At 71.6% G+C, this 55,506-nt stretch carries 56 protein-coding genes (1 of these 56 only partly in view); 40 read left to right on the plus strand and 16 right to left on the minus strand.

Annotation, left to right across the window (positions count from 1 at the left end):
- From DWB68_RS12155 to dapF, 7 genes are all read left to right on the plus strand, one after another.
- The coding region (locus DWB68_RS12155; protein ID WP_147391673.1) for a transposase at positions 1–173 on the plus strand (173 nt) is incomplete at its 5' end.
- Complete coding sequence (locus tag DWB68_RS12160) at positions 170–523, plus strand: ABC transporter permease (RefSeq protein ID WP_119425394.1); 354 nt, start codon at positions 170–172, stop codon at positions 521–523. The genes DWB68_RS12155 and DWB68_RS12160, both read left to right, overlap by 4 nt.
- Positions 520–2,232 carry an ATP-binding cassette domain-containing protein gene (locus DWB68_RS12165; RefSeq protein WP_119425395.1) on the plus strand — a complete coding sequence of 571 codons (1,713 nt, stop codon included), beginning with the start codon at positions 520–522 and terminating at the stop codon, positions 2,230–2,232. Before DWB68_RS12160 ends, DWB68_RS12165 begins: the two co-directional genes overlap by 4 nt.
- Positions 2,222–3,295 (plus strand): peptidase C39 family protein, encoded by a 1,074-nt coding sequence (locus tag DWB68_RS12170; protein ID WP_119425396.1) that lies wholly within the window; start codon positions 2,222–2,224, stop codon positions 3,293–3,295. Before DWB68_RS12165 ends, DWB68_RS12170 begins: the two co-directional genes overlap by 11 nt.
- Before the next feature lie 53 nt (positions 3,296–3,348).
- The gene (locus tag DWB68_RS12175; RefSeq protein WP_119425397.1) at positions 3,349–3,912 is read left to right on the plus strand and encodes a helix-turn-helix domain-containing protein; all 564 of its coding nucleotides are present in this window, start codon (positions 3,349–3,351) and stop codon (positions 3,910–3,912) included.
- Between the two features lie 238 nt (positions 3,913–4,150).
- Entirely contained in the window at positions 4,151–4,882 is a 732-nt protein-coding gene (locus tag DWB68_RS12180; RefSeq protein WP_158588305.1) for a glutathione S-transferase family protein, read from the plus strand.
- Between the two features lie 194 nt (positions 4,883–5,076).
- Positions 5,077–6,018 (plus strand): diaminopimelate epimerase, encoded by a 942-nt coding sequence (gene dapF, locus DWB68_RS12185; protein ID WP_119425399.1) that lies wholly within the window; start codon positions 5,077–5,079, stop codon positions 6,016–6,018.
- A gap of 62 nt (positions 6,019–6,080) precedes the next feature.
- Here the strand turns inward: dapF and DWB68_RS12190 are convergent, their stop codons facing one another.
- The 3 genes from DWB68_RS12190 to DWB68_RS12195 all read right to left on the minus strand — a co-directional run bounded on the left by DWB68_RS12190 (position 6,081) and on the right by DWB68_RS12195 (position 8,424).
- Entirely contained in the window at positions 6,081–6,662 is a 582-nt protein-coding gene (locus tag DWB68_RS12190) for a hypothetical protein (protein WP_119425400.1), read from the minus strand.
- 299 nt (positions 6,663–6,961) lie between these two features.
- The gene (locus DWB68_RS16025; protein ID WP_147391674.1) at positions 6,962–7,657 is read right to left on the minus strand and encodes a DUF6318 family protein; all 696 of its coding nucleotides are present in this window, start codon (positions 7,655–7,657) and stop codon (positions 6,962–6,964) included.
- A 155-nt stretch (positions 7,658–7,812) separates the two neighbouring features.
- A complete protein-coding gene (locus DWB68_RS12195) occupies positions 7,813–8,424 on the minus strand; it encodes a class I SAM-dependent methyltransferase (RefSeq protein WP_119425401.1) in 612 nt (203 codons plus the stop codon).
- 158 nt (positions 8,425–8,582) lie between these two features.
- Between DWB68_RS12195 and hflX the strand changes: the two genes are divergently transcribed.
- Both hflX and DWB68_RS12205 read left to right on the plus strand, forming a co-directional pair.
- Positions 8,583–10,208 (plus strand): GTPase HflX, encoded by a 1,626-nt coding sequence (hflX, locus tag DWB68_RS12200; RefSeq protein ID WP_119425402.1) that lies wholly within the window; start codon positions 8,583–8,585, stop codon positions 10,206–10,208.
- Complete coding sequence (locus DWB68_RS12205) at positions 10,205–12,232, plus strand: ATP-dependent DNA helicase (RefSeq protein ID WP_233548794.1); 2,028 nt, start codon at positions 10,205–10,207, stop codon at positions 12,230–12,232. Before hflX ends, DWB68_RS12205 begins: the two co-directional genes overlap by 4 nt.
- Before the next feature lie 91 nt (positions 12,233–12,323).
- Here DWB68_RS12205 and lexA read toward each other — a convergent pair whose 3' ends face one another.
- Positions 12,324–13,055 carry a transcriptional repressor LexA gene (gene lexA / locus DWB68_RS12210; protein ID WP_233548795.1) on the minus strand — a complete coding sequence of 244 codons (732 nt, stop codon included), beginning with the start codon at positions 13,053–13,055 and terminating at the stop codon, positions 12,324–12,326.
- Positions 13,056–13,321: 266 nt separating this feature from the next.
- On the opposite strand from lexA, the gene DWB68_RS12215 reads away from it, so the two are divergent.
- From DWB68_RS12215 to DWB68_RS12245, 8 genes are all read left to right on the plus strand, one after another.
- Positions 13,322–13,678, plus strand: coding sequence for a LysM peptidoglycan-binding domain-containing protein (locus tag DWB68_RS12215; protein ID WP_158588306.1), 357 nt, complete (start codon positions 13,322–13,324; stop codon positions 13,676–13,678).
- A 184-nt stretch (positions 13,679–13,862) separates the two neighbouring features.
- Positions 13,863–14,984: a histidinol-phosphate transaminase gene (locus tag DWB68_RS12220; RefSeq protein ID WP_119425405.1), complete on the plus strand. Its 1,122-nt coding sequence runs from the start codon at positions 13,863–13,865 to the stop codon at positions 14,982–14,984.
- A gap of 86 nt (positions 14,985–15,070) precedes the next feature.
- Positions 15,071–15,691 carry an imidazoleglycerol-phosphate dehydratase HisB gene (gene hisB / locus DWB68_RS12225; protein ID WP_119425406.1) on the plus strand — a complete coding sequence of 207 codons (621 nt, stop codon included), beginning with the start codon at positions 15,071–15,073 and terminating at the stop codon, positions 15,689–15,691.
- Entirely contained in the window at positions 15,691–16,323 is a 633-nt protein-coding gene (gene hisH / locus DWB68_RS12230; protein WP_119425407.1) for an imidazole glycerol phosphate synthase subunit HisH, read from the plus strand. Before hisB ends, hisH begins: the two co-directional genes overlap by 1 nt.
- On the plus strand, positions 16,323–16,478 hold the full coding sequence (locus DWB68_RS16440) for a hypothetical protein (protein ID WP_199700446.1): 156 nt from the start codon (positions 16,323–16,325) through the stop codon (positions 16,476–16,478). Before hisH ends, DWB68_RS16440 begins: the two co-directional genes overlap by 1 nt.
- A 116-nt stretch (positions 16,479–16,594) precedes the next feature.
- Positions 16,595–17,341: a bifunctional 1-(5-phosphoribosyl)-5-((5-phosphoribosylamino)methylideneamino)imidazole-4-carboxamide isomerase/phosphoribosylanthranilate isomerase PriA gene (gene priA / locus DWB68_RS12235; protein ID WP_119425408.1), complete on the plus strand. Its 747-nt coding sequence runs from the start codon at positions 16,595–16,597 to the stop codon at positions 17,339–17,341.
- Positions 17,338–18,192 (plus strand): SseB family protein, encoded by an 855-nt coding sequence (locus DWB68_RS12240; RefSeq protein WP_119425409.1) that lies wholly within the window; start codon positions 17,338–17,340, stop codon positions 18,190–18,192. Before priA ends, DWB68_RS12240 begins: the two co-directional genes overlap by 4 nt.
- Positions 18,189–19,475, plus strand: coding sequence for an MFS transporter (locus DWB68_RS12245; RefSeq protein ID WP_119425410.1), 1,287 nt, complete (start codon positions 18,189–18,191; stop codon positions 19,473–19,475). The genes DWB68_RS12240 and DWB68_RS12245 overlap by 4 nt, the downstream gene beginning before the upstream one ends.
- A 158-nt stretch (positions 19,476–19,633) precedes the next feature.
- Here the strand turns inward: DWB68_RS12245 and DWB68_RS12250 are convergent, their stop codons facing one another.
- Entirely contained in the window at positions 19,634–20,029 is a 396-nt protein-coding gene (locus DWB68_RS12250) for a DUF1844 domain-containing protein (RefSeq protein ID WP_119425411.1), read from the minus strand.
- A gap of 275 nt (positions 20,030–20,304) precedes the next feature.
- Between DWB68_RS12250 and infC the strand changes: the two genes are divergently transcribed.
- The 12 genes from infC to DWB68_RS12310 all read left to right on the plus strand — a co-directional run bounded on the left by infC (position 20,305) and on the right by DWB68_RS12310 (position 31,546).
- Positions 20,305–21,423: a translation initiation factor IF-3 gene (gene infC / locus DWB68_RS12255; protein WP_199700447.1), complete on the plus strand. Its 1,119-nt coding sequence runs from the start codon at positions 20,305–20,307 to the stop codon at positions 21,421–21,423.
- Positions 21,424–21,540: 117 nt separating this feature from the next.
- The gene (gene rpmI / locus DWB68_RS12260; RefSeq protein ID WP_119425412.1) at positions 21,541–21,735 is read left to right on the plus strand and encodes a 50S ribosomal protein L35; all 195 of its coding nucleotides are present in this window, start codon (positions 21,541–21,543) and stop codon (positions 21,733–21,735) included.
- A gap of 95 nt (positions 21,736–21,830) precedes the next feature.
- Positions 21,831–22,214 (plus strand): 50S ribosomal protein L20, encoded by a 384-nt coding sequence (gene rplT, locus DWB68_RS12265; RefSeq protein ID WP_119425413.1) that lies wholly within the window; start codon positions 21,831–21,833, stop codon positions 22,212–22,214.
- A 137-nt stretch (positions 22,215–22,351) separates the two neighbouring features.
- Complete coding sequence (locus DWB68_RS12270) at positions 22,352–23,218, plus strand: TrmH family RNA methyltransferase (RefSeq protein ID WP_119425443.1); 867 nt, start codon at positions 22,352–22,354, stop codon at positions 23,216–23,218.
- Positions 23,215–23,676, plus strand: coding sequence for an NUDIX domain-containing protein (locus DWB68_RS12275; protein WP_119425414.1), 462 nt, complete (start codon positions 23,215–23,217; stop codon positions 23,674–23,676). Before DWB68_RS12270 ends, DWB68_RS12275 begins: the two co-directional genes overlap by 4 nt.
- A gap of 326 nt (positions 23,677–24,002) precedes the next feature.
- The gene (locus tag DWB68_RS12280) at positions 24,003–24,608 is read left to right on the plus strand and encodes a pyroglutamyl-peptidase I family protein (protein ID WP_119425415.1); all 606 of its coding nucleotides are present in this window, start codon (positions 24,003–24,005) and stop codon (positions 24,606–24,608) included.
- A gap of 251 nt (positions 24,609–24,859) precedes the next feature.
- Entirely contained in the window at positions 24,860–25,636 is a 777-nt protein-coding gene (locus tag DWB68_RS12285; protein WP_119425416.1) for a hypothetical protein, read from the plus strand.
- Positions 25,637–25,783: 147 nt separating this feature from the next.
- Positions 25,784–26,857, plus strand: coding sequence for a phenylalanine--tRNA ligase subunit alpha (gene pheS / locus DWB68_RS12290; RefSeq protein WP_119425417.1), 1,074 nt, complete (start codon positions 25,784–25,786; stop codon positions 26,855–26,857).
- Between the two features lie 3 nt (positions 26,858–26,860).
- Positions 26,861–29,410, plus strand: coding sequence for a phenylalanine--tRNA ligase subunit beta (pheT, locus tag DWB68_RS12295; protein ID WP_119425418.1), 2,550 nt, complete (start codon positions 26,861–26,863; stop codon positions 29,408–29,410).
- A gap of 102 nt (positions 29,411–29,512) precedes the next feature.
- Positions 29,513–30,013: an aminoacyl-tRNA deacylase gene (locus tag DWB68_RS12300; protein WP_119425419.1), complete on the plus strand. Its 501-nt coding sequence runs from the start codon at positions 29,513–29,515 to the stop codon at positions 30,011–30,013.
- Positions 30,010–30,807 carry a 4'-phosphopantetheinyl transferase family protein gene (locus DWB68_RS12305; RefSeq protein ID WP_119425420.1) on the plus strand — a complete coding sequence of 266 codons (798 nt, stop codon included), beginning with the start codon at positions 30,010–30,012 and terminating at the stop codon, positions 30,805–30,807. The genes DWB68_RS12300 and DWB68_RS12305 overlap by 4 nt, the downstream gene beginning before the upstream one ends.
- Positions 30,808–30,889: 82 nt before the next feature.
- Complete coding sequence (locus DWB68_RS12310; RefSeq protein WP_119425421.1) at positions 30,890–31,546, plus strand: TetR/AcrR family transcriptional regulator; 657 nt, start codon at positions 30,890–30,892, stop codon at positions 31,544–31,546.
- Positions 31,547–31,558: 12 nt separating this feature from the next.
- Here DWB68_RS12310 and DWB68_RS12315 read toward each other — a convergent pair whose 3' ends face one another.
- From DWB68_RS12315 to DWB68_RS12335, 5 genes are all read right to left on the minus strand, one after another.
- Complete coding sequence (locus tag DWB68_RS12315; protein ID WP_119425422.1) at positions 31,559–32,296, minus strand: VOC family protein; 738 nt, start codon at positions 32,294–32,296, stop codon at positions 31,559–31,561.
- A gap of 9 nt (positions 32,297–32,305) precedes the next feature.
- Positions 32,306–33,646, minus strand: coding sequence for a M1 family metallopeptidase (locus DWB68_RS12320; RefSeq protein ID WP_119425423.1), 1,341 nt, complete (start codon positions 33,644–33,646; stop codon positions 32,306–32,308).
- Between the two features lie 82 nt (positions 33,647–33,728).
- Entirely contained in the window at positions 33,729–37,688 is a 3,960-nt protein-coding gene (locus tag DWB68_RS12325; protein WP_233548796.1) for a Pls/PosA family non-ribosomal peptide synthetase, read from the minus strand.
- Positions 37,689–37,814: 126 nt separating this feature from the next.
- A complete protein-coding gene (locus tag DWB68_RS12330; protein ID WP_119425424.1) occupies positions 37,815–38,381 on the minus strand; it encodes a TetR/AcrR family transcriptional regulator in 567 nt (188 codons plus the stop codon).
- Positions 38,382–38,669: 288 nt separating this feature from the next.
- Entirely contained in the window at positions 38,670–39,644 is a 975-nt protein-coding gene (locus DWB68_RS12335; RefSeq protein ID WP_119425425.1) for a quinone oxidoreductase family protein, read from the minus strand.
- 70 nt (positions 39,645–39,714) lie between these two features.
- On the opposite strand from DWB68_RS12335, the gene argC reads away from it, so the two are divergent.
- From argC to DWB68_RS12365, 6 genes are read left to right on the plus strand one after another with little or no spacing between them, the layout of a single operon-like run.
- A complete protein-coding gene (argC, locus tag DWB68_RS12340; RefSeq protein WP_119425426.1) occupies positions 39,715–40,746 on the plus strand; it encodes an N-acetyl-gamma-glutamyl-phosphate reductase in 1,032 nt (343 codons plus the stop codon).
- Between the two features lie 59 nt (positions 40,747–40,805).
- Positions 40,806–41,963 (plus strand): bifunctional glutamate N-acetyltransferase/amino-acid acetyltransferase ArgJ, encoded by a 1,158-nt coding sequence (gene argJ, locus DWB68_RS12345; RefSeq protein ID WP_119425445.1) that lies wholly within the window; start codon positions 40,806–40,808, stop codon positions 41,961–41,963.
- A 59-nt stretch (positions 41,964–42,022) separates the two neighbouring features.
- Positions 42,023–42,973 (plus strand): acetylglutamate kinase, encoded by a 951-nt coding sequence (argB, locus tag DWB68_RS12350; RefSeq protein ID WP_233548797.1) that lies wholly within the window; start codon positions 42,023–42,025, stop codon positions 42,971–42,973.
- Positions 42,970–44,298, plus strand: a complete 1,329-nt coding sequence (locus tag DWB68_RS12355; RefSeq protein WP_407645703.1) for an acetylornithine transaminase — start codon at positions 42,970–42,972, stop codon at positions 44,296–44,298. The genes argB and DWB68_RS12355 overlap by 4 nt, the downstream gene beginning before the upstream one ends.
- 1 nt (position 44,299) lies before the next feature.
- Positions 44,300–45,313, plus strand: a complete 1,014-nt coding sequence (argF, locus tag DWB68_RS12360; RefSeq protein WP_119425428.1) for an ornithine carbamoyltransferase — start codon at positions 44,300–44,302, stop codon at positions 45,311–45,313.
- Positions 45,310–45,867 carry an arginine repressor gene (locus DWB68_RS12365; RefSeq protein ID WP_119425429.1) on the plus strand — a complete coding sequence of 186 codons (558 nt, stop codon included), beginning with the start codon at positions 45,310–45,312 and terminating at the stop codon, positions 45,865–45,867. The genes argF and DWB68_RS12365 overlap by 4 nt, the downstream gene beginning before the upstream one ends.
- A 51-nt stretch (positions 45,868–45,918) precedes the next feature.
- On the opposite strand, the gene DWB68_RS12370 is transcribed toward DWB68_RS12365, so the two are convergent.
- Positions 45,919–46,461 carry a mycothiol transferase gene (locus tag DWB68_RS12370; RefSeq protein WP_119425430.1) on the minus strand — a complete coding sequence of 181 codons (543 nt, stop codon included), beginning with the start codon at positions 46,459–46,461 and terminating at the stop codon, positions 45,919–45,921.
- A 135-nt stretch (positions 46,462–46,596) separates the two neighbouring features.
- On the opposite strand from DWB68_RS12370, the gene DWB68_RS12375 reads away from it, so the two are divergent.
- Positions 46,597–47,067, plus strand: a complete 471-nt coding sequence (locus DWB68_RS12375; RefSeq protein ID WP_119425431.1) for an SRPBCC domain-containing protein — start codon at positions 46,597–46,599, stop codon at positions 47,065–47,067.
- 135 nt (positions 47,068–47,202) lie between these two features.
- On the opposite strand, the gene DWB68_RS12380 is transcribed toward DWB68_RS12375, so the two are convergent.
- The 3 genes from DWB68_RS12380 to DWB68_RS12390 are packed head-to-tail and all read right to left on the minus strand — an operon-like array spanning position 47,203 to position 51,046.
- On the minus strand, positions 47,203–48,726 hold the full coding sequence (locus tag DWB68_RS12380; protein ID WP_119425432.1) for an APC family permease: 1,524 nt from the start codon (positions 48,724–48,726) through the stop codon (positions 47,203–47,205).
- Positions 48,723–49,625, minus strand: coding sequence for a universal stress protein (locus tag DWB68_RS12385; protein ID WP_119425433.1), 903 nt, complete (start codon positions 49,623–49,625; stop codon positions 48,723–48,725). Before DWB68_RS12385 ends, DWB68_RS12380 begins: the two co-directional genes overlap by 4 nt.
- An 8-nt stretch (positions 49,626–49,633) precedes the next feature.
- Positions 49,634–51,046: a flavin monoamine oxidase family protein gene (locus tag DWB68_RS12390; RefSeq protein ID WP_119425434.1), complete on the minus strand. Its 1,413-nt coding sequence runs from the start codon at positions 51,044–51,046 to the stop codon at positions 49,634–49,636.
- A gap of 327 nt (positions 51,047–51,373) precedes the next feature.
- Between DWB68_RS12390 and DWB68_RS12395 the strand changes: the two genes are divergently transcribed.
- A complete protein-coding gene (locus tag DWB68_RS12395; protein WP_119425435.1) occupies positions 51,374–52,015 on the plus strand; it encodes a TetR/AcrR family transcriptional regulator in 642 nt (213 codons plus the stop codon).
- Positions 52,016–52,212: 197 nt separating this feature from the next.
- Here the strand turns inward: DWB68_RS12395 and DWB68_RS12400 are convergent, their stop codons facing one another.
- Positions 52,213–52,674: an ankyrin repeat domain-containing protein gene (locus DWB68_RS12400; protein WP_119425436.1), complete on the minus strand. Its 462-nt coding sequence runs from the start codon at positions 52,672–52,674 to the stop codon at positions 52,213–52,215.
- 147 nt (positions 52,675–52,821) lie between these two features.
- Here DWB68_RS12400 and argH point away from each other — a divergent pair, with 147 nt between their 5' ends.
- The gene (gene argH, locus DWB68_RS12405) at positions 52,822–54,273 is read left to right on the plus strand and encodes an argininosuccinate lyase (protein WP_119425437.1); all 1,452 of its coding nucleotides are present in this window, start codon (positions 52,822–52,824) and stop codon (positions 54,271–54,273) included.
- Positions 54,274–54,430: 157 nt separating this feature from the next.
- The gene (locus DWB68_RS12410) at positions 54,431–54,970 is read left to right on the plus strand and encodes an adenine phosphoribosyltransferase (RefSeq protein WP_233548798.1); all 540 of its coding nucleotides are present in this window, start codon (positions 54,431–54,433) and stop codon (positions 54,968–54,970) included.
- Positions 54,971–55,030: 60 nt separating this feature from the next.
- On the opposite strand, the gene DWB68_RS12415 is transcribed toward DWB68_RS12410, so the two are convergent.
- Positions 55,031–55,240, minus strand: coding sequence for a hypothetical protein (locus DWB68_RS12415; RefSeq protein WP_119425438.1), 210 nt, complete (start codon positions 55,238–55,240; stop codon positions 55,031–55,033).
- A gap of 109 nt (positions 55,241–55,349) precedes the next feature.
- Here DWB68_RS12415 and DWB68_RS12420 point away from each other — a divergent pair, with 109 nt between their 5' ends.
- Positions 55,350–55,506: the 5' end (the start) of a HelD family protein gene (locus DWB68_RS12420; protein ID WP_119425439.1), read on the plus strand. It continues 2,159 nt past the right edge of the window; only the first 157 of its 2,316 coding nucleotides appear in the window; its start codon is at positions 55,350–55,352; its stop codon lies off the right edge, out of view.

Below are 55,506 nucleotides of genomic sequence, written 5' to 3' on the forward strand. Positions count from 1 at the left end.
TCGCGTTCTTCGACCGGTCCGGCACCAGCAACGGCCCCACGGAGGCCATCAACGGCCGCCTCGAACACCTCCGCGGCTCCGCCCTGGGCTTCCGGAACCTCACGCACTACATCGCGCGGAGTCTGCTCGAGTCCGGAGGCTTCAGACCCCACCTACACCCTCGATTGCGATGAGCCAGATGAGCCGCCCGTACGTCGAGACGGCGCGCGTGCTCGGCCTCTCCGGGCCGCGCATCCTCTTCCGCCACGTGGTCCCGAACGTCGCCCCCGTGATGCTCGCCAACGCCCTGCTCAACGTCTCCTTCGCGCTCGTGGCGATCTCTTCGCTCTCCTTCCTCGGCATCGGCGCCGGGGTGGGCACCGCCGATTGGGGCCTGCAGCTCGCCGACGGCCGGGCCCTCCTCGGCAGCAATCCGCTCGCCTCCATCGCTCCGGGCCTGGCCATCGTCGCCACCGCCACGAGCGTCAACCTGCTCGGCCACTGGCTGGCCGAGCGCCTCGAGAAGAAGGCGGTGGCCCGATGAGCGCACCCATCCTTGAACGGGTCCCCGAGGCCCCGGCCGCCACGGTGCTCTCGGCCGCGGGACTGAGCGTGAGCGGACCGCGCGGCGTCATCGTCGAGCCGCTCGACCTCAAGCTGAGCGCCGGGCAGACCCTCGTGGTGGTCGGCGAGTCGGGCTCCGGCAAGACCCTCACGGCCCGCGCCCTCACGGGCCTGCTCCCGACGGGGATCACGGCCAGCGGCGCGCTGGAGCTCAACGGGCGCGGCCTGGCCCCCGGTTCAAAGGAGCTGGCCGCGGCCCGCGGCGGCGGCATCACGCTGCTGCTCCAGGACCCCTTCACCTCACTCTCGCCGACCCACCGCGTGGGACGGCAGATCGGCTGGGCCTTGGGTGGCTCCGCGGCGGCCCGCTCGGCGCGCGTCGCGGCGCTCCTGGCCGAGGTGGGTCTCGACGCCTCCGTCGCGAGCAAGCGACCGTTCGAGCTCTCGGGCGGCATGCGCCAGCGCGTCGCCCTCGCCGCGGCGCTCGCCGCCGATCCCTCGGTGCTCATCGCCGATGAGCCGACGACGGCGCTCGACGTCACGACCCAGCGCGAGGTGCTCGACCTCATCGACGAGCTCCAGGCCAAGCGCGGCATGGCGCTGCTGCTCATCACCCACGACCTCGCCGTGGCCCGTGATCGTGCGGACGAGGCCCTCGTGATGCGCCACGGCAAGGTCCTCGAGAGGGGCCCCGCCTCGCGGGTGCTCTTCGACCCGGAGCACGAGTACACGCGCTCCCTGCTCGCCGCCGACCTCGGCGTCGAGGCGGCCGAGGCCCTCGCCGAGGGCGAGTCGCTGCCCGACGGCGCCGGCCAGGACGTGGACCGGGCCGGCGACTCGGCGACCACCCCGGCGAGCGTGGTCCCGGGCGCCGGCCGGCGCGGGACCGACGGTGACGGCGCAACCCAACCGTCCGACGTCGTGCGTTCCGGTGCGGGCGGTGCGCTCCTGCGCGTCACCGGGCTGCGCAAGTCCTTCCCGGGCCAGGCCAGGCCGGCACTGGCCGGGGTGGACCTGGAGCTGGCCGATGGGCAGACGCTGGCCGTCGTGGGCGAATCCGGCTCGGGCAAGACCACGTTGGCCCGCTGCCTCGTGGGGCTGGAACGCCCCGACGCGGGGAGCATCGAGTTCCTCGGCCGCGCCACGGGACCGCGCCGGGCGCAGATCGTGTTCCAGGATCCGTACTCCGCGCTCAACCCGGCGCGCAGCATCGGCGCGGGGCTCGAGGAGGCCGCCGCCGTGGGTGGTGGCGTCCGCACGCCGGGCGAACTGCTGGAGCTCGTGGGCCTGCCCGCCGACTACGCCCCGCGGCGCCCGGCCGCGCTCTCCGGCGGCGAGCGGCAGCGCGTCGCCATCGCCCGGGCCCTCGCCGTGGAGCCCGAGCTGCTGATCCTCGACGAGTCGGTCTCCGCCTTGGACGTGTCCGTCCAGGCGCAGATCCTGGCGCTGCTCGCGCGGCTCCAGGAGCGCCTTGGGCTCAGCATGCTCTTCATCACCCACGACCTGTCGGTGGCCCGCGCGGTCTCCTCGAGCGTGGTGGTGCTGCGCCACGGCGAGGTGGTGGAGCGCGGCTCCACGGCCTCGGTCCTGTTCGACCCCCAGCACGAGTACACCCAGGCCCTGCTCGCCTCCATCCCGGGGCGCGGCGCGGCACACGAACAGCAGTCAGGAGCACGCGATGCGCGTTGAGTTCAGGCCCGTCACGGACGACATCGAGGCCGTGGCCCCGTGGACCGCGGGGGTGCCGGCCGAACTGCTGGCGCACTGGAAGAGCAGCCATCCCCACCAGCAGCGCACGCTTGTCGCCGTCCTGGGGGAGGAGGACGAGGTGCAGGCCGTGGGCCTCGAGGTGCACCGGCCCACGACGGCCTATGCCAAGCTGCTGCCCGTGCACGCGGCGCGCGCCGAGGCTGAGGCGGCCCTCGTGGCGGCGGTCGAGGAGCGGGCCTTCGCCGCCGGCGCGGCCGTGGTCAAGCGCGAGGTCCCGCGCGAGCTGGTCGGTTCCCCCGCGTGGGAGGCGGCCCTGGCCGCCGGATACGTGGCCCCGGAGGTGCCGGAGACGGCGGCCCCCGTGCTGGCCGCTCGCGACACGGTCCCCGCCGGCCTGCTCCGCTTCAAGGGGGAGGGCCCCCGTGGGGGGCTGCCGTACTACCGGCAGACCACCGACTTCACGTGCGGTCCCGTCTCCGCCCATGTGGCGCTGACGTCCCTGGGGCTCCTGCCTGAGCTCACGCGGGAGGAGGAGCTGCGGCTGTGGCGCGAGGCGACCACCACCGAAGGCTGCGATCCGCTGGGCCTGGCGCTCGCGGCGTCGTCCCGCGGCGCCCAGGTGGAGGTGCACCTTTCCACGACCGAACCGATCCTGCTCGAGCTGGCCGCCGACGGGAACAATGCGGATCTGCGCCGCTTCATCCAGCGGGGCTTCCGCGAGCGCGTCGTGGAGGCGGGCATCCCGCTGCACACGCGCGCGTTTACCCTCGAGGACCTGGACGCCGCCCTGGACTCCGGCGCCGTGGTGGCCGTGCTGATCGAGGAACTCGGCATGCACGCGGAGAGCTGCCCGCACTGGATCGCCGTGCACTCGCGCGAGGGCGACGTCTACTACGCGCAGGACCCGTGGACGGACGCCGACGAGTCCGAATCGTGGCTCGACGGGCACGCCCTGCCGCTGCCGCGCACGAGCCTGGATCGCATGGCCTGGTACGGCAAGCCCGCCGTGCGCGCCATGGTCACCCTGCGCCGCCTGGCGTGAGAGGCTGGCGAGGCCCGCCCCGAGCGGCAGGCCTCGCCCCCGAGAGGAACACCATGCCCCCAGAGACCGGACCGGCCGACGCGACCCGTGCGGCCATCGCCCAGCACGCCCGAGCCCTGCGCACCGCGCAAGGCATGTCGGTGCGCGCGCTCGCCGAGGCGGCCGGCATCTCGCCTGCGCTGGTGTCCCAGCTCGAGCACGGGCAGGCCAACCCCACGGTGGAGGTGCTCGCCGCCGTCGCCTCGGCGCTCGGGACGAGCCTCTCCGAGCTGGCCAAGATCCCGCAGAGCGGACCCACCGTGCTGCGCGCCCCCGTCAAAGGATCGGGCGAGGACCTCGAGGGTCGCACCCTCCTGCCCTCCGCCGGTGCGCGCCGCGTGGAGATGTACGAGATGTTCCTGGCGCCCGAGGCCGGGCAACAGAGCGCGCCGCACGGCGTGGGCTCCGAGGAGGTCGCCTATGTGGTCTCCGGCGCCGTCACCGTCTCCACCGACGAGTGGAGCGTGCTGCTCAAGGTCGGGGACGCGATCCGCTTCCCGGCCGAGGCCGAGCACGCCTACCGGGCCGGTGCCCGCGGCGTTCGGCTCGTCACCGCAGTGAGCATGCCGACGGCCTGAGGTCAGCTCAGCGGGTCGCGGGCATCCGCGGCTGGCGTTCCGCCGCCGGCGGCAGGCTTCAGTGCCGTTCTGTGACGCGGCACGACGACGCATGAACGGCCAAGGCGCCCGCCTTGCCTGGGCGGGCGGCGAGTGAGCAGAGTGGTCGGCGGGAGCTCGCGCGGGCCGACGCAGACGAGCACTACACGAGACGATGCGGCGTCCCAGCGCGCCGCCGTCCCCTTCGAGAGGAAGCACCATGACCGCCCTGGCCAGCCCCGTCGATATCGACGCCTTTGGTGAGTACGAGCGTCCCGCCGACGCGCCGGGCCGGGAGCCCTTCACCGGCCGCCTCGGCACCGCGGAGTTCCCGATCGAGCCCGGGCGCTACCACCTGTACGCCGGCTGGTTCTGCCCGTGGGCTCACCGCGTCACGCTCTCCCGTGCCTTGAACGGCCTCGAGGAGTACATCTCGCTTTCCTGGATCGACAACGAGCGCGATGCCCGCGGCTGGGCGTTCCGCGAGGGGACCGGCGAGGACCCGGTCAACGGCTTCGAGTTCCTGCGCGAGGCCTACCGCCTGGCCCGACCCGGCTATGACGGCCACGTCTCCGTGCCCCTGCTCTGGGACAAGGTCGCCAACACGGCGGTCAGCAACGACCCGGCCTCTCTCGCGCTGAGCTTCCCGGCCGACTTTGACGCGGTGATCGACCCGGAGACGTCCACGGCGCCGCCCGCCCTGCGGGAGAAGATCGCCGAGGTGGAGCGCTTCCTGCGCCTGGAGCCCAACGGCCCCACCGAATGGGACGGGCTGCTGGGCGGACGAGAGTACGTGCTCGGCGAGCGGCTCACCGAGGCGGATCTCTACCTCTGGGTCAAGCTCGTCCGCTATCCACTCGACGACGAGGCCTGGCCGGCGCTCGCCGAGTATCGAGACCGACTCATGGCCCTGCCCGCGTTCGCCGCCACGACGGACCGGTCCACGTACTAACGAGGGGAGCCCCGCGGCTGCGCCCCGGCAGGGCGTTCGCTCGTCTCCGTGTCGTTCCTTCCCCGCACCGCTCGCGCTGTCGGCCGGGCGTGCGAAGGGCAGGAACACGCGGCAATGCCGACGTACGCCCCGCCGAAGGGCGGGGCGCGTCGCGAAGGTGAGCGTGCGCCGTCGTGCACCGTAGGGTTGAACCCATGAACCCCCAGGACCGCATCGACGCCGTGGCCGCCCTGACCGGGCTGGCCTTTTCCAAAGTGCACGCGACCGGCAACGACTTCGTGATGATCTCCGCCCCCGCGGGCGAGCGCGACGTCACGGCGGCCCAGGTCGCGGCGCTGTGCGATCGGCACCTTGGGCTCGGCGGCGACGGGCTGATCCGCGCCATCCGCTCCGAGTCGTTGGCCGAGGGGCGCGCCGCACTCGCCGCCGATCCGGGCGCCGAGTGGTTCATGGACTACCGCAACGGCGACGGTTCCATCGCCGAGATGTGCGGCAACGGCGTGCGCGCCTTTGCGCACTTCCTGCTGCTCGAGGGGCTGGCCGAGATGCCCGCCGACGGCCTGCGCATCGGCACCCGCGCGGGCGTCAAGGTGGTGCGCCGCTCCGGGGACGGCTACAGCGTGGACATGGGTCCCTGGGAGTTCATTCATCCCGAGCGCGCCGAGGCCGACGCGATGGATTCGCTCGTGACGACCGCCGGCCTGTCCGTGCCGCGCCCCTCGCTGTCCGTCAGCATGGGCAATCCGCACACCGTGGTCGCGCTGCCCGATGTGGCCGAGCTGGCCGCCGCCGATCTGCACACCCTGCCAGCCGTGGAGCCGCTGCCGCCGAACGGCATCAACGTGGAGTACGTGGTCCCGTCGGAGCCGCTCGTGGTGGATCGCGTGGCGGCGATCGACATGCGCGTGCACGAACGCGGCGTGGGGGAGACGCTGTCCTGCGGCACCGGGATCTGCGCGGCAGTGGTGGCCGTGCGGCACTGGGCAGGCCCGGCCGGGTGCGACGCCGCGGCGTGGGCCGTGGCCGTTCCCGGCGGCGTGTGCGGCGTGCGCTTCGTGCAGGCGCCCGACGGCGCGGAGCACGTCGTGCTCTCGGGTCCCGCAGTGCGCGTGGCCACCGGCGTCCTGGGGGTCTGAGCTAAGAGGCGCTCGGGCGCTGTTGCTCTCTGCCGCTCGTTGCACCCCGTCGCTCGTGACGCTCAGCCGCCCGGCGGGACGCATCCCGGGGCCGTTGATCCTGGCGTGCACGCGGCTTGGACCTGGTAGTGCTTGGTGCGCCAGATCTGTAGCGGCATGGGCGTGGAGTTGACGGTCGCGGTGCCCGGGATCGTTTGGGCGGGGCCGCCGTTGACGGAGAACGTGCCCGCGTAGTGCGTGGTGAGCGTGATGCTGTATTTGCCGGTTTCCTTGTAGACGTGGCCGGTGGTGGTGGGGGTTTCGAAGCCGTCGTCCTTGAGCGGGCCGCCCGGAGTGCTGGTGGTTTTGCTGGTGCCGTCTCCGTAACCGAAGTCGTAGCGGACGGGCGTGACCGTGATGGTGACCGATTGCCCCAGGATCGTGGTGTTCAGGGTGTGCGACGAGCCATCGGCGTAGATGTTGGTGTTGGCGTTGCGCAGCGAGAAGCCGTTGAGCTGGGAACGCAGGGCGCTGGCCGGGATCGGCAGGCTGGCCATCTGCTGCTGCACTGAGCCGGGCGTGACGACCGGGGGCGCTGCCGGGGCGTTGGGGACCTGCGGGGCGTTTGCGGCCGCTGGGGCCTGCTGGCCGCGGCAACCAGTCATCCCACTGAACCCGGCGGCTTGACCCATTCCGCAATTGCGGAAGTTGTCAAAGAGGATTTGCGCCGGCGTCTTGGCCGACTTGTGGGAACTTGACACGTGCGGCTTGTTCGACGGTGATCGCTGAGGCTGGGTGGCCGGTGAATTCTTGCCGGGCTTTGAAGGTGACGACACTCGCCCGTCGTCCGAGCGGTGCCCCTTCACCCGGATTGAATCTCCGAATACGTCGCCGTTGAATCCCAACTCGAGCGGGAGCGATGTCGTAAGTAGGCCCGCAACGAGTGGAACGACCATCAGACCTTTCATAGCTGACCCATCTCGAGGATGGTCCAACGGCCGTCGGTAAATCTCAAGTCAATGGACACGGAATGCACTTGTGACTCGTGACGTGGCGAAAAGCCTGTTGCCGAGCCCGCAGGAAAGTACTCATATGGAGGTTCGTGGAGAGTCGCGAGGATCGAGGCGTCGGCTTTTGAAGTGCCGGTGCCCTGGCCCTGAATGTCGGTGATCGTTACTGGCACTCCAACCCTCCAGATTCCTTCACTAGAGGCAGCGGTCGCAGCGGTGGCCGACCCCGAGCAAAATTTGCTGGTCTTCTCGCAGGCGGCAAGAAACGGCCCGGTGTCGCCGCTTTCGCGCATGTAGTTGTACGTCGAGATCCAGTACTGGATGAACGCCTTCTGGCCCTCGAGGTCCTTCTTCTTGGCGGCCTCCGGCATGACGGGCTTCGGCACGTTCTTGGCCGGCGAAGTCGACGTGGCTGGCTGGTAGGCGTTCGGATCAAGACTGGACGCGCCGGTTCCGCCGGTGCCCGTGGCACCCGGGCTGGCCGAGGCTGGAAGCCCGGTGGGCGCCGTCGTGCCGGTGGGGGAGCTGCCCGGCGCGGAGAGGGTTCCCGCGGGCGGGTCACCCGGCCCCGTGCACGCCGTCAGCGCGGCCGCGCAGGCGAGGGCGAGCGCAATTGCCGCCCCGGCCAACGAACTCCTGCGTTGCGACATCTCGCCCCCTTGAGAACACGTAGTCGCACATCTTAGACCAAAAATCACGGTGTTGGGAGATGTTATCCACAGTATCTGTCAAGGCGCCCCTGTGAGGGGATCGGGCGCCAAAAAAAGGGGCCCCGCCGCGGCGGGACCCCTAGGAGTTGTGGACCTCAGGCGAGGCGTTCGACGCGCAGCACCCGGAAGGCCTTCTCGCGCGCGAAGCGCTCGAGCTCATACCCCTCGCCGAGCGTCTCCCCGAGCCAACTCTGCAACGAATCGGAGCCCAGGTTCTTCTGGACCACGAGGTAGGCCTCGCCGCCCACGTTCAGGCGCGGCAGCCACGTGAGCAGGATCTCATGCAGCGCGGCCTTGCCCACGCGGATCGGCGGGTTCGACCAGATGAGATCAAAGCCGACGCCCGCGGGCACCTTGTCGGGGGTCGAGGCGACGATGTTCTCGCAGCCGAGCGCCGTCGCGTTGTCGCGCGTGAGTCCCAGTGAACGCTCGTTGACGTCCACCGCGTACACCGTCGCGGCGGGGGATTCGAGCGCCATCGTCAGGGCGATCGGCCCCCAGCCGCAGCCTATGTCGAGAAAAGTCCCGGCCTCGGCGGGCTCCGGCACGCGGCGCAGCAGCGCCTCGGTTCCCTTGTCCACGCCCTCCGGGCTGAAGATGCCGTTGGCGGTGGTCACCTCGCGCTCGCGTCCGGCGAGTTCGACGCGAATCGTGCGTCGGCGCTCGGGGGTGTCGGGGGAGGAGGTGAAGTAGTGCTGCTCGGCCATGGTGGTCAGCCTACCGATCCCAGTGATAGAGTTTTCTCTATGACTTACCTGTTCTTCGTGTGAGCGGCCCGCTCCCAGGCTCATTGAGCCCTGGGGATAACCGCGCCCCTCACCGGCGCCGGACCAGTAGACTTTCCAGCACGTCTAGCAGGGAGACCATGACCCACACCGATTCCTCGCGCGCCCCGTTCAACGGCGCCGAGTCGCAGACCCTCGCCTCCGCCGCGTCCACGGACGCCGAGATCGAGGCCACCATCGCCCGCATCGTCGCCGCGGACGACGCCCGCGCGGCCCGCGGCCGATCCGGCCGCGCCCAGCAGGGCGCTTCGGAGCACGACGGCGGCGACTCGCCTTTGGGCTCCGGCCGCGCCCTCGCGCTGAGCGACCTTTCGCAGGAGCACTCGCGCTTCGACGGCGCCCAGGAAGACCTGGCCGACCGCCGCGCGCTGCGCCGCGTCGCCGGTCTCTCCACCGAACTCGAGGACGTCTCCGAGGTCGAATACCGCCAGCTGCGCCTCGAGCGCGTCGTGCTGGCCGGCCTCTGGAGCGAAGGCACGGCGCAAGATGCCGAGAACTCCCTGCAGGAGCTCGCCGCCCTCGCCGAGACCGCCGGCTCCGAGGTCCTGGACGGCATGGTTCAGCGCCGCCTCAAGCCGGACCCGGGCACCTTCCTCGGCTCCGGCAAGGCCCTCGAGCTCAAGGACATCGTCGAGGCGACCGGCGCCGACACCGTGATCGTCGACTCCGAGCTCTCCCCGTCCCAGCGCCGCGGCCTCGAGGACGTCGTGAAGGTCAAGGTCATCGACCGCACGGCCCTCATCCTGGACATCTTCGCCCAGCACGCCAAGTCCCGCGAGGGCAAGGCCCAGGTGGAACTGGCCCAGCTCGAATACCTCCTGCCGCGCCTGCGCGGTTGGGGCGAGTCCATGTCCCGCCAGGCCGGTGGCCAGGTGGGCGGCGCCGGGGCCGGCATGGGCTCCCGCGGACCCGGCGAGACCAAGATCGAACTGGACCGCCGCCGCATCCGCCACCGCATGGCCAAGCTGCGCAAGGACATCGCCGGCATGAAGCCAGCCCGCGACGCCAAGCGTGCCAGCCGCCAGCGCAACGACGTCCCCTCCGTGGCGATCGTCGGCTACACCAACGCGGGCAAGTCCTCGCTCCTGAACCGCCTCACCGACGCCGGCGTGCTCGTCGAGAACGCCCTGTTCGCGACCCTGGACCCCACGGTTCGCCAGGCCGTGACGCCGGACGGCATCGGCTTCACGCTCGCCGACACCGTCGGCTTCGTGCGCTCGCTTCCCACCCAGCTCGTGGAGGCCTTCCGCTCCACGCTGGAGGAGGCGGCCGACGCCGATCTGCTGCTGCACGTCGTCGACGCCTCCCACCCCGATCCGGAGGGTCAGATCGCGGCCGTCCGCGACGTCCTGCGAGACGTCGACGCTCTCGAGGTGCCCGAGCTCATCGTCCTGAACAAGGCCGACATCGCCGACCCCGTGGTGGTGGATCGCCTGCGCCACACGCAGCGCGAGACCGTCGTCGTCTCCGCCCGCTCGGGCGAGGGCATCGACGAGCTCATGCAGCGCGTCTCCGAGCTCATCCCGCGGCCCTCCGTGCCGCTGGACATCGTGGTGCCCTATGCCAGGGGCGAGGTGGTCGCGCGCCTGCACGCCGCCGACGCCGAGATCCTCTCCACGGAGCACCTCGAGGACGGCACGCACCTGCGTGTGCTGGTCAAGGACGCCCTGGCGGCCGAGCTGGCCGAGTTCGTCGTGGCCTCGTGAGCGTCTTCGACAGCGAGGAGCTGAAGGTCGAGGACCTCCTCACCCACGCGGTGGGAGGCCTCGGCGGTCAGCGCCGCGAGGGCCAGCACGAGATGGCCCGCAAGGTGGACGAGGCCCTGACCGAGGGCAAGCACCTCCTGGTGCAGGCCGGCACCGGCACGGGCAAGTCCCTGGCCTACCTGGTGCCAGCCATCAAGCACGCCCTGGACTCCGAGAAACCGATCATCGTCTCCACGGCCACGCTGGCGCTGCAGTCCCAGATCGTGAGCCGCGACGTCCCGCGGCTCCTGGAGACGCTCGGCCCCGAGCTGCCCCGCGAGGTCGACATCGCCCTCCTGAAGGGCCGCAACAACTACGTCTGCAAGTACAAGCTCGGCGGCGGCTACCCGGACGAGGAGGACACGCTCTTCGGAATCGAGGAGGCCGGCGGCGCCAAGCCGTCCTTCAACGAGGGCCCCAACTCGCATCTCGGCCGCGAGGTCGTGCGCCTGCGCGAATGGGCCGAGGAAACCGAGACCGGCGACCGCGACGAGGTCACGCCCTCCGTCTCCGACAAGGCCTGGCGCCAAGTGTCCGTCTCCTCGATGGAGTGCCTCGGCGCCCAGGCCTGCCCCATGGCCGACGAGTGCTTCACGGAGCGGGCCCGCGCCCACGCCTCCGAGGCCGACGTCGTCGTGACCAACCACGCCATGCTTGCGGTGTCCGCGTTCGAGGGGCTCGCCGTGCTCCCGGACTTCGACGCCGTCATCATCGATGAGGCCCACGAGCTGCAGGACCGCGTGACGTCCGCCGTGACGAAGCCGCTGTCCTCCTCGGCGGTCTCCCACGCCGCCGCGGCGGCGCGCAAGCACCTCAAGTCCACTGTGAAGTCCCTCAAGGACGCCGGCCTGGCCCTCGAGAAGGCCACCATCGGCGTGCCCACCGGCCTGCTCCCGCGCGGCCTCAACGAGGAGATGGCCGCGGCCGTTGCCGCCGTGCGTGACGCCGCCAAGGTGGCCCTGGCTGAGTCCAAGCCCGAGCCGGGTGCGCCCGTGGACGGCGGACGCCAGACCGCCCGCTCCGAGCTGGCGCAGCTCGTGGAGCTCGCGGATCGCCTGCTCGGAGCACACCACGAGCGCGAGGTCGTTTGGGCTGCGCGCCCCGGCCAGTTCGAGCCCGGCCGCGGCTACGTGGTGCCCGGCGACGACACCCCCGCCGTGCTCATGGTCGCGCCGCTCTCCGTGGCCGGCCAGCTCAGGGAGGGCCTCTTCGACGGCCACACCGTGGTGCTGACCTCCGCCACCCTCGCGCTCGGTGCCAAGTTCGAGCCCGTCGCCGGCGACCTCGGCCTCATGGGCGCCGGCGCCCCCGAGTGGGAGGCCATCGACGTCGGCAGCCCCTTCGACTACCCGGCGCAGGGCATGCTCTACGTCGCCAGGCAGCTGCCGCCGCCGGGCCGCGGTCTCTCCGACGCCGCCCTCGACGAGATCGAGGCGCTCATCAAGGCCTCCGGGGGAGCCGCGCTCGCGCTCTTCTCCTCCCGGCGCGCCGCCGAGGAGGCCGCCGAGGCCCTCCGCAAGCGCGTCGATGTCCCCATCCTGTGCCAGGGGGATGCGAGCATCCCCGAGCTGGTGCGCACCTTCGCCGCCGACGAGGAGACGTGCCTCTTCGGCACCATGACGCTCTGGCAGGGCGTGGACGTCCCGGGCCCGAATTGCCGGCTCGTCATCATCGACCGCATCCCCTTCCCGCGCCCCGACGACCCGCTCTCCACGGCGCGCACGCGCGACATCAACCAGCGCGGCGGCAACGGCTTCATGGCCGTGTCCGCGCAGCACGCCGCCGTGCGCCTCGCGCAGGGCGCCGGCCGCCTGATCCGCTCGGTGGGGGACCGCGGCGTCGTCGCGATCCTCGACTCGCGCATGGTGAGCAAGGGCTACGGCGGCTTCCTCAAGGACACCCTGCCGCCCCTGTGGCCCACGACCGACCGGGCCACCGTGCTCGGCGCGCTGGGCCGTCTGTCGCAGGCTCCTGCCGCGACGTAGTCGGCGAGGCCCCGGAGCGGCCACCGCAACGCGAGGCGCCCCCGTCCTGAAAAGGACGGGGGCGCCTCGCGTTGGTTGTGGGTGGGGTGGCTCAGAGCGAGCGCAGCACCGAGACGACCTTGCCCATGACGGTGGCGTGGTCTCCCAGGATGGGCTCGTACTGCGAGTTCTGCGGGAGCAGCCAGGTGTGGCCGTCGCGCTGACGGAAGGTCTTCACCGTTGCCTCGTCGTCCAGGAGTGCGGCCACGATGTCGCCGTTGACCGCGTTGTCCTGGCGACGCACCACGACCCAGTCGCCGTCGCAGATGGCGGCGTCGATCATGGAATCGCCGGAGACCTTGAGCATGAACAGCTCGCCGTGGCCCACGAGCTGGCGGGGGAGCGGGAAGACGTCCTCGACCTGCTGTTCGGCCAGGATGGGCCCGCCGGCCGCGATGCGGCCCACGAGCGGGACCATGGCCTGATGCTCGGTGCCCGGGAATTCGAGGGGAGCCGGGGCTTCCTGCACGACGGCGGGCGCCTGGGCGGGTGCCTCCGGCGCCTTGGCGGCGCGGGCCGGTTCGAGGCGCAGGCCGTCCGGGCCCAGCACCTCGATGGCCCGCGGCAGGCGCGGATCGCGGCGGACGTAGCCGGCCTTCTCCAGCTGCCCGAGCTGGTGGGTCACCGAGGAAAGCGACTTCAGGCCGACGGCGTCGCCGATCTCTCGCATGGTGGGCGGGTAGCCGTGCTTCTCCGTTGAGGAGGTGATGGCCTCGAGGATCTGACGCTGGCGGGTGGTCAGGGCCTTGCGAGGCGCCTGCGGCTCGGTACTGGGGCGGCTCACGCTGACCTCCTGCGCTTCTCCGTTCCTGCGGAACGGGGGCGTATCCCGATCGGGTTCGACCGAGGTGTCGGGGGTGACGGTTTCCATAAGAGCCGCACCCCTTCTTAGGTCTCAAGGTTAGGCCACGAAGGGACGCGATTCAAAGATTTGTTCGAACGTGTCTCGACATCGATCGAACACACGTGCTAGAAATGTTCCAACGCACTTCGAAGACATCTTCGAAAGTCCGGACCCGTGGTTTCGAATCCGTTCGAAAGGTGAACCCCATGTCGCAGATCGCTTTCTCCGCCCCCGCCGCCCCGCTGGCCCCGCTTCGCCTGACGGCGCGCGGCCGCCTCGTGCTGCTGGCGCTGCCGCTCCTGATGATCGTCACGGTCGCCACGCTCATCATCGGCGCGTGGCTGGCCCCCGCCAGCGCGTCCCAGACCCACCTCACGGGTCCCGGCACGGGCCTCGAGGAGGTCACGGTCATGGAGGGCGACTCGCTCTGGGGCCTGGCCCGCGAGTTCGCTCCCTCGCAGGACACCCGCGAGGTCGTCAGCCGCATCGCCTCCCTCAATGCCGACACCGGCGTCCTCAAGCCGGGTCAGACGCTCATCGTCCCCAGCGACGCCCAGGACTGAGCCGCGCCTCTTCGGAGGTTCCCCAACAGACTTGTGAGCCGCTCGGCTCACGCACCACGTGTTCCCTCCGAGGGTGCTGCGGACGATAGGTCACCTCGTCTGCCTCGGCGGGTCACACCCCTCACGGCCCCGGCCTCCGTCATGGAGGCCGGGGCTCTGTCGTGATCGACCTAGACTTCAAGGCGTGAGCCAAGATCGCCTCGAACTCCTCTCCCAGCTTCCCCTGCGCGACAACCTGCGTGGCCTCTCGCCGTACGGCGCACCCCAGATAGACGTCCCCGTGCAGCTGAACGTCAACGAGAACACCCATCCCATGCCCCAGGCCGTGGTGGACGCGATCACGGAGGCCGTCCGCGAGGCCGCCGCGACCCTCTACCGCTACCCGGACCGCGAGTTCGTGGCGCTGCGCGAGGACCTCGCCGCCTACCTTGGCCACGGCCTCACCTTTGAGAACCTCTGGGCCGCTAACGGCTCCAACGAGGTCCTCCAGCAGATCCTCCAGGCCTTCGGCGGCCCCGGCCGCACCTTGCTGAGCTTCCCGCCGACCTACTCCATGTACCCGCTGCTCGCCTCGGGCACCGACACGGGCTACCTCGAGGGCAAGCGCACGGGCGACTATACGCTCTCGGCCGACGACGCGGCGCGCCAGGTGATCGAGCACGAGCCGAACATCGTGTTCCTGTGCTCGCCCAACAACCCGACCGGCACGGCCCTGGGACTCGACGTCATCGAGGCCGTTTACGAGGCGGGCGAGGCCTTCAACACCATCGTGGTGGTGGACGAGGCCTATGCCGAGTTCGCCCTGGCCGGCACGCGCTCGGCCCTCACCCTGCTGCCGGGCCGCGAGCGCCTCATCGTCACGCGCACCATGTCCAAGGCCTTCGCCCTGGCCGGTGCCCGCCTCGGCTACCTCGCCGCCGCCGCCCAGGTCGTTGACGCCCTGCGCCTCGTGCGCCTGCCGTACCACCTCTCGGCCGTGACCCAGGCGACCGCGCGCGCTGCCCTGGCCCACGCCGACGTGCTCCTCGACAACGTCGAGGACATCAAGCGCCAGCGCGACCGCATCGTCTCCGAGCTCACGGCGCTCGGCCTCGTGCCGGCCGTCTCCGACTCGAACTTTGTGACCTTCGGGCGCCTCACCGACCCGAACGCGGTCTTCGAGGCGCTGCTGGCCGACGGCATCATCGTGCGCAACAACGGCCTACCCGGACAGCTGCGCGTCACGGCCGGCACCGAGGCCGAGACGAGCGCCTTCCTGAACAGCCTGCGCGCCTACCTCGAGGCCCACCCGGAGGCGAGGGCCTGAGGGCACGTCCCCTCGGCCTCGACCGGCACCGACGCCGGTAGACTGAACACACCCACCCCTCTTTGAGCGACGGAGTACGAAACAGCATGCCCGCCGAACTCCTCTCCGGCCGCAAGGCCCGGATGGAACGCGTCACCAGCGAGTCAAATGTGCTCGTCGAGATCGATCTCGACGGCACCGGCCGCGCCACCATCGACACCTCGGTGCCGTTCTACGACCACATGCTCACGGCCCTGGCCAAGCATTCGCTGATCGACCTCACGGTCAAGTCCACGGGCGACACGCACATCGACGTCCACCACACGGTGGAGGACACGGCGATCGCCTTCGGCGAGGTGCTGCGCACCGCCCTGGGAGACAAGAGCGGCATCCGTCGCTTCGGCACCGCCACGGTGCCGCTGGACGAGTCGCTGGCCCGCGCCGTCGTCGACATCTCCGGCCGCCCCTTCCTGGTCCACGAGGGCGAGCCCGAGGGCCAGCAGTACCACCTCATCGGCGGCCACTTCACGGGCTCCATGACGCGCCACGTCTTCGAGGCCATCGCCTTCCACGCCGGCATCTGCCTGCACGTGGACGTGCTGCGCGGGCGCGATCCGCACCACATCGTCGAGTCGCAGTTCAAGGCCTTCGCCCGCGCGCTGCGCGAGGCAGTGGAGCCGGACGAGCGCATGGCGGGCCAGATCCCGTCCACGAAGGGTGCCCTCTGATGGCTCCCAAGGTCACCGTCCTCGACTACGGGGCCGGCAACGTCCGCTCCGCCGTGCGTGCCCTCGAGCACGTGGGCGCCGAGGTCAAGCTGTCCCGCGATCCGCAGGACATCAGGGAGGCCGACGGCCTGCTGGTCCCTGGCGTCGGTGCCTACGCCGCCGTCATGGACGCGCTCAAGGCCTCCGGCTCGCTGCGTCACCTTGGCTACCGCATCGCCGGCGGCCGCGCGACGATGGGCATCTGCGTCGGCCACCAGGTCTTCTTCGAGGCGGGCGTCGAGCACGGCGTGCGCACCGAGGGTCTGGGGGAGTGGCCGGGCGTCGTCGAGCGCCTGCCCGCCCCGGTGGTTCCCCACATGGGCTGGAACACTGTGCAGGCCCCGGAGGGCTCGCGCCTGTTCGAGGGCATCGAGGACGAGCGCTTCTACTTCGTGCACTCCTACGGCGTGCTCGAGTGGAACTTCGACGTGACGCAGCCGGCCATGCGGCCGCCGCTCGTGACGTGGGCCGAGCACGGCGCGCCGTTCATCGCGGCCGTCGAAAACGGCTCGCTGAGCGCCACGCAGTTCCACCCCGAGAAGTCGGGAGACGCCGGAGCCGCCCTGCTGAAGAACTGGATGGGAACGTTCTGATGGGACCCGTACTGCTCATGGCCCTCGGCGGCCTGCTCGCCGGCGGCGCCTTCTCCCTCAGGAAGCAAGGCGCGGGGCTCACCTGGGTCATCGTGTGCGCGGCCCTCGCGGTCATGTCGCTCGTGGCGGCCTGGGCCCTCACCTACAAGCTCTAGCCCCCACGGGCTCACGCGGCGCGGGCCCCAGGCCCGCGCCGCTTTCATCACCACCCACGCACCACCCGCACTTCCAGGCCGCAGCGCGAGCGGCCAGCGATAAGGACACGCACACCATGAGTGAGACCACCGAGGCCCAGCGCCTCGTTCTGTTCCCCGCCGTTGACATCGCCGACGGGCAGGCCGTGCGCCTCGTCCAGGGCGAGGCCGGCTCCGAGACCGGCTACGGCGATCCCTTCGACGCCGCCGCCAAGTGGCAGGAGGCCGGCGCCGAGTGGATCCACGTCGTGGACCTTGACGCCGCCTTCGACCGCGGCTCCAACGTCGACGTGCTACGCCGCATCGCCACCGAGCTGCACCTCAAGGTGGAGCTCTCCGGCGGCATCCGCGACGACGCCTCCCTGGCCCGCGCCGCCGAGTGGGGCGCCTCGCGCGTCAACATCGGCACCGCCGCCCTCGAGAACCCCGAGTGGACGGCCCGCGCCATCGCCGAGTACGGCGACCTCATCGCCGTGGGCCTGGACGTCCGCGGCACCACGCTCTCGGGCCACGGCTGGACCAAGGACGGCGGCGATCTCTGGGACGTCCTCGCCCGCCTCGAGGACGCCGGCTGCGCCCGCTACGTCGTCACCGACGTGACGAAGGACGGCACCCTGACGGGCCCGAACACCGAGCTGCTCGGCGACATCGCGCGCCGCACGCACAAGCCGGTCATCGCCTCCGGCGGCATCTCCTCCCTCGAGGACCTCGCCGCCCTGCGCGGCCTCGTCGCCGACGGTGTCGAGGGCGCCATCGTGGGCAAGGCGCTCTACGCCGGCCGCTTCACGCTGCCCGAGGCGCTTGAGGTGGCCGGACGCCCGTGAGCCCCAAGAAGGAACTGCCCGAGCACATCAAGGCGGCCCTGCTCCGCAGCGCCGGCGGCGCCACGGACACGGCCGGCCAGTCGTGGGAGGGACGCGATCTCTCCGGCGAGGGCAACCCCCTGCACCAGCACGACGGCGACGACGGCCGGGCCGACGCCCGCCTCGAGCTCGCGCTCGAGGGCCTCTACGCCGGCATGAACGGCGAGGAGGAGGTCATCGAGGCGCTCGCGAACGCGCGCGTCTTCGTGCCCGTCATTGCCCAGACGGGCGAGACGGTCGTGGGCGCCCACGGCGAGATCGAGGACAAGGAGGCGGACATGGCCCTCGTCATGATCTCCGCCCCGGACGGCCGCAAGGCCCTGCCGATCTTCTCCGCCGTCGACCTGCTCACGCAGTGGCACCCGGAGGCCCGCCCCGTCGCCGTGTACGCGCCGCGCGCGGCCCTCTCGGCCGCCGCGGAGGAGGCCCAGCTGCTCGTGCTGGACCCGGCCGCCGAGATCACCTTCGTGGTGCGCCGCCCGGCCATGTGGGCGCTCGCGCAGCAGCGCACGTGGGTCCCGAGCTACAAGGACGAGTCGCTGCTTCCTGCCCTGCAGGCCGTGGCCGACGCGACCGAGGGCGTGAACGGCCTGGTCCTGGAGCCGGGCCCCGGCGTGGCCTCGCGCGCCCGCGACGGCCGCGTGCTGGCCGGCGGCGGGCACGGCCCCGAGCTCGGCATCACGATCATCGTTGGCCCCGAGGCGAACGACGACGATGTCCCCGGCCTCGTGGCCCGCGTGCAGGACGCTCTGGGTGAGGTGGAATCGCTGCGGGAGGCCGCCGACTCGGTCACCATGGGCGTGCGCAGATGAGCGCGGCGTCGGCCCCCGGCGGCGCCTTTGCCCAGTACTGGCGCATCCTGCGCCGCCCGCACGTAGCACCGCTGCTCGCGGTCGGCTTCCTCGGGCGCCTCCCGCATTCGGTCACGGCGGTGCTCGTCACCCTCCACGTGACCCACACGCTGGGCATGGAGTACTTCTACGCCGGCATGGCCGCCGCCATCCTGACGATCGGCATCGCCTTCGGCTCGCCGTGGCGCGGGCGTCGCATCGACACCGTGGGCCTGCGTCGCGCCGTGGTGCCCTCGATCATCGTCGAGGGGCTCGCGTGGGGTCTGGCCCCCTTCGCGTCCTACCCCGTCCTGCTCGTGCTGCTCTTCGCGGCGGGGCTGTACTCGCTGCCGGTCTTCACGATCATCCGCCAGTCGCTCTCCGTCATGATGCGCGGCGACGACCGGCGGACGTCCTTCTCGCTCGACTCGATGGTCACCGAATTGGTGTTCATCCTGGGTCCCGGCGGCGCCGCCGTTGTCGCGAGCCTGCTCTCCTCCCAGGTGGCGCTCCTCGCGACGGGCGCGCTCGTCGTCCTCGCTGGCCTCGTCCTGCTGTGGCGGAACCCGCCCACGCGCTCCTCGCAGCTCGAGGGAACGCACCGCGAGGCCATCGGCGAGCTCGAGTCGCCCGGCCGCCACGACGAGGCACCCGTCGTCACGGGGGCCATCCCGGTCGTGAACGCCCAGGCGCCCGCGCCCAAGCGCTTCTCGTGGGTCACCCCGGGCGTCATCGCCATGCTCATCATGGCGGCGGGCGCCGGCATGTCGCTCTCCGGCACCGAGGTGGGCGTCGTCGCCTTCTCGGAGCACGAGGGCGACACGAGCATGGGTCTGTGGTGGGCCTACGGCATCTGGTCCGCGGCCTCGCTCGTGGGCGGCTTCCTCTACGGCGCCCAGAAGAAGCGCTACGACCCGTTGGGCATCATCACGGTCATGGGCATCGCGCTCATCCCGGCCGCGTTTGCCCCCGACATGTTCTGGCTCGGCCTGCTGCTGGTCCTGTCCGGCTTCTTCGTGGCGCCGCTCATGACGGCGGCCTCCGAGCGGCTCACCGAGCAGGTGGCGGAGCGGCACCGCGGCGAGGCCATGGGTTGGTACGGCTCGGCCATGACCGCCGGCACGGCGCTCGGCACGCCGCTCGTGGGCGTCGTGATCGACACGGCCGGCCCGCAGACCGCGTTCCTGGCGCTGGCCGGCGTCGCGATCGTCACGGGCGTCGGCACCATGGCGCTACGCAGCCTGCGCCGCGCCCGTCGCGCCTGACCCGGGCCGCCGGGCTGGGGCCCGGTGGACCACCGTGCCTCTGCGCCCGACGGCGCGTGGCCGGGTCCCGGTGCCGGGCTCGGCTGACGGCGGGGCAAGACAACGGCGGCGTCCCCCACTCAGTGGGGGACGCCGCCGTCGTGCTGTGGTGCGGGAGGTTAGTTGACCGGGCCGGTGAACTTCTCGCCCGGGCCCTTGCCCGGGGCGTCCGGGATGAGGGAGGCCTCGCGGAAGGCCAGCTGCAGGGAGCGCAGGCCATCGCGCAGGGGAGCCGCGTGCTGGCTGCCGATCTCCGGAGCGGCGGCCGTGACGAGGCCGGCGAGGGACGTGATCAGCTTGCGCGCCTCGTCCAGGTCCTTCAGCGCCTCGGCGTCGGGACCCTCGGCGAGGCCCACCTTGACGGCTGCGGCGCTCATGAGGTGAACGGCCGTGGTGTTGATCACCTCGATCGCGGGAACCTCGGCGATATCGCGCAGCTGCGGGGCTGCTGCCTCGGCCAGCTCCTCGTCGGTGAAGGAGTGGCGGTGGCCGGAATTGGTCGGGGGAGTACTCATACTGCTAAGCTTGTCACAAGACCGTCCCGTGACGGATTCCTGCTTCGCTCCAAGGAGCGTGAGAAGGGGCACGTACACGGGCTCAAGTGGAGGCCACCTCCCACCCGCGAATCGCCCTCGGGCGGCCGGGTCACGGCATCGGACGCGGAAGCCGCCCTGCAGCACGGGGTAGAGCACCGTAAGCGCTTAGCGGCGCCGCAGCCCGATCGTCGTTGGTGGCCCCCGCTTCACGAAGCCGGGGGCCTTTCCCGTTTGTGGGTCCGTCTTGATTCTTCTTGAAGGAGCACAACATCAGCGACGCACGTATTAACGATCGCATCCGCGTCCCCGAGGTGCGGTTGGTCGGTCCGAACGGTGAGCAGGTCGGGGTCGTCCGCATTGAGGACGCCCTCCGTCTGGCCCAGGAGGCTGATCTCGACCTCGTCGAGGTCGCCCCCAACGCCAAGCCTCCGGTGTGCAAGCTGATGGACTTCGGCAAGTACAAGTACGAGGCGGCCCTGAAGGCTCGCGAGTCGCGCAAGAACCAGACGAACACGGTCCTCAAGGAGGTCCGCTTCCGCCTGAAGATCGATGCGCACGACTACGAGACCAAGAAGAAGAACGCGCTCAAGTTCCTGGAGCAGGGCGACAAGGTCAAGGCCATGATCCAGTTCCGCGGCCGCGAGCAGCAGCGCCCGGAGTTCGGCATCCGCCTCCTGCAGAAGTTCGCCTCCGAGGTGGCCGAGCTCGGCCAGGTCGAGTCGGCTCCCCGCCAGGACGGCCGCAACATGGTCATGGTCATCGGCCCGCTGCGCACCAAGGCTGACGCCAAGGCGCAGGCCCGCCGCGAGGCCAAGGTCGTCGAGGAGGCCACCGGAACCGGTAGCCGCCGCACCCGCACCGAGCGCGTCGACACCTCTGCCCCGCAGGCCGAGGTCACCAACTCCGTGGCCGATGCGATGCCGGAGGAGCTCAAGAAGCTCGCCGCGTCCATGCCGGCCTTCGGCAAGATCCCCGAGGGCCAGCCGATTCCGTCGGCACCGGCCCCGGTCAAGGCGGAGAAGCCCGCTGGCAAGGGTCCGCGCGGCGGCTCCGGCCCCCGCGGCTCGAAGCCGTCCGGCGACCGCCCCGAGCGTGGGGATCGCCCGGAGCGTTCGGAGCGTTCCTCGGCCCCGCGCAGCACCTCTGCTCCGCGCACCGGCGCCCCGCGCCCGGCCGGTTCCGCTCCCCGCCCGGCCTCGGCCCCGCGTCCCGCCTCGGCTCCGCGTCCCGCGGCCGCCCCGGGCACGACGCCGAAGCCCATGGCCATGCCGAAGCCGGGGGCCGCGGCCCCCAAGCCCGGCGCACCGAAGCCGGGGGCTCCCAAGCCGGGCGCCCCGAAGCCCGGTGCACTCAAGCCCGGCCAGCAGGCCTAGCTAGTAGCACTTCCGTAGCGCTCGCTAGAGCACAGCGGTCAGGACAAACCGACCCTCGCCGGTCGGCAACAGCACTCGAACCTGCGGGTTCGGGAGGACGTACAAGGAGAAGGCATTATGCCGAAGTTCAAGACCCACTCTGGGGCGAAGAAGCGTTTCAAGGTCACCGGTAGCGGCAAGCTGAAGCGTCAGCAGGCCAACCGCCGTCACTACCTCGAGCACAAGTCCTCGCGCCTGACGCGTCGACTCAAGGGCGATCGCATCGTTGCCAAGGCGGATCAGCGCACGATCCGCCGCATGCTCGGCATCTGATCCTCGCGCGGGGTATCTCGCGCTGAAACCACCATTCATCCCGCCGCGCCAGCACCAAGCTGAAGAGAAGCGGCCAGCATTAAAGGAGTACACACGTGGCACGTGTGAAGCGGGCAGTCAACGCCCATAAGAAGCGTCGCGTCATCCTGGACCGTGCGTCCGGCTACCGTGGTCAGCGTTCGCGCCTGTACCGCAAGGCGAAGGAGCAGCTGCTCCACTCGTTCGTCTACAGCTTCAACGATCGTCGCAAGCGCAAGGGTGACTTCCGTCGCCTGTGGATCCAGCGCATCAACGCTGCCGCCCGCGCCAACGGCATGACCTACAACCGCCTGATCCAGGGCCTGAAGCTGGCCGGCGTCGAGGTCGATCGCCGCATGCTGGCCGAGCTCGCCGTCTCTGACGCCGGCGCGTTCGCCACCCTGGTCGCCGTGGCCAAGAAGGCCCTCCCGGCCGACGTCAACGCCCCGGTCGCCCGCTGAGCGTTGAAGCGTGAACCGGCCTGAGCGTCGGTGAACCCTTGAGGAAGGGGCGGTACCGCTGTGTGCGGCTACCGCCCCTTCTTTCGTCCCCTCACCCCTTTCCTTCAGCCTCATCAGGAGCCGCGCCAGTGGAGATCATGACCAACCCCCAGGCCGATCGCGTCAAGGCCACCGCGCGCCTGTCCACGGCCGCCGGCCGCCGCAAGGCGGGCGCCTTCCTGGTGGAGGGGCCCCAGGCCGTGCGCGAGGCCGTGCGCGCCCACGCCGCGGGGGCCGCCAAGGTCCTGGACGTCTACATCACGCAGGAGCGCGCCGAGCGCGAGCCCGAGCTGCAAGGCGGCGCCGGCGTGCACTCGCACCGCGTGAGCGAGGAGGTGTTGGCCGCCATGGCCGACACGGTCTCCCCGCAGGGGGTCGTGGCCACCGTGGCGCTTCCCGCCTCCTCCCTGAACGACGTCGCGCGGCCGGGGACCGGTTTCGTCGTCGTGTTGGCGCGGGTCCAGGATCCCGGCAACGCCGGGACCATCCTGCGCGCAGCGGACGCGGCGGGGGCCGACGCCGTCGTGGCGCTCAAGGGCACGGTGGACCTCTTCTCCCCGAAGGTGGTCCGCTCCACGGTGGGCTCGCTCTTCCACCTTCCGGTCGTCTCCGGCGTGAGCCTCGAGGAGGCCGCGACCGCCCTCGGCGGGGCCGGCCTGACGCTGCTCGCCGCCGACGGGTACGGCGAGCAGGACCTCGACGTGCTGCAGGACGACGCCGCAGCGCGCCGCACGGGGCAGACCGCCAAGGGCGCGGCCAAGCGCCCCTCGCTCATCGCCCCCACCGCATGGCTCATGGGCAACGAGGGCTCCGGCCTCTCCGAGGAGGAGCTGGCTGTGTGCTCCGCGCGCGTCGCCATTCCGCTCTACGGTGCTGCCGAGTCGCTCAACGTCGGCACCGCCGCCACGCTGTGCCTCTACGCCTCGGCCCGCGCCCAGCGCGGCGCGCAGGCCGGCGCCCGATGAGCCAGGGCGAGGCCGCCCGCGGCGGGGAGCCGTGGGTGCAGGTGGTCGGCGCGGCGATCGTCGATGCGCTCGAGGCACCCACGGTGCTCCTGGCCGGGCGTCGCTCGGCCCCGCCGGCCCTGGCCGGGCTCTGGGAGTTCCCCGGAGGCAAGCAGGAGCCGGGGGAGGAAGCCGGGGAGGCGCTGCTGCGCGAGCTGGCCGAGGAGCTCGGCGTCCAGGCCGCGCTCGGTGTCGAGGTGCCCGGCCCGGATGCCGCGCGCGGGTGGCCCCTCAAGCCCGGGGCCTGGATGCGGGTCTTTGCCGTGGAGGTCGCCTCCGGCACGCCTGCGCCGCTGGAGGATCACGACGAGCTGCGCTGGCTTCCCCTGGACGCGGCGCTCGTCGACGCGGTCGACTGGATCCCCGCGGACCGCGACATCGTGCGCGCCGTGGTGGCGACGCTACGCCCCGGCGGCTGAGGCACCGAAGCCGCCGGAGCGGCACGGTTCCAGCAGGCGTGGCAGCTCCAACGGCGGCGCGTGCTGACGGCGCCGGGAGAGGCGTCCTGCGCGGGGGAGGGGCGGGGCGGCCGGTGCGTCCGGCCACCCCACCAGTGGGCCGCCGAGCGGCCCGTGAGCTTCCCATCTCACCCCCTTATTAGAACACATTTTCGAACGCCGCGAGGTTCCGCTGCGGCCAGGTGGCACGCCCGGCGTGGCCTTCGGTGCGACCCCGGTGGGCCGCCGCGTGCGCAACCGGGGGCGGCTCGGCCGCGGCCTGCGCGTGCGGCGGTAGCGTGGGCCGCATGATCCTCTTCACGGGCTTCGAGCCCTTCGGCGGCGCCCAGGAAAACCCCTCGCGGCTGGCCTCCAGGGAGGCCGCCAGGCTCAGCACGGCCGCGGGGCGAGCCGCCGTGCACGTCGAACTGCCGTGCACCTTCGGCGGCGCCCGCGCTGTCCTGCTCGCCGCCCTCGAGGAGCATCGCCCGGCAGCGGTGATCTGCGCAGGGCTGGCCGAGGGGCGCGAGAGCATCAGCCTCGAGCGCGTGGCGCTGAACCTCATGGACGCCCGCATCCCGGACAACGCCGGGGCACAACCCGTGGACGAGCCGGTGGAGCCGGGCGCCCCGCTCGCCCTGCCCACCCGCCTGCCGGTCAAGCGGGCCAAGGCCGCCCTGGAGGCGGCGGGCGTGCCCGTGGAGCTCTCCCTCAGCGCGGGCAGCTACGTGTGCAACACCGTCTTCTATGCGGCGCTACGGGCCGCGCCCGCGGGGGTGCCGGCCGGCTTCGTCCACGTCCCGCTCGCCGAGCAGCTCCCCGTGGGGCGCCAGGCCGAGGCCCTCGCGCTGATCGCCGCCGCGGCGTTGGAGGGGACCGGGGAGTTGCGCGTGCCGGGCGGCTCCGAGTACTGACGCCCGCCCCGGCCGGGCCCCATGCGCCGTCGTGCGGCGCGGCAGGGCCTGCTCCTCGCGCCGTCAGCCCCGCCCCGGCGGGGCGGCGCCCGCCCGAGGCCCCCTGCGCCGTCGTGCGCTGCGCCCGACACACCAACTGCCCCCAAGCTGTGGGCCTTCACAGGCCCAGGCCGTAGGCTAGGCGGGAATGCGCCCGGCGACCGAGGCTCGCCGGGATCCGATACGTGAAAAGGTTGAGAATGAAGCGGTTCATGAAGGCATTGCCCGTCATCCTCGTGGGCGGGCTGGCCCTCACCGGTTGCAGCGCCACCGAGACCCCCGCGGCGGAGAAGAACTTCGCGCTGGAGTACACGACGCACGCCGAGGGTGACGCCCTGGGCGACGCCGTCAACACCGGCGCCGACGTGCTCGGCAAGAACGCCGTGACCGCCGCCGCGCAGCTCTCCTCCCTCGGCCTGGTGAACTCCACCGTGGACATCAGCTCCACCAACGCCGACAAGAAGCAGAGCGCCGAGCTCACGCTGAAGGGCATCACCGCCGAGAGCATCACGACCGCCAAGAAGTCCTCCGCGGAGTACATCGCCGGCATCATGACGCAGTGGCAGGGCGGCGACACGAGCAAGACCGAGGAGCAGTTCTGGGCCGACGAGTCGGTCAAGACCTACTTCGCCGCCTACCCGGGCGTCGCCCTGGTCGAGGCGCTCCCGGCCCTCAGCGAGTCCGAGGGTGCCCACACCGCGACCTTCTCCCCCCGCCTGATCGACGTGCTCAAGAGCAACAACGCCACGGTCACCCTCACCGTCCCCGGCTCGGCCTCCGTGACCGGCTCCCCGGCCGGCGTCACCGTGTCCGGCCACGAGGTGAGCATCGATCCCGCGCAGCTCAAGGCCGGCGAGTCCATCGCCGTCAGCTACCACGATCCCGCGCCCGTCATGAGCTGGTGGCTCTCCGCCGTCCTGTGGGTGCTCGGCATCATCGTGACCGTGCTGCTCATCATGATCGCGCTGGCTCCCCGCCGCCGCGACTGAACTCGTCTCCGGCTGAGGCCGGACGCGCGAGGGGCCCGTGACGCAGGAGCGTCGCGGGCCCCTCGCGCGTCCGGAACCGGGGTGCCCGCTGGCCTAGAATGGGCCTGAACCACCATTCCTTTGCACCGTGAGGGCGTGCCCAGACACATGTCAGAAACACCAAGCTCGCCGGGCGCCACGCCGGGCGTCCCGCATCCCACCGACTCGGAGGCCGTCGACGTTGTCGTCGCCGCTGCCCTCGCCGCGTTTGAGGAGGCGGGCGACCTCGAGGAGCTGAAGGCCGCGCGCCTCGCCCATCTCGGCGAGAAGGCGCCCCTGACCCTCGCGAACCGCACCATCGGTTCGCTGGACAAGGCCGAGAAGGCCCTCGCGGGCAAGACGCTCGGCGCCGCCAAGGGTCGCCTCTCCAAGGCGCTGGCCGCCCGCACCGAGGTGCTCGAGGCCGAGCACGCCGCGCGTCGCCTGCTGGAGGAGACGGTCGACGTCACCGCCGCTCCGCGCCGCACCACGCTGGGCGCCCGCCACCCGCTCTCCCGCCTCACCGAGCGCGTCTCCGATGTGTTCGTCGGCATGGGCTGGGAGATCGCCGAGGGGCCCGAGGTCGAGTCCGAGTGGTTCAACTTCGACGCCCTCAACTTCGACGAGGACCACCCGGCCCGCGAGATGCAGGACACGTTCTTCGTTGACCCGCCGCAGGCCCACCTCGTGATGCGCACGCACACCTCGCCCGTGCAGATCCGCTCCATGCTGGATCGCGAGGTGCCGATCTACGTGCTGTGCCCCGGCCGCACCTTCCGCACCGACGAGCTGGACGCGACCCACACCCCGGTCTTCCACCAGTTCGAGGGCCTGGCCGTGGACAAGGGCCTGACGATGGCCGACCTCAAGGGCACCCTGGAGCACTTCGCGCGCCAGATGTTTGGCCCCGAGGCCAAGATCCGCCTGCGCCCCTCCTACTTCCCGTTCACCGAGCCGAGCGCAGAGCTGGACATCTGGCACCCCGGTGCCAAGGGCGGCCCGCGCTGGATCGAGTGGGGCGGCTGCGGCATGGTGCACCCCAATGTGCTGCGCTCCGGCGGCATCGACCCGGAGGTCTACTCCGGCTTTGCCTTCGGCATGGGCGTGGAGCGCACGCTCATGTTCCGCAACGACGTTCCCGACATGCACGACATGATCGAGGGCGACGTCCGCTTCAGCCAGCACTTCGGGATGGAGATCTGAACCATGCGTATTCCCCTTTCATGGCTGCGTGAAAACGCCGAGGTGCCCGCCGGCGCCACCGCCGAGGACGTCATGGCCGCACTGGTCAGGGTCGGCCTCGAGGAGGAGGACGTGATCCGTCCCCTCGATTCCCTGCAGGGCCCCATCGTGGTGGGCCAGGTGCTCACCCGCGAGGAAGAGCCGCAGAAGAACGGCAAGGTCATCAACTGGTGCACCGTGCGCGTGGTCCCCGAGGGCGCCACCCAGACCCTCACGGGCGAGGGCATCGACCCCTCCGGCGTGCAGGGCATCATCTGCGGCGCCCACAACTTCGAGGTCGGCGACAAGGTGGTCGTGACGCTTCCGGGCGCCGTGCTGCCCGGCGACTTCCGCATCACCCCGCGCAAGACCTACGGTCACGTCTCGGCCGGCATGCTGGCCTCGGCCCGCGAGCTGGGCCTCGGCGACGACCACGACGGCATCGTGGTCTTCCGCGATCTGGGCCTGGACCCCGAGGTGGGCCAGGAGGCGCTGCCGCTGCTCGGCGTGACCGACGAGGCCGCCGAGATCAACGTGACGCCCGACCGCGGCTACTGCTTCTCGATCCGCGGCGTGGCCCGCGAGTACGCCCTCGCCACCGGCACGGCGTTCTCCGATCCGGCCGGCCGCGTCACCGTGGCTGCCCCCACGCAGGCCGCCATCGGCGTTCAGCTCAAGGACGAGGCACCCATCCGCGGCAACGTGGGCTGCGATCGCTTCGTCACGCGCGAGGTCACGGGCCTGGACCCCGAGGCCACGACGCCGGCCTGGATGGCCGAGCGCCTGCGCCTGGCCGGCATGCGCCCCATCTCGCTCGCCGTCGACGTCTCCAACTACGTCATGTGGGAGCTGGGCCAGCCCCTGCACTTCTACGACCGCGACACCCTCACGGGCGACATCGTGGTCCGCCGCGCCGCCGCCGGCGAGAAGCTGACCACCTTGGACGGCAAGGAGCGCACGCTCCACGCCGAGGACCTGCTGATCACCGACGGCTCCGGCCCCATCGGCCTGGCCGGCATCATGGGCGGCGCCGCGACCGAGGTCTCCGCCTCGACGCGCACCGTCCTCATCGAGTCGGCGCACTTCGACGCCGTCTCCATGGGCCGCACCAAGCGCCGCCACAAGCTGCCCTCCGAGGCGTCCAAGCGCAACGAGCGCGGCGTGGACTGGGAGGTCGCCGACAAGGCGGCCCAGCGCGCCGTCGACCTCCTGGTCGAGCTCGGTGGCGGCACCGACACGGGCCGCGGCGGCGACGCCGGCACGCGCCCGGCGCCCGTCACCGTGACCCTGCCGCACGGCGCCGCCGCCGCCCGCGTGGGCGTCGAGTACACCCGCGAGCAGGAGCTTTCCTCGCTCACGGGCGTGGGCTGCACGGTTGAGGAGGGGGCCGACGCCGATCTGGTCACCGTTCCCTCCTGGCGCCCCGACATGGACATCGCCGATGACCTCATCGAGGAGATCGCGCGCCTGGTCGGGTACGAGCAGATCCCGTCGACCCTGCCCGTGGCGCCTCCCGGGCGCGGCCTGACGGGCGCGCAGCGCTCCAAGCGCCGCGTGCTGGACGCGCTCGCCGCCGCCGGCCTGACCGAGGTGCTCGCGTACCCCTTCGTCTCGCAGGCGCAGAACGCCACCTTCGGCGCGCCCGTCAAGGGCACCGAGGTGCCGGCCGTGCACCTGGCCAACCCGATCTCGGCCGAGTTCGGCTGGCTGCGCACCTCGCTGCTGCCGGGGCTGCTGGAGATCGCCCGCCGCAACGCCTCGCGCGGCTTCCGCGACACGGCCTTGTTCGAAGGTGGCCTCGTGTTCTGGCCGCGCGAGCAGCTCGGCTCCGCGACGCTGCCCGCGGGCGGCGCCCGCCCCAGCGATGAGGCGCTGCAGGACCTCAACGCCGGTATCCCGGATCAGCCGTGGCACCTGGCCGCCGTCCTCTCCGGGCGCGTGTCCAACGGCGCCCTGGGCGAGTCGGCGCGGGCCTGGGATTGGGCCGACGCGCTGGATGCCGCCCGTCTCGTCTCCGACACGCTCGGCACCGAGCTGCGGGTGAAGCAGGGCGCTCATCAGGCCTTCCACCCGGGCCGCTGCGCGCGCCTGCAGACGGCCGAGGGCGCGCTCGTCGGCTGGGCCGGCGAGCTGCACCCGGACTACCTCGCGGCCAACGATCTGCCCGAGCGCACCGTGGCCATGGAGGTGGACGTGCGCGAGCTGCTCGCGGCCGCCCCCGAGTCCATCGTGGCGCAGCAGGACCTCTCGTCCTTCCCCGCGGCGACGCAGGACGTGGCCCTCGTGGTTGCGGCCGAGCTCTCGGCGCAGGAGGTTCTCGAGGCCCTGCGCGAGGGGGCCGGCGAGCTCCTGGAGCACGTCGAGCTCTTCGACGACTACCGCGGTCAGGGCATCGAGCTGGGCTCCAAGTCCCTCGCGTTTGCCCTGCGCTTCCGCGCCACGGATCGCACGCTGACGGCCGACGAGGCCTCGGCGGCCCGCGAGGCGGCCGTCGCGGTCGCGGCCGAGCGCTTCGGGGCCCAGGCCCGCGGCTGACGCCGACGGCCTCCCGGCCACGAGCACGACGACGGCGCTCGCCCCTTGCGGGGCGGGCGCCGTTTCGCTGTGCTCGCCTGGGGGACGCGTAGGCTCGGTGGCATGGCAGCTGAGAACCACGCGGCAAACGTCGCCCCCGATCTTTCCGATACCCCGGCCACCGTCGCCGTGCGCGCGGCCGGCATCGAGCACGAGGTGCGCTCCCACGGCCGCGTGGGATCGCTCGAGGAGGCGGCAACGGCCCTCGGCGTGGAACCCCGCGAGATGGTGAAGACCCTCGTGGTGCGCCGCAACGAGGGCGAGCATCTGCTCGTGTTGGTGCCGGGCGATCGCCGCTTCTCCTGGCCCAAGCTGCGCGCCCTCCTGGGCGAGAACCGGCTGACGATGCCGGACGCCGACGGCGCCAAGGCCGTCACGGGCTACGCGCGCGGCACCATCACGCCCTTCGGCACCACCACGCCCCTGCCCGTGCTGCTGGACGCCTCCCTGCGCGGCCAGCGCGTCTCGCTCGGCGCGGGGCGGCACGGGCTGGCGCTCGTGGTCAACGCCGACGACGTCGCTGCCACCTTCGACGGCCGCTTCGAGGACGTCACCGACGCATGAGCGCGCCGGCCACGCTGTGGCTCCTCGCCGCGCCGCTGAGTCGATTCACCGCGGGTGGGCCCGGCGCTGGAGCCGAGGCGCGCGGAGCGGCTCACGGCGGGGCGGCGTTCGGGACCGATCCGCGCCGGAGCGTCTCCCCGGCGGGGGAGCGCGGCGCTCCGGGCCCCGCGGAACGCGAGCGGGCGGCGGCCTTCACGTCCCCGGCGGCCCGCGAGCGTTTCCTCGCTGGCCGGGCGCTGCTGCGGGCCGCCGGTTCCGCCGCGCTCGGTGTGCCGGCCGCCCGCCTGCGCGTCGTCTCCTTCTGTCCCCGCTGCGGCGAGGGCGGGCACGGGGCCCCCACCCTTGTCGATGCAGCCACGGGAGCGGCGCTGGCGGCGGCGAGCCTGTCCCGCGCGGCGGGCTGGGGGTTGGCCGCCGTGGCGCCGGCGGGATGGAGGGTTGGCGTCGATCTCGTGGACCCGGAGGACCCGGCCTTCAAGGCTGGAGGACCCGGCTACGTGGCCCCGGCGGAGGCCTGGGCTCGGGGCGAGGCCGTGGGCAAGGCCAGGGGAGAGGGGCTCGTGCCCGTGGGGCTGCCCGACGCCGCGGCGGGCGCCGGGGCCGATCCCGGCGCCGCCGGCCGGCCAGCGCCGGGAGGCACCAGGGGCGCGGGGCGCGCCCGCGCCGTGCCCGACGCCGTCGTGCATCGCGTGCCGGGCACCCGCCTGCTGTGTGCCCTCAGCGCGGCCCCGCCGCCCGAAGGGGAGGCGCCGCGCGTGAAGTGGCTGAGCGATCCGGCCTTTCGAACGCATTGAGCCAAACAAAGAGTCCACTTCGGGATCTTTTGTTCAGTAATTGGGTCTCGTTTAGCGCGTTCATAATGCCTAGACTGTCCGCATGTCTCCCACCGAGCGCACCACCCTGCCGCAGGCCTCCATCCCCGGACCCCTGGGCCGCAACAGCGAGCGCGGGCGCATCCTGGATGCCGCCGCCAACTACCTGGCCACGCACGGCTTCGAGCGACTGCCCGCCGCCGTGCTGGCCCAGGACTCCGGCATCCCCGAGGCGCGCCTGAAGCAGCACTTCCCCACGGAGGAGGCCTTGTTTGCCTCCACGCTCAACCTCGTGGACGCCAAGAACATCACGGCGTACTTCGCCGGTGCGAAGGGCCGCGGCTGGGCGGGCCTGGAGGCGTGGGCGCCGCTGCTGGACGCCGTGGTGCACCAGCCCGGGGCGCTGCAACTGTACTCGACCATGCGCGCCCAGGCGGGGGACCGCGAGCACCCGGCCCACGGCTGGGTCACGACCCACCGCGATCTGTGCGTCGACGTGCTCCAGCACGCCATGTTGACCGGCATCGATGCCGGGGAGATGGACCCGTCCATCCCCGTGGATCTGGTGGCCTACCAGATGATCGCCATGACCGAGGGCGTGCAGCTGCACTGGCTCAGCAGCGGCGGCCGGGCCAAGCAGGGCGAGCCCATCCGCGCGTTCGTCGAGAACCTGCGCTACCGCTACGGCGTTCCCCCGCACCAGGACCAGAGCGGGGACTGACCCTCCGAGGGCCTAGCCCTCAGCGAGGACGCAGAACTCGTTGCCCTCCGGATCAAGGAGGGTGACCCAGCTGGCCTCGGCCGGCGCGGTGTCAGTGGGCCTGGCGCCTAGCGCCTCGAGCCGCGCCGCCTCCTCCCGTGCGGAGGAGCCGGGGTAGGCCTTGAGATCCAGGTGCAGCCGGGTGGGGAAGCGTCCAGGCTCGGGGACCTGGAGGAACTCCACGAACGGGCCCACGCCGCTGGGGGAGCGGAAGCTCACGAAGTCCTCCTCGTCGTCCACGAGCACCCAGTCCGTGGCGGCGGCGTAGAAGGCCTTGAGGCCCGCCACGTCGGAGCACTCGGTGACGACGGCCGCGATGGGACCCGTCGTGGCGTACTCGGGGCGCGGCTCGAGGACGCAGAAGACGTTGCCCTCGGGATCGGCGAGCACCTCCCACGGCACCTCGCCCTGCCCCACGTCGACGCGGCGCGCGCCCAGGTCGAGCAGCTCGCGGACCCACCGGGCCTGGTGCTCGAGCGAGCGCGTGGCGAGGTCGAGGTGGCTGCGGTAGCGCGCCGGCTCTCCCGCCGGCACCCGCACGAGGTCCATCGTGAGCGCATCGGGGCTGGGCCAGGTCAGCCCGGCCGGCATCAGGTTGATGATGCCGGGCGCCTCGGAGTCGCTCTCCCAGTCCAGGGCCGCCGCCCAGAACGCGCCGAGCGCCAGCTCGTCCTCAGCCGTGAGATTTACCTGAACCGGTCGCGAAGCCATGGGTCAAGTCTAGGGCTGGGGGAAGGGTGGGAGCTCCTCGCGGTCCAGCCAGGCCGTCAGCACGCCGAGGGGGTCCTGACCTGGCGCGGCGTGCGCGCTCAGGTGGGCCTCGAAGAGCGCCCGGTCCACGCTGCCGTGGCGGTGCTCGGCCGTCCAGGCGTGGAGCATGCGGGTGAAGCCCTCCTCGCCCAGCTCCTCGCGCAGCGCCAGCACCGTGAGCGCGCCGCGCTTGTACACGCGGTCGTCGAACATATCGGCCGGACCGGGGTCGCCGATGCGCAGGTCCTGGGGGCCGGACTGCAGGCCGGTCCACGCGCGCCACGCGCGCTCGCGCAGGGGCGTGGAGCCCGAGGCCTCCGACCACAGCCATTCGGCGTAGCAGGCGAAGCCCTCGTGCATCCACACATCGCGCCAGCCGCGCACCGTGAGCGAATTGCCGAACCACTGGTGCGCGAACTCGTGAGCGATGAGCCGCTGCGCCTCCCAGGCACGCGTGAGGTGGTTGTCGCCGAACACCGAGAGCCCCTGCGCCTCGAGCGGGATCTCGAGTTCGTCCTCCGTGACGATCGCGCCGTAGCTCGCGAAGGGGTACGGCCCGAAGGCGGCCTCGAAGGCCTCGAGGAGGTCGGCCTGGTCGGAGAAGGTGATCTGCGCCCGCACGGCCTGCGCGTCCGAGCTGTAGAGCGTCAGCGGCGTGTCCTTCGCCCCGGCCTGCCCCAAGGGGCGCGGGGCGTAGCGGCCGATCTGCAAGGTGGCGAGGTACGCGGCCGTGGGGGCCTCCTGCTCGAACACCCAGGTCTCGCGGCTCGACGTGCGCCGGTGCTCCACGAGCCGACCGGGCGCCACGGGCCGGTAGCCGGCGTCTGTGGTGATGCTCATGCGGTAGGCCGACTTGTCCCCGGGCGTGTCGTTGCACGGGAACCAGGTCGAGGCTCCGTCTGGCTGCCCGGCCACGAGCACGCCGTCCTCCAGCTCCTCCCAGCCCACGTCGCCCCACGGCCCCAGCCGCGGTCCGGGGTTGCCGCCATAGCGGATCTGCACCTCGACGGCGGCCCCGGCATGCTTGGCCGGCAGGGGGAAGGACAGGCGGGAGTGGCGATGCTTGAAGGTGACCTTCTTGCCGTCCACGTTCACCCGGTGCACGGCCAGCCCCACGAGGTCCAGTTCGGCGCGCTCCGTGCCCGGACGGGCCACGAGCCGCAGGGTCGCGGTGCCGTCCAGGCGGTTGCCGCCGAGCTTGCACGCCAACTCGAGCTCGTAGCGCTCAACGTGCAGGTTCGCGTTCCCGGTGTGTGGGGAGTACGGGTCCGGCGCCTCGGCGGCCGCGTGGCCCGCGTGGGAGTGGCTCATGCTGCGCTTCTTCTTCTCTGCCCGGTGGGGCGTGTGCCCGGCCGGGAGGGCCGGGTGGGGTCTCGTGCGTGTGTGGAGCAGGCTACCGCTCGGCGTCGGTCCACGGCTCCACGGGGTTCCCCGTCCAGCGCGAGCCGGCGGGAACGACCTCGCCGCGCATCACGAGCGAGGCGGGCCCCGTGGTGGAGCCGGCGCCCAGCGCCGCGGCCGGGAGGATGACCGAGTTGGGCCCGAGCGTGGAGCCGGCGGCCAGCTGGACCGTGTCGATGGCCATGACGCGATCGTGGAAGAGGTGGGTCTGGACCACGCAGCCGCGGTTGACGGTGGAGGAATCGCCGAGACGCACGAGATCGGCCTCCGGGAGCCAGTAGCTCTCGCACCAGACGCCGTGGCCGATCTTGGCGCCGAGCCCGCGCAGGAACCACACGAGGGCCGGCGTGCCGGAGGCGGCCCGCGCGAACCACGGGGCGCAGAGCATCTCGATGAAGGCGTCGACCACCTCGTTGCGCCAGATGAACGAGCTCCACAACGGGTGCTCGCCCTCGCGCAGGCGCCCCACGAGGAGCCACTTGACGGCGATCGCCACGAGGGCGGCGGCGCCGCCGGCCGCGAGCAGAACGGAACCGGAGAGCAGCACGCCGGCCAACGGACCCCAGCTGTTCCACAGCACATCCAGGACCACGAGGACGCCGGCGGCCGTGGCGACGGTCGCGAGCACGGCCACGAGCCGCAGCAGCTCCCAGGCGCCGCGGGCGACCTTGAGCCGCGTGGGCGGCGCGTAGGTGCGATCGTCCTGCGCCTCGACCGCGGCGCGGCGCAGCTTGACGGGCGGGCTGCCGAGCCACGACGACCCGGCCTTGGCCTTCGGCGGGGTCGCCGAGAGGACGGCGACGAGGCCGCCCTTGGGCACGCGCCGCCCGGCTGCCGCCATGCCGGAGTTGCCGAGGAAGGCGCGCTTGCCCACCTTGGCCGGGGCGACGTGCAGCCAGCCGCCGCCGAGTTCATAGGAGGCGACGAGCGTGTCGTCGGCGAGGAACGCGCCGTCGCCGATCGTCGTCATCTTGGGGATGAGCAGCACCGTGGAGGCCTCGACGTCGCGCCCCACCTTGGCACCGAGCAGGCGCAGCCACACGGGGGTGGCGAGCGAGGCGTAGAGCGGGAAGAGCAGATCGCGCGCCACGTCGAGGAGGCGTTCGGTGGCCCAGATCCGCCAGGCAACGGCGCCCTCGGCCGGGTGCCAGCCCTCAGTGATCTTGAGCGAGAGCAGGCGCACGGTGATCAGGATGATGAGCGCCGTGGAGAGAAACCAGACGGCCGCGGCGAGCGGCAGGGCCAGCCAGAGGGACGACGCCGCCTGGCCGAGCGACGCGTGCCCGCGCAGGAACGGCGTCGCGGAGAGCACGGCGAGGGCCACGGAGACCCAGGGGAGCAGGGCGAGGCCCGCGCCGCCGAGCGCGAAGCCGAGCTTGGCTCCGCGATGGCTCGGCGGGACGGCGGCGGGCCAGGCGCCGCGCGCCTTGCCGATGCGGCGGGCGGGGGAGCCAGCCACGGCAGCGCGCGCCTTCACCTTGCCGATGACGGCGGAACCGGGCGCCACATCCGCGCCGCCGCCCACCTTGGCTCCGGGGTGCAGGGTGCTGCGGGCGCCGACGACGGCGTCCTCGCCGATCCGGAGCTCGCCGATGATGAGGCGGTCGCCGTCGATCCAGTAGCCCGAGAGGTCGACCTCCGGCTCGATCGAGGCGCCGTCGCCGATGCGCAGGAGCCCCGTCACGGGCGGCACGGAGTGCAGGGTGACGTCCTTGCCGATCGTGGCGCCGAGGCCGCGCGCGTAGCGCTTGACCCACACGGCGCCGGCCAGGGACACCGGATCCACGAGGTCGGCGATGTGCTGGGCGAGCCACAGGCGCAGATGCACGGAGCCGGAGCGCGGGTATTCTCCCGGTCCCACGCCGCGCAGGAGCAGCCGGGCCGCCGCGACGGAGATCGCCATGCGCCCGGGGGGACTCACGAAGAGCGTCCAGCTGAGCAGGATCCACCACCAGGACACGACGTGATGACCCTGCAGCACCCCGGCGGCGCTGAGCAGATTTCCACCGATGGCCAGGTAGGTCAGCCAGCGCATGCCCACGAGCACGAAGAGCGGAATCCCGGCCAGCGTCTGGGCGAATTGGGCCCCGCGTCGGGTCCGCGCCACCTCGCGCGGCGGGGGAGGCGGTGTCGCGGTGGAGGCCCCCAGGAAGTCGATGAGCGCCCCGAGGCGCGGGTGGGAGTAGAGGTCCGCGACCGTCACCAGGGGGTGCCGTTCGCGCAGGAGCGAGACGAGGCGCGCCGCCGTGAGCGAGCCGCCGCCCACGGCGAAGAAGTCCGCGTCCAGGCCGCCCAGGGCGCCGCCCAGGACAGCGGAGAAGGACCGCGCGATGAAGCCGGCGTCCTCGCCTAACGCGGCCAGCGCGCCGTCGTCCTCCGCCTGGGCCCCCGGAAGGGGCCAGGGGAGGGCCGCCCGGTCCACCTTGCCGCTCGTCTTGGTGGGCAGCGAATCCAGCTGCGCCAGGAGCGGGACGAGCGCCGCGGGGAGATCCACGAGCAGGGTCTCGCGGGCCGCCTTGAGGTCGAGCTCGTGCTCGGCGGCCAGGTAGCCCACGAGGATCTGGTTTCCGGCCGCCGTGGTGCGCACGGCCGCGGCCGCGCCGGAGACGCCCGGGAGGTTCTGCAGGGCGCTGTCCAGCTCGCCGAGTTCGATGCGGCGGCCGCCGATCTTCACCTGGTCGTCAGCCCGGCCCACGAAGAGCAGGCCCAGGTGGTCGTTGACCACGAGGTCGCCCGAGCGGTACGCGCGTTCCCAGCCGAGGGTGGGCATCGGCGCGTACTTGGCGGCGTCCTTCTCCGGGTCGAGGTAGCGGGCCAGGCCCACGCCGCCGATGATGAGCTCGCCCGTGCCGCCCTCGGCGACGGGGACACCCGTGGCCGGGTCGACGACGGCGAGATCCCAGCCATCCAGCGGCAGACCGATCCGCACGGGGCCCTCGCCCGTGAGCGGGGCGGCGCAGGCCACGACGGTCGCCTCGGTGGGGCCGTAGGTGTTCCAGACCTCGCGCCCGGGTTGGGCCAGGCGGGCCGCGAGTTCGGGCGGGCAGGCCTCGCCGCCAAAGATGAGCAGGCGCACCTCCTCGAGCGCCTCGGCCGGCCAGAGCGCCGCGAGCGTGGGGACGGTCGAGACGGCCGTGACGCCGCGCTGCGAGAGCCATGGGCCAAGGTCGGCGCCCGTGCGCACGAGCTCGCGGGGCGCTGGGACGAGGCAGGCGCCGTGCCGCCAGGCGAGCCACATCTCCTCGCAGGAGGCGTCGAAGGCCACCGAGAGGCCGGCCAGGACGCGGTCGCCCGGCCCGAGCGGTTCGGCCTGCAGGAAGAGGCGGGCCTCGGCGTCAACGAAGGCCGCCGCGTTCCGATGGGTCACGGCCACGCCCTTGGGGGTGCCGGTGGAACCTGAGGTGAAGATGATCCACGCGTCGTCGGTGATGAGCGGTTCGCGCGAGGCCGCGGCGAGCGAACCGGCCGCGCGCGCTGGAACCGCAACGGTGTCGCCGTCGAGCTGGCTCAGGAGCGCGGCGATGCCCGCCTCGCCGAAGACGAGTTCGGCGCGTTCGGCGGGATCGTCGGTGTCCACCGGGACGTACGCCGCGCCGATCGCCAGGACCGCGAGGATGCTGACGTAGAGCTGGCGGGTGCCGGAGGGCAGACGGATGCCGATGCGATCGCCCGCACCGTGGCCGGCGGAGCGCAGGCGATCTGCCAGGGAGTCCACGGCCTCCAGCAATGCTGCGTAATCAAGCAGGAGCTCGCCATCGTCGATGGCGGGTGCCTCGGGGTGCGCCGCGGCGCTGGCCCGAAGGATGTCGACGAGGGTGCGTGGCTCGGGGGCGCGCTCGCCGCCGGGAAATTGGGCCGCGTACGCGCTCGCGTGACTCGCCTCCGGAGCGCCGTGCGCTTCGGTGCCGTCCGTGGGGACGACCGATGGTGCCACGTCGGGGGTGCTGGGCACCGCGACCTCCTGTACTTGAGACCGGAGGACTGGCGTCGGGCCGCCCCCGGCCGGTGCTCGCCCCCCGGAACAGGAGGGCGCGCACCACGCTAGGGATCGGAAGTGTACGGCAGGTGAACGAGCGCGTCAGGCTCCGGGTGCCGGTCGTTCACCGGTCGGTGCCAGGTACCGCAACAGCTCGCGCGCCTCGTCGTCCTCGGGGGTCAACCCGAGCGAGAGGAGCTGGTTGATGAGCATCCCGCGCGCGAAGAACGTGCGCGCCATCTCCTCCGGTAGTTCCGCCTCGCGGCGCAACACGCGGTAAAGATCCATGAACCATTCGCGCACCTGCGGGCCGATCGTGGGGTGATCGCCCATGGTGTTCTGCTGGACCATGAGTTTCAGGATCGTCGCGTCCTCCACCAGCTCGTGGTAGCAGGCCCCGATGACGGCGGGGTTGACGGGACGCTCGGGGGTACGGGCGATCGCGGCGCGGAACGAGGAGATGAGCGCCTCGTGGCCCTCGGCACAGCAGCGCAGGAACAGGCGCTCCTTGGAGCCGAAGAGGCGCACGACGTAGGGCTGGGACACGCCAGCCTTACGCGCGATCGCATCGGTGGTGGCACCGGCGAAGCCGTGCGTGGCGAATTCGGCCTTGGCCGCCTCGACCACGCCGGTGGCCTTTGGGGTCAGGACACGGGACAGGTTTGTCATGAGGGTTGTTGAACTCATTAGTTGGTCGATCTCGATTTCGGTGGGGGAGCGCCGCATCCGCGGCACCGAACAATGACCACGATCCTAGCGAACGTGTCTGTGGGGCAATGAAGGGGCTGACGAAAAGTCGGAATTCCCGCTACCATGGTGGCTACGAGGCTTCCGGGGGGTTGCCTCTACGGTGTGTCCGCCCGGCTACCGGGGGGTTTCCGGCTGGGATGCACCAGGGCCCGTGGAATCGATGATTCCACGGGCCCCTTAGCGTTAACCGTGCAGATCGCGGAGTGCTCAGGGCACCAGCAACACCTTGCCGGTGGTGCCACGTCCCTCCAGGGCCCGGTGCGCGTCGTCGGCGTGTCGCAGGGAGAAACGCTCGCCGATGGAGAGCTGGAGCTCCCCGGAGGCCACCGCGCCGAAGACTTCGCCGGCCCGCCAGGCGCGTTCGGCGGGGGAGGAGAGGAAGGCCGAGAGGCTGGGGCGCGTGATGCTGAGCGAGCCGAGAGCGTTGAGCCGCTGCAGATCAAAGGGTGGGACCTGCCCAGACGCGCCGCCGAAGAGCACCATGGTGCCGCGGGGACGCAGGCTCAGGAGACTGGACTCGAAGGTCGCTGCCCCCACGCCGTCGTACACCGCGGCGACGCCCACGCCGTCGGTGAGTTCGCGGACCGCGCCGGGCACCTCGTCGTAGCGCAGGACGTGGTCGGCCCCGGCCTCCGCAGCGATCGCCGCCTTGGCCGGGGTGGAGGTGGTGGTGATGACCGTGGCGCCCTTGGCCTTGAGCATCTGGGTCAGCAGCTGCCCCACGCCGCCCGCCCCGGCGGTGGTGAGGATGGTGTCCCCGGCCTTGACCTGGTAGGAGTCGTTGATGAGGTAGTGGGCGGTGAAGCCCTGCAGGGGAACGGCGGCCGCCTCCACGGGGTCCACCCCGCCCGGCACCTTCACGGCGCGCTGCGCGTCGAGCAGCGTGTACTCGGCGTAGGTGCCTGAGCCCTCGGCCGTGGCCACGAGATCGCCCACCGCGAAGCCCGTGACGCCCTCGCCGATCGCGGTGACCGTGCCGGAGGCCTCGGAGCCGGGGCGGAAGGGGAGCGGGACGCGGTAGACGCCGGAGCGCTGATAGGTCTCGATGAAGTTCACGCCCACCGCGGCGACCTTGACGAGCAGCTCGCCCGGACCGGGCTGGGGCACGGGGTCCTGCACGAGCCGCAGCTCCTCCGGGGAGCCGTAGCGATCGATGCGGATGCGGTCCTGATACTCGGGCATGAGCTCTCCTTTGCGCGTCACGATCGCATATTTATTAGCGCCACTGCATACAAGGGGCTACGATCGGTGCATGACGTTCACGGTAGCCGTTTCGGGCGCGAGTGGTTATGCAGGCGGCGAGGTGCTCCGGCTCCTCGCCCATCACCCAGAGGTCACCATCGGGGCCATCACGGCGCACTCCAACGCCGGATCGCGCCTGGGTGAGCTTCAGCCGCACCTGCGCTCCCTCGCGGACCGCGTGCTCGAGGACACCACGCCGGAGGTCCTGGCCGGCCACGACGTCGTGTTCCTCGCCCTCCCGCACGGTGCATCGGCCGCCGTCGCGGCCCAGCTCGGCCCCGAGACGCTCGTGATCGACGCCGGCGCCGACCACCGCCTCGTGGACCCCACGGCCTGGGAGAAGTTCTACGGCACGCCGCACGCCGGCTCCTGGCCCTACGGCCTGCCCGAGCTGCCCGGCCACCGCGAGGCCCTCGTGGGCTCCAAGCGCATCGCCGTGCCCGGCTGCTACCCCACGAGCGCGCAGCTCGCCCTGGCGCCCGGCTTCAGCGCCGGCCTCCTCGAGCCGCGCGACGTCGTCATCGTCTCCGCCTCCGGCACCTCCGGCGCCGGCAAGTCGGCCAAGACTCACCTCCTCGGCTCCGAGGTCATGGGCGGCATGAGCCCCTACGGCGTGGGCGGATCGCACCGCCACACGCCGGAGATGGAGCAGGGCTTCTCCGCGCTCGCCGGCGAGCCCGTCCAGGTCTCCTTCACGCCCACGCTGGCCCCCATGCCGCGCGGGATCCTGACCACCGCGACGGCGCGGCTCAAGCCGGGCGTTGACGCCGCCTCCGTGCGCGCGGCCTGGGAGGACGCCTACCGCGACGAGCCGTTTGTGCACGTGCTCCCTGAGGGGCAGTGGCCGCACACCAAGCACGTCCAGGGCTCCAACCACGCCGAGATGCAGCTGGCCGTGGATCCCCACGCCGGCCGCGTCATCGTCACGTGCGTCATCGACAACCTGACCAAGGGCACCGCCGGTGGTGCCGTGCAGTCAATGAACATCGCCCTGGGCCTGCCCGAGACCCTCGGCCTCGAGATCGAAGGGATGGCACCGTGAACGCCGCCTCCACCCAGTACACCTGGCCCCCGCGCACCTCGGCCGCGGACGCCGCCGCGCTGCAGGGCGTCACGGCGCCCGCCGGCTTCCGTGCAGCGGGCGTGACCGCGGGGATCAAGGCCTCGGGCAAGCCCGACCTTGCGCTTGTCGTCAACGAGGGCCCTCAGCGCGCCGCCGCAGCGGTCTTCACCTCCAATCGCGTGGCCGCCGCCCCCGTGCACTGGTCGCGCGAGGTGATCAAGGACGGCCGCGTCGACGCCGTCATCCTCAACTCCGGCGGGGCCAACGCCTGCACCGGGGCCCCGGGCTTCCAAGACACCCACCGCACGGCGGAGGAGGTGGCCTCGCTGCTCGGCGTCTCCGCGACCGATGTGGTGGTCTGCTCCACGGGACTGATCGGTGAGCGCCTGCCCATGGAGAAGATCCTGGCCGGCGCCGCCGAGGCCTCTGGCGCGCTGAGCGCCGAGGGCGGAGCGGGCGCGGCGCGCTCCATCATGACCACTGACACCGTGCCGAAGCAGGCAGAGCGCACGGGCAGCGGCTACACGATCGGCGGCATGGCCAAGGGTGCGGGCATGCTGGCCCCGGCGCTGGCCACGATGCTCGTGGTCATCACCACGGACGCCGTCCTGAACCCCGCACAGCTGGACGCCGCCCTGCGCGCCGCCACGGGCGTGAGCTTCGACCGCGCCGATTCCGATGGCTGCATGTCCACCAACGACACCGTGGTGCTCATGTCCTCCGGTGCCGCGGGTGTCACCCCCGACGAGGCCGAGTTTGCAGCCCTGCTCTCCGAGTTGTGCACCGACCTGGCCCTGCAGCTGCTCGCTGACGCCGAGGGCGCCAGCCACGACATCGCCGTGCAGACCGTGAACGCTGCGAGCCTCGAGGACGCCCTCGAGGTCTCGCGCGCCGTCTCGCGCTCCAACCTCTTCAAGACGGCGATCTTCGGCAACGACCCGAACTGGGGCCGTGTGCTCTCCGAGGTCGGCACCACGAAGGCCGCCTTCGAGGCGAGCGATCTGGACGTCACGATCAACGGCGTCATGGTCTGCCGCGGCTGCGGTGTGGGGGAGGATCGTTCGCTCGTGGACCTCGCCTCGGCCCGCGAGGTCAGCGTCGTCATCGACCTCAAGGCCGGCACCGAGCAGGCCACGGTCTGGACCAACGACCTCACGCACGACTACGTGGAAGAGAACTCCGCGTACTCGAGCTGAGCCTCGGGACCAGAAGCACAGGAACACGGCAGCACGGTAAGACGCAGGAAGACACCTCGATGCAAAAGAGCACAGCCATGGATCCCACGGAACAGAGCGAGCGCCTGGCCGCCGCGCAGCGCAAGGCGGAGGCCCTCGTGGAGGCGCTTCCCTGGATCACGCGCTTTGCCGGCAGCCGCATGGTCATCAAGTACGGCGGCAACGCCATGGTGGATGACACGCTGCGCCGCGCCTTTGCCGAGGACATCGTCTTCCTGCATCACGCCGGTATCCACCCCGTGGTGGTGCACGGCGGCGGCCCGCAGATCAACTCGATGCTCGATCGCCTCGGCGTCGAGTCGGAGTTCCGCGGCGGCCTGCGCGTCACCACGCCGGAGGCCATGGAGGTCGTCCGCATGGTCCTGACGGGTCAGGTGGGGCGCGAGCTCGTGGGCCTGATCAACGAGCACGGCCGCTACGCTGTGGGCCTCTCCGGCGAGGACGGGCGCCTGCTGCGGGCGGCCCGCACCGGCACCGTCGTGGACGGCGTCGAGGTGGACCTGGGCCTCGTCGGCGAGGTGACGGGCGTGGATCCCACGGCCGTGGAGGACCTCATCGAGGCAGGCCGCATCCCGGTGATTTCCACGGTCGCGCCGGAGATCGACGCCAACGGCAAGCCCACGGGCGAGGTGCTCAACGTCAACGCCGACACCGCCGCCGCCGCCCTGGCCGGCGCCCTGGGCGCCTCCAAGCTCGTCATCCTGACGGACGTCGAGGGCCTCTACGCCAACTGGCCGGATCGTTTGAGCCTCATCAGCTCGCTCGACGCGGGGGAGCTGCGCCGCATGCTGCCCTCGCTCGAGTCGGGCATGATCCCCAAGATGAAGGCCTGCCTGGCCGCGCTGGACGCCGGCGTGCCGCGCGCCCACATCGTGGACGGGCGTCAGCCGCACACCATGCTGCTCGAGGTCTTCACCTCGGCCGGCGTCGGGACCCAGGTGGTCCCGGAAACCGAGGAGGAGAACGCGTGAACGCGCAGAACACCCGGCACGACGACGCCGGCTCGCTTGAGGTGCCCGTCGGCGCCGCCGCGGCGGCGCTCGCGGGAGACGGCCTGGCGGCCCTCTCGGCCCTGCGGGGCGAGGAGCTGCTGCGCCGCTACGACCGCTCGCTGCTCGGCGTCTTCGGCACGCCCCAGCGCGTGCTCGTGCGCGGCTCCGGCGCCACCGTCTGGGACGCGGACGGGAAGGCCTACCTGGACCTGCTCGGCGGGATCGCCGTCAACGCCCTGGGCCACGCGCACCCGTTCCTGACCTCGGTGGTCTCGAGCCAGCTCGCGACGCTCGGCCACGTCTCCAACTTCTTCGCCTCGCCCACGCAGATCGCGCTGGCCGAGCGGCTGCTCACGCTCGCGAACGCGCCCGAGGGTTCGCACGCCTTCTTCGCCAACTCCGGCACGGAGGCCAACGAGGCGGCTTTCAAGCTGGCCCGCCGCAACCGCGGCACGGCCGAGGCGCCCCGCACGCGCATCATTGCGTTGGAGCACTCCTTCCACGGCCGCACCGCCGGGGCCCTGTCCATGACGTGGAAGCCCGCGTACCGCGAGCCCTTCGAGCCGCTGCCCGGCGGCGTGGAGTGGATCCCGGCCGGAGACGTCGAGGCCCTGCGCGCCGCCGTGGACGAGACCGTCCAGGCCGTCATCGTGGAGCCCATCCAGGGAGAGGCGGGCGTGCTGCCGCTGCCCGAGGGTTACCTGCAGGCCGTGCGCGACGTGACGCGCGAGGCCGGGGCGCTCATGATCGTCGACGAGGTGCAGACGGGCATCGGCCGCACGGGCGCGTGGTTCGCGTCCGCGGGAGTGATCCCCGACGCCATGACCCTGGCCAAGGGCCTCGGCGGCGGCGTGCCGATCGGCGCCATGCTCACGTTCGGCCCCGAGGTCTCCGCGCTCCTGAGCGCGGGTCAACACGGCACGACCTTCGGCGGCAACCCCATGGCCACCGCCGCGGCCCTCGCGACCCTCCACGTCATCGAGCACGAGGGCCTCCTGGCCCATGTGCGCGAGACGGGGGCCTGGCTCGCCGAGGAGCTGCTGACCCTCGACGAGGTCGAGGGCGTGCACGGTCGCGGGCTGCTCGTGGGCATCAAAGTCCGCGAGGGCCTCGCCCCGCTCATCGTCCAGGCCGGGCTCGAGGCCGGCTTCATCGTCAACGCCACGGGCCCCGACACCGTGCGCCTCGCCCCGCCGCTCATCGTGACCCGCGAGCAGCTGAGCACCTTCGTTCAGGCCTTCCCCGCCCTCGTCGCCTCGGCGACCGCGACCCTCGCCGCCCAGACCACCCCCAAGGAGTCCTGAGATGACCTCCCAGCCCAGCCCCGCGTCGTCGGGCACCCCCGTGCGTCACTTCCTCGTCGACACCGATCTGAGCCCGGCCGAGCAGGCCGAGGTGCTTGACCTCGCCGCCGCCCTCAAGGCGGATCGCTGGTCGCGTTCCCCGCTGGCCGGGCCGCAGACCGTGGCGATTATCTTCGACAAGACCTCCACGCGCACGCGCCTGTCCTTCTCCGCCGGCGTGGCGGATCTGGGCGGCAACCCGCTCATCATCAACCCGGGCGAGGCGCAGCTGGGGCACAAGGAGACCGTCGCTGACTCGGCCCGCGTCTTCTCCCGCATGCTCTCCGCCGTGGTGTGGCGCACCTTCGGCCAGGACCAGCTCGAGGAGCTGGCAGCGAACTCCACGATCCCCGTGGTCAACGCCCTGACGGACGACTATCACCCGTGCCAGATCCTCGCGGACCTGCAGACCATCCGCGAGCACAAGGGCGAGCTCAAGGGCCTCACCCTGACGTACCTGGGTGACGCCGCCAACAACATGGCGAACTCCTACCTGCTCGGCGGCGTGACCGCCGGCATGCACGTGCGCATCGCCGGTCCCGAGGGCTACCTGCCCGAGGAGCGCATGGTCCAGGCGGCCCAGGAGCGTGCCGCGCTCACGGGCGGTTCGGTGCTCGTGACCACCTCCGCGGCCGAGGCGCTGGCCGGCGCCGATGTGGTCGCCACCGACACCTGGGTGTCCATGGGCCAGGAGGACGAGAAGGAGGCGCGCCTCAAGCTCTTCACCGACTACGCCGTGAACGACGCCGCGATGGCCCAGGCCGCGCCCGACGCGATCGTGCTCCACTGCCTCCCGGCCTACCGCGGCTACGAGATCGAGGGCTCCGTCATCGACGGCCCGCAGTCCGTGGTGTGGGACGAGGCGGAGAACCGCCTGCACGCGCAGAAGGCGCTCCTGACCTTCCTGCTTGATCGCTCCGGGCTCTCGGCCGACGTGCCGCCGGAGTTCGTGGCCGGCCCGACCGAGGCACGATGAGCGAGGTCTCCGCCGGCCGCGGCGCGTTGCCCGGCACGCGCGTGCCGGGCAACGCGCCGAGCACCAAGATCGCCCGCCAGGCCCGCATCCGCGCGCTCGTGACCCTGCGCGCCGTGCGCAGCCAGGCCGAGCTGGCCGGCCTGCTCTCGGCCGAAGGCATCCAGGTCACGCAGGGCACGCTCTCGCGCGATCTGCTGGACCTCGGCGCCACGCGCGTGCGGGCCGCCGACGGCACACACGTGTACGCCCTGCGCAGCGAGGACGAGGAGTCACCGCGCGCGGCCGGGCTGGAGTCGGGCGCCGAGGTGCTCGACGCGCGGCTGACCCGCCTCTGCGCCGAGCTGCTCGTGGCCGCCGAGTCGAGTGCCAACCTCGTGGTGCTGCACACGCCGCCGGGGGCCGCCAACTTCCTGGCGCAGTCGATCGACCACTCTCTGCTGCCCGACATCCTGGGCACCATCGCTGGCGACGACACGGTCGTGGTCATCACGCGTCGCCCGGACGGCGGCGCCGATGTGGCCGCGCGCTTCCTCGAGTGGGCCGACGGCGTCTAGCCAAGGCCCTGCGCGGGCGGCGGTCCCGCCCGCTCTTCACGGTGCCTGCCGCTAGAGCGCCTCGGCGAGGTCGTTGAGCTCGTAGGCACCCTTGCCGTCGATGGACTCGCGGATGATGTCGGCGTGGCCCGTGTGCCTGGCCACCTCCGTGCTGATGTGAGCCAGGCACCAGCGGGCCTCCCAGCTCGTGAGCTCCGGCGGATACCACGGTGCCGGCGGCACCGGGACGGGCGCCGAGAGGTCGGTGACCGCGTCGAAGTTGGCGGTCGTGAGGTCCACGCACCGGTCGAAGTACACGAGCGTCTCCTCCAGCGTTGACTCATCCGCGATCATGTCCTCGAGCGGGAGGTCGTCAAAACCGTCGGGGATCTGGGGCGCGTCGGGTGCCGCCACGGCACACGCCGACCAATACACGCCCACGGCGCCGCAGTGGCGCAGCAGGCCCGTGAGGTTCAGGGCTGAGGCCGCGGGGTGGGAGTGCGCCTGCTCGTTGCTCAGCCCCACCTCCGTGGTGCGCAGCTGGGCCAGCTGCTGCAGGGCATAGGTCTTCAGCACGCCGAGTTCTCCGGTGGCCTGCGGGGTCAGGAATCCCATGTGCGTCTCCTTGCTCTGGCGCCGCTCCCGGCGCGGGGCACCATGGTTCCCCGCGTACCTGACAGTGTCAGGATGTGGCGGTGAATCGCGGATGAAGCCTGGCGCGAGCGGCGGACGCGCCAGCATGATGGGAGCATGAGCGCCACCCTGCCAGCCAACGAAATCCCCGACGATGCCGACGCACTGCGGGTCAGGGCGGTGCTCAGCGCACCGGTGGAGCGGGTGTGGGACTTCGTGACCGAGCCCGGGTGGTTCATCAACGATGGACAGTGGCGGGATCACCGGGTGGAGACGCCCAGCCCCGGCCGGCACCTGGTGATCGACCCAGTCTACGGGGAGTTCGAATTCGACGACGTCGAGGTGGTGCCCTTGGTGCGCTACGTCAGCAAGGGGGCCCACACGGGCGGCGATACGGCGGCACCGGCCACCATCACCAGCTTCGAGCTGACGGAGGTCGAGGGCGGCACCGAGCTGATCATCACCGAGACGGGCTTTGCCGGGCTGGGCCTCGGCGAGGCCGAGACTCGAGCGGCGATCGACGCCAACGTTGAGGCGTGGATCCTCGAACTGCGCCTCGCGGCCGAGGCGCTGGCCGGGCCGGCCTAGGGGTACCCGGCGAGCCTGGGGCGATCGCCTCGGGCTCGCCTGGCCCTCAAGGGTGCACAGGGACAGACAACAAAAGCCCCGCCGGTCCCAGCCTGAGGCTGGGACCGGCGGGCGCCGTCGTGCAGTGCAAGACACTCAGCGATCGCGGGGGAGGGTCTCGCCCTTGAAGAAGGCAGGGCGGCGGATGGCCTGGTAGAGCATCGTGCCGATGCCCAGCAGGATGATCGCCATGCCGAGGATGAACACCATGCCCACGCCGCCGATGTTCGAACCGGAGCCGTACTCGGGGTCCATCGAGTCGATCGCGGTCTTGATGAACATGAGCAGCAGCACCACGCCGCCGATGAGCGGGAAGAGGAACTGGAACACGAAGCCGCGCACGCTCTTCATGAACTCGCGGCGGAACCACCACACGCAGGCCAGGGCCGTGATGCCGTAGTAGAAGCAGACCATCATGCCGAGGGCCGTCACGGTGTCCCACAGCGCGTTCTCGGAGAGCAGGCGCGTGACCACATAGAAGATGGCGGCGGCGGCACCCGAGGCCACGGTGGCCACGGTGGGGGACTTGAAGCGCGGCGAGATGCGGCCGAAGGCGTCCGGGAGGGCCTTGAAGAAGCCCATGGAGAGCAGCGTGCGGGCCGGGCCCACCATGGTGGACTGCAGGCTCGAGGCGCTCGAGGTGAGGATCGCGATCGACATGAGGATCGCGAACGGACCCATGACCGGGCCGGCCAGGACGGCGAAGATCGACTCCTGGTTGTCCGGGTTACCCGCACCCAGGCCCTCGGTGCCCACGCCAGCAAAGGCGATGACGGAGAGCGCGATGAGCATGTAGAGCACGATGATGATGAGCACCGTGAGTGTGGCACCGCGGCCCGGCGTCTTGGACGGGTCCTTCGTCTCCTCGTTCATGGTGAGGGTCACGTCCCAGCCCCAGAAGATGAAGATGGAGAGCGAGACACCGGCCGTGAACGTGGTGATGTCGCCGACACCGAAGGGGTTGAACCACTCGAGGCTCGGCGGGGTGGCGTCGAACGCGGTGCCGTTGCCGAGGTGAACGAAGCCGGCGATGGAGAACCAGACCAACACGAGGATCTGGAAGGCCACCAGGACGTACTGCACGACCATGGCGGTCTGCACGCCGCGGTACGAGATCCACACGGCCAGCGCCAGGAAGACCAGCGTGACCGGGATGTTGATCCACAGGTTCCGCGTCAGCTCGGCGATCTCCGGGTTGTTGAAGAGCTGGCTGAGCATGATGAACAGGAAGTCCGTCGCCACGGCCGCCAGGTTGGAGAGCACGATCACGGTGGCGGCGATGAGGCCCCAACCGCCCATCCAGCCCATCCACGGGCCGAAGGCGCGCGTGGACCACGTGAACGTGGTGCCCGCGTCCGGCATGCGGTTGTTGAGCTCGCGGTAGCCGAGAGCCACCAGGAGCATGGGGATGAAGCCGGCCAGGAAGATGGCGGGCAGGTGCGTTCCGACCTCGGCGACGGTCGGGCCGAGGGCCGCCGTCAGGGTGTACGCCGGGGCAATCGTGGAGATGCCGATGACGATCAGGCCGATGACGCCGACGGCGCCCTTGGCCAGGCCCTTGTCGGCCTGGTCGGAGATCAGGCCAGCCTTGAGCTGGTCCTGCTGCGTGGGAGAGCTCATGAAGCCTGGCCCCCTTGGTTCTCGATGCGGGCCGCGGCGGCGGCGGAGTAGTCCCGCGGCACGACGACGACGGGGACGGGGGTCACGCGCAGCACCTTGTGTGCCGTCGACCCCAGGAAGAGGCGGCGGCCGCCCATGCGGGCGGAGCCGAGGAGCGCGATCTCGTGTGGGCGCCACTCGACATGGCTGATCGCCTCGTCGAACGTGGAGCCGTGCGCCACGATGACCTCGGAGCCGAGCGTCGTGCGCCCGGCGATCTCCTCGATGAGCTCGCGAGTTTCGGCGAGCTGGTCGGCATCGTCGCGGGAGCCATCCAGCTCCAGCAGGGACACGATGCGGACCGGAAGGTGATGGTGTTGCGCGGTGACGGCGGCCATGTGGGCCACGGCCTCCGCGCCCTCCTTGGTGCCAACAAAGGCGGTGACGCGCGAGGGACCCGGGCCCGTGGGCTCCTCCGGGGTGCTCTGCGGCACGGCCAGCATGACGGGCACGGGGGAGGAATGCAGCAGCGCGTTCGCCACCGAGCCGAGCGAGCCGCCCAGCCCGTGGGCGCGCGGCGCCACCACGATCATCCGGGCGCCGACCTCCTCGGCCGCGGCGATGATGCCCTCGGCCTCGGAGTCGGCGGCCCGGATGAGCACCCTCGCGGAGATCCCTTCCGGGATCATCGCCAGGGCCTCGTCGGCCCAACCGCGCAGCGTGGTGTCCAGGATTTCCTCGTAGCCGAGGGGGTCCGCGCTGGGGTAAACGGCGGTGAACGGCGACTGATTGCGCACCACCATGACGAGGTCAACCTCGACGGGATCCTCATGGTTGCGGGCGGCGTACGCGATGTTGCACGCCAGGTTCAGGGCCAGTTTTCCGCCGCGATCCGCGGTATAGCCGACGATGTACTTCATGGGATGGATCAGGCCTTCACGAACGGGCTGACGGCGCCATCGAAGGACTCGTCGTAGCTGCCGCCATCGAGCTCGGCCACGATGCGGGCGGCCGTGCGGCGGCCCATGCGGACGGCGCCGTCGACGTGCTGGTAGCCCTCGCCGGCCAGATCGGAGGAGGCGAAGTAGATCGGACCAACGGCGTCGTTCTGCGTGGGGCCGAAGCGGTGCAGGCCGCCCAGGTCGTAGCTCGTGGCGTAGGCGCCGCGGGTCCACTCCTCGGAGCCGAAGTCGGAGAGGTAGAAGACCTCGGGGTTGAGGGTCTCCTCGCCGAGGAACGCCGCCATGGACTCGAGGATCGCGGTCTTGCGCTCCTCCTCGCCCAGGGCCCACATGGCGTCGGCCTTCTCGTCGGAGACGAAGCCGACGAGGGTGCCGCGCGGGTCGTTCAGGAAGGTGTTGTCGTAGACCTCCTGGACCAGCGAGCTGGGGGAGAAGCAGGTGCCGGAGAGGCCCTGCTCGCGCCAGAACGGACGGTCGTACACGGCGTGCACCTTGATGACCAGGCCCATGGACTGGTGCTGGTGGGTCACCTGCTGCCAGCGCGGCAGCGGCGGCTCGTAGGAGGGGCGCGTGTAGAGGTTCGGCGGGATCGCCATGATGACGCGCTTGGCGGAGACGGAGACGTCCTTGCCGTGGGCCACGACGGAGTCATCGCTCCACTCGAGGCGCAGCATCGGGTTGTTCAGGAAAATGTCCTCGGCGCCGATGCGCTCGGCCATCTTGAGGGAGACGCCCTGCATGGTGGTGGACATGCGGCGATCGAGGATGAAGTCCTCGTCGACCAGGTTGGAGAAGGAACCGGCGGAGGCGGCCATGAGCAGGGCCTGCAGCGCGGAGAAGGTCTTGGCGGGCTTGGTCAGCATGCCGCCGGCGATGAACAGGCCGACGCACTCGACGGCCACCGGATCGGAGGTCTTGGACTCGAGCCAGTGGTGGAAGGAGATCGTGTCGAGCTCCTTGGCCTCCGGGTGCTCCCACGGCTTGTCGGGGTTCACCTGGGCGGCGAGCTCGTCCATGATCGCGATGAGCTTGTCGATCTCGCCGACGGTGGCCTCGCCCACGGGGAAGTCCTCACCCGTGTAGACGGTGCGCTTGCCGTCGTGATCGATGAAGACGGAGGCGCCTTCCTTCCAGCGCGGGTACGTCTCGATGCCGAGCTCATCGGCCAGGGAGTACAGGGCCGTCTGGTCGGGGCTGATCCACTGGCCGCCGATCTCGATGGTGGCGCCGCCGATGGTGTTGGTCCACGTGCGGCCGCCGACGCGGTCGCGGGCCTCGAGGATCGCGACGGTCTTGCCCGTCTTCTTCAGCTCCAGTGCGGCGGTGAGGCCGGCCGGGCCGGCTCCGACGATGACGACGTCGCGTTCGATGTTCTGCATGGTGAGGGATCCCTCCGGCTCGTTGTGCCCAACAAAATGAATGCTGTTCACTACGAGGGTATCCCAGCCACGTGTCCTGGGCCACTTTCGGGCGGATCATGCGGAGCGAAACGGGATCAATGCTCCCAAAGATCCCGACAAAGCAGGGAAATTCGGCGGAAAGATTCTGCCGCTGGCGGTGCTCGGCCTGGCTCGCGGGCCGTGTCGCGAATAAAGTGATTCAAATTCACTCGTGGGATTCTGTGCAGGTGGCGCAGCGGCGCCGGCCGCAGCATCGGGCCGCCGCCCGGCCGCCAGATCCGCGACAACCCCAGACGAAGGCAGGACGTGGCACCCACCCTCAAGCGGCGCACCGGGCGCCCCACCACCTCGGTGCTGAGCCTCGAGGGCATCGCCGAGGCGGCGCTGCGGCTCATCGACGCCGTGGGCTTCGAGTCCATGACCATGAAGTCCCTCGCCTCCGAGCTCGGCGTCGCGCCCTCCGCCCTCTACAACCACGTGCCCTCCAAGGCCGCCCTCTGGCTGCTGGTGCAGGAGATGCTCATGGGCGAGGTGGACGTCAGCGTCTTCCAGCGCCTGCCACTGCCGAGCGCCATGGCGGCGTGGGCCCGGAGCTATCGAGACGTCTTTGCGGCCCACCCTGGCGTCATCACCGGCATCGCTGTCCTGCCCGTCGCCGACTCCCCGCGCACCCTCGGTGTCTACGAGGCGCTCGCCTCGGCGCTGTGCGCCGCCGGCCTGCCAGACGCCCGCATCGTCTCGGTGATCGTGGCCTTCGAGTCCTTCATCTTCGGCTCGGCCCTGGATGTCACGGCCCCCGAGAACATCTTCGACTCGGGGGAGGACGCGGGGGAGCACCCCGTCTTCGCGCGGGCGGTCGCCGCGCGCGCCGCGCTCCCGGCCGATCCCGCGGACGACGCCTTCGAGCAGGGCCTCGCCGCGCTGCTCGCCCTGCTGCCCGCGCGCTGAGCACCGGCCCGGGTAGCCCGGCCCGGGCGGACCGCCCGGGCTCGCCCGCCCCCGAGGGCACCCGCCTGGGGTACCCGCCCCTGCGCGCCCACCCGAGCGAACCCAGCCCCGCGCCGTCGTGCACTTTTGTCTGCACAAGAACGCAGGAAGGCCCGCCCCTCAAGGGGCGGGCCTTCCTGCGTGGGGAAGCGGGCGGCTCAGCCTCGCGGCTGCAGCAGGGCCAGGAGCTCGTCCTGCCCGAAGGCCCGCGCCGTGGCGACGGCGTTCTGGGCGCCGAGCTCGGGATCGGCGCCGGCGGCGAGCAGCGCCGTCACGAGCACCTCATCGCCGCGGAACACGGCGCAGGTCAGTGCCGACTGCTCGCGCTGATTGAGGCGGTTCACGTCGGCACCGGCCTCGACGAGCCCGCGCACGAGGTCCTCGTGGCCCGCGTAGGCGGCGAGGATCAGGAAGGTGTCGCCCTTGTGATCGGAGAGATCGGCCGGGATGCCCTGGCGGATGTACTCGAGCAGCTCGAGCTTGCCCTCGCGGGCGAGGTCGAAGAGCCGGTTGAGGAAGGCCACCTGCTCATCGCTCAGCGCGGGAGCGTCGGCGCTGCCGCCCACCTGGGACGGGGTGGCGGAGGCGCGGTCGTAGTCGCTGAGGTTTTCGTGGCTCATGGCGCCCAGTTTAGCGAAGGGCGCGGGCGGGTGTGCTGGGCGGCGTCACGGAGCCCGGCCCGGCGAGGCGGTGGCCGATAGACTGGTGAACGGTGTGCGGCGTGAGTCGCGGCACCGCCAACGCAAGACACGAGGAGAGACACGCACATGGCGCACGGAACCAACGAGGGAGCCCTCTGGGGCGGCCGCTTCTCCGGCGGCCCGGCCGACGCCCTGGCGGCGCTGAGCAAGTCCACCCACTTCGACTGGCGCCTGGCCCGCTACGACATCGCCGGTTCCAAGGCCCACGCCCGCGTGCTGCACACGGCGAATCTCCTCAGCGACGAGGAGCTGGAGGGCATGCTCGACGCCCTCGAGCAGCTGGACGCCGATGTGGTCTCCGGCGCCTACGTGGCCGCCGACTCGGACGAGGACGTGCACGGTTCCCTCGAACGCGGGCTGATCGAGCGCGCCGGGACGGCTCTGGGCGGCAAGCTGCGTGCCGGCCGCTCGCGCAACGACCAGATCGCGACCCTCGGGCGCATGTTCCTGCGCGATCACGCCCGCCTCATCGCCCGCGGCGTGCTCGCCACGGTGGACGCGCTGATCCAGCAGGCCGAGGCCCACCCGAATGCCCCCATGCCTGGCCGCACGCACCTGCAGCACGCGCAGCCCATCCTGCTCAGCCACCACCTACTGGCCCACGCCTGGGCCCTGCTGCGCGATGTGCAGCGCCTGGCCGATTGGGACAAGCGCGCCGCCGTCTCCCCGTACGGCTCCGGGGCCCTCGCCGGCAACACACTCGGCCTGGACCCGAACGCCGTGGCTGCCGAGCTCGGCTTCGACTCCGCCGTGTGGAACTCCATCGACGGCACCGCCTCGCGCGATGTCTTCGCCGAGTTCGCCTGGGTCTGCTCGATGATTGGCGTCGACCTCTCCCGCATCTCCGAGGAGATCATCTTCTGGGCCACCAAGGAGGTGGGCTTCGTGAAGCTGCACGACTCCTACTCCACGGGCTCCTCGATCATGCCGCAGAAGAAGAACCCCGACGTCGCCGAGCTCACACGCGGCAAGTCGGGCCGCCTCATCGGCGACCTGGCCGGCCTCCTGGCCACGCTCAAGGGCCTGCCGCTCGCGTACAACCGCGATCTGCAGGAGGACAAGGAGCCGGTCTTCGACGCGGCCGACACCCTCGAGCTGCTGCTGCCGGCCGTCTCCGGCCAGATCGCGACGCTGACCTTCAACACGGAGCGCATGGCCGAGCTGGCCCCGCTCGGTTTCGCCCTCGCGACCGACATCGCCGAGTGGCTCGTGAAGCAGGGCGTGCCGTTCCGCGTGGCGCACGAGCTCTCCGGCGAGGCCGTGGCCCTGGCCGAGTCCCGCGTTGTGGAGCTGTGGGACCTGAGCGAGGAGGACTACGCCGGGATCTCGGAGCACCTCACCCCCGAGGTGCGTTCGGTGCTCTCCACCGAGGGCTCGCTCAACGCCCGCTCCGGCCAGGGCGGCACCGCCCCGGCCGCCGTGGCCGCCCAGCTCGGCGCCCTCAAGGACGCCCTGGCCGGCGTCCGCGCCTACGCGCAGACCCCGCTCCTGGCGGAGGGCTACGGCCCGCGCGCCTGAGCGCGCCTCGTCTCAGCACGGTGCCCGACGGCGCCCTGCCGCGTGAAGCGCGGAAGGGCGCCGTCGCGCTGTTCACACCACCCGCCCACCCGGCGGGCGGCAGGCAGGGAGGAACCCGCCGTCGTGCACGTGGCACGGAAGGCACTAGAATGCTCCGGTGAACTCTGTCGTGCTTGAGCCCATCGAAGCCCTTCTCGACCGCCTCTGCGCGGTGGTTCCCGACTACCCGGAACCGGGCATCTCGTTCAAGGACCTGACCCCCGTCTTTGCCGATGCTGAGGGCCTGCGCCGCATCGTCGACGCCCTGGCCGCGCCCTTCGAGGGCCGCTTCGACGCCGTGGCCGGCATGGAGGCCCGCGGCTTCCTGCTCGCCTCCGCCGTCGCCTACGCGACCGGCACGGGCCTGCTCACGGTGCGCAAGGGCGGCAAGCTGCCCCGCGAGGTCTTCTGCCGCGACTACGAGCTCGAGTACGGCACGGCCTCCCTCGAGATCCACCAGGACGCCCTGCACCCCGGCGCGCGCGTCCTGCTGATCGACGACGTGCTCGCCACGGGCGGCACCATGGAGGCAGCCGCCTCCCTCGTGGAGCAGGCCGGAGGCGCCGTGGCCGGCGTGGCCGTGGTCCTGGAACTCGAGGCGCTCGCTGGCCGCGAGAAGCTCGCCGGGCGCGAGGTCGTCTCGCTGCAGCGCGTCTGATCCGCACCATCCGACGAGGGCCCCGACGCACTGCGTCGGGGCCCTCGTCGTGGTCCGCTGCTACTTGCCGCAGAGGGAGTCCTCGATGCGATCCAGTCTCGCCTCGATGAGCGCGAGTCGGTAGCTCAGCTGCGCCGACCCCGGGGTTGTTGGGGCTGAAGTGGACTGCGACGGTGAGGCGACGGGGCTCTGGAGGCCGGGCGTGCCCCCGCCCCCGCGGGCCGTAAGCACGGCCAGCAGTCCCAGGCTTCCGGCGGCCAGCCAGCGCATGGTGGAGCGGTGCCTGGGTGTTTCGCTCGCGACCACCCCGCGCCGCCGGGGGAGCGGAGTACACTCGTGTGTCCCGTTTTTTACGGCATCGTCCACGCGAGGGAGCACCATGGCGAACGAGTCCGTCCAGGCAGAGGCGCGCGGAGCGCTCGAGCACGAGCGAGAGTACGTGCACGGCCTCTATCACCGACTGGACGAACTGCGCGAGGAGAAGCGCGAGCAGCTGCGGCGCGTGCGTTCGACCGGGGCCATCGGCAGCCGGCAGA

This window comes from Galactobacter valiniphilus (assembly GCF_003575975.1).
Classification (GTDB): domain Bacteria; phylum Actinomycetota; class Actinomycetes; order Actinomycetales; family Micrococcaceae; genus Galactobacter; species Galactobacter valiniphilus.

Excerpts from the sequence above, each read along its gene's own strand:
- DWB68_RS12160 (WP_119425394.1), top strand. The coding sequence starts at position 170 with ATGAGCCAGATGAGCCGCCCGTACGTCGAGACGGCGCGCGTGCTCGGC.
- DWB68_RS12165 (WP_119425395.1), top strand. The coding sequence starts at position 520 with ATGAGCGCACCCATCCTTGAACGGGTCCCCGAGGCCCCGGCCGCCACG.
- DWB68_RS12170 (WP_119425396.1), top strand. The coding sequence starts at position 2,222 with ATGCGCGTTGAGTTCAGGCCCGTCACGGACGACATCGAGGCCGTGGCC.
- DWB68_RS12175 (WP_119425397.1), top strand. The coding sequence starts at position 3,349 with ATGCCCCCAGAGACCGGACCGGCCGACGCGACCCGTGCGGCCATCGCC.
- DWB68_RS12180 (WP_158588305.1), top strand. The coding sequence starts at position 4,151 with ATGACCGCCCTGGCCAGCCCCGTCGATATCGACGCCTTTGGTGAGTAC.
- dapF (WP_119425399.1), top strand. The coding sequence starts at position 5,077 with ATGAACCCCCAGGACCGCATCGACGCCGTGGCCGCCCTGACCGGGCTG.
- DWB68_RS12190 (WP_119425400.1), bottom strand. The coding sequence starts at position 6,662 with ATGACTGGTTGCCGCGGCCAGCAGGCCCCAGCGGCCGCAAACGCCCCG.
- DWB68_RS16025 (WP_147391674.1), bottom strand. The coding sequence starts at position 7,657 with ATGTCGCAACGCAGGAGTTCGTTGGCCGGGGCGGCAATTGCGCTCGCC.
- DWB68_RS12195 (WP_119425401.1), bottom strand. The coding sequence starts at position 8,424 with ATGGCCGAGCAGCACTACTTCACCTCCTCCCCCGACACCCCCGAGCGC.
- hflX (WP_119425402.1), top strand. The coding sequence starts at position 8,583 with ATGACCCACACCGATTCCTCGCGCGCCCCGTTCAACGGCGCCGAGTCG.
- DWB68_RS12215 (WP_158588306.1), top strand. The coding sequence starts at position 13,322 with ATGTCGCAGATCGCTTTCTCCGCCCCCGCCGCCCCGCTGGCCCCGCTT.
- hisB (WP_119425406.1), top strand. The coding sequence starts at position 15,071 with ATGCCCGCCGAACTCCTCTCCGGCCGCAAGGCCCGGATGGAACGCGTC.
- hisH (WP_119425407.1), top strand. The coding sequence starts at position 15,691 with ATGGCTCCCAAGGTCACCGTCCTCGACTACGGGGCCGGCAACGTCCGC.
- DWB68_RS16440 (WP_199700446.1), top strand. The coding sequence starts at position 16,323 with ATGGGACCCGTACTGCTCATGGCCCTCGGCGGCCTGCTCGCCGGCGGC.
- priA (WP_119425408.1), top strand. The coding sequence starts at position 16,595 with ATGAGTGAGACCACCGAGGCCCAGCGCCTCGTTCTGTTCCCCGCCGTT.
- DWB68_RS12245 (WP_119425410.1), top strand. The coding sequence starts at position 18,189 with ATGAGCGCGGCGTCGGCCCCCGGCGGCGCCTTTGCCCAGTACTGGCGC.
- DWB68_RS12250 (WP_119425411.1), bottom strand. The coding sequence starts at position 20,029 with ATGAGTACTCCCCCGACCAATTCCGGCCACCGCCACTCCTTCACCGAC.
- rpmI (WP_119425412.1), top strand. The coding sequence starts at position 21,541 with ATGCCGAAGTTCAAGACCCACTCTGGGGCGAAGAAGCGTTTCAAGGTC.
- DWB68_RS12270 (WP_119425443.1), top strand. The coding sequence starts at position 22,352 with ATGACCAACCCCCAGGCCGATCGCGTCAAGGCCACCGCGCGCCTGTCC.
- DWB68_RS12275 (WP_119425414.1), top strand. The coding sequence starts at position 23,215 with ATGAGCCAGGGCGAGGCCGCCCGCGGCGGGGAGCCGTGGGTGCAGGTG.
- DWB68_RS12280 (WP_119425415.1), top strand. The coding sequence starts at position 24,003 with ATGATCCTCTTCACGGGCTTCGAGCCCTTCGGCGGCGCCCAGGAAAAC.
- DWB68_RS12285 (WP_119425416.1), top strand. The coding sequence starts at position 24,860 with ATGAAGGCATTGCCCGTCATCCTCGTGGGCGGGCTGGCCCTCACCGGT.
- pheS (WP_119425417.1), top strand. The coding sequence starts at position 25,784 with ATGTCAGAAACACCAAGCTCGCCGGGCGCCACGCCGGGCGTCCCGCAT.
- pheT (WP_119425418.1), top strand. The coding sequence starts at position 26,861 with ATGCGTATTCCCCTTTCATGGCTGCGTGAAAACGCCGAGGTGCCCGCC.
- DWB68_RS12300 (WP_119425419.1), top strand. The coding sequence starts at position 29,513 with ATGGCAGCTGAGAACCACGCGGCAAACGTCGCCCCCGATCTTTCCGAT.
- DWB68_RS12305 (WP_119425420.1), top strand. The coding sequence starts at position 30,010 with ATGAGCGCGCCGGCCACGCTGTGGCTCCTCGCCGCGCCGCTGAGTCGA.
- DWB68_RS12310 (WP_119425421.1), top strand. The coding sequence starts at position 30,890 with ATGTCTCCCACCGAGCGCACCACCCTGCCGCAGGCCTCCATCCCCGGA.
- DWB68_RS12315 (WP_119425422.1), bottom strand. The coding sequence starts at position 32,296 with ATGGCTTCGCGACCGGTTCAGGTAAATCTCACGGCTGAGGACGAGCTG.
- DWB68_RS12320 (WP_119425423.1), bottom strand. The coding sequence starts at position 33,646 with ATGAGCCACTCCCACGCGGGCCACGCGGCCGCCGAGGCGCCGGACCCG.
- DWB68_RS12330 (WP_119425424.1), bottom strand. The coding sequence starts at position 38,381 with ATGACAAACCTGTCCCGTGTCCTGACCCCAAAGGCCACCGGCGTGGTC.
- DWB68_RS12335 (WP_119425425.1), bottom strand. The coding sequence starts at position 39,644 with ATGCCCGAGTATCAGGACCGCATCCGCATCGATCGCTACGGCTCCCCG.
- argC (WP_119425426.1), top strand. The coding sequence starts at position 39,715 with ATGACGTTCACGGTAGCCGTTTCGGGCGCGAGTGGTTATGCAGGCGGC.
- argB (WP_233548797.1), top strand. The coding sequence starts at position 42,023 with ATGCAAAAGAGCACAGCCATGGATCCCACGGAACAGAGCGAGCGCCTG.
- argF (WP_119425428.1), top strand. The coding sequence starts at position 44,300 with ATGACCTCCCAGCCCAGCCCCGCGTCGTCGGGCACCCCCGTGCGTCAC.
- DWB68_RS12365 (WP_119425429.1), top strand. The coding sequence starts at position 45,310 with ATGAGCGAGGTCTCCGCCGGCCGCGGCGCGTTGCCCGGCACGCGCGTG.
- DWB68_RS12370 (WP_119425430.1), bottom strand. The coding sequence starts at position 46,461 with ATGGGATTCCTGACCCCGCAGGCCACCGGAGAACTCGGCGTGCTGAAG.
- DWB68_RS12375 (WP_119425431.1), top strand. The coding sequence starts at position 46,597 with ATGAGCGCCACCCTGCCAGCCAACGAAATCCCCGACGATGCCGACGCA.
- DWB68_RS12380 (WP_119425432.1), bottom strand. The coding sequence starts at position 48,726 with ATGAGCTCTCCCACGCAGCAGGACCAGCTCAAGGCTGGCCTGATCTCC.
- DWB68_RS12385 (WP_119425433.1), bottom strand. The coding sequence starts at position 49,625 with ATGAAGTACATCGTCGGCTATACCGCGGATCGCGGCGGAAAACTGGCC.
- DWB68_RS12390 (WP_119425434.1), bottom strand. The coding sequence starts at position 51,046 with ATGCAGAACATCGAACGCGACGTCGTCATCGTCGGAGCCGGCCCGGCC.
- DWB68_RS12400 (WP_119425436.1), bottom strand. The coding sequence starts at position 52,674 with ATGAGCCACGAAAACCTCAGCGACTACGACCGCGCCTCCGCCACCCCG.
- argH (WP_119425437.1), top strand. The coding sequence starts at position 52,822 with ATGGCGCACGGAACCAACGAGGGAGCCCTCTGGGGCGGCCGCTTCTCC.
- DWB68_RS12415 (WP_119425438.1), bottom strand. The coding sequence starts at position 55,240 with ATGCGCTGGCTGGCCGCCGGAAGCCTGGGACTGCTGGCCGTGCTTACG.